The sequence below is a fragment of the Pseudomonas sp. LABIM340 genome (assembly GCF_040017195.2).
In the GTDB taxonomy this organism is placed as follows: domain Bacteria; phylum Pseudomonadota; class Gammaproteobacteria; order Pseudomonadales; family Pseudomonadaceae; genus Pseudomonas.
Map to the genome: position 1 here is coordinate 5,239,167 of NZ_CM200227.1, position 57,671 is coordinate 5,296,837.

At 65.7% G+C, this 57,671-nt stretch carries 47 protein-coding genes (2 of these 47 cut by a window edge); 27 read left to right on the forward strand and 20 right to left on the reverse strand.

Translation table 11 applies throughout. The features are described from left to right. The 6 genes from ABKS89_RS24120 to ABKS89_RS24145 all read left to right on the forward strand — a co-directional run. Positions 1 to 879 carry the 3' portion of a dipeptidase gene (locus ABKS89_RS24120; RefSeq protein ID WP_348587338.1) on the forward strand. The gene continues 279 nt to the left of window position 1, outside the view, so 879 of the gene's 1,158 nt are visible here — the last part of the coding sequence; its start codon lies off the left edge, out of view; the stop codon is at positions 877 to 879. A 96-nt stretch (positions 880 to 975) separates the two neighbouring features. After that, positions 976 to 2,526, forward strand: coding sequence for an ATP-dependent RNA helicase RhlB (gene rhlB, locus ABKS89_RS24125; RefSeq protein ID WP_081516436.1), 1,551 nt, complete (start codon positions 976 to 978; stop codon positions 2,524 to 2,526). A gap of 316 nt (positions 2,527 to 2,842) precedes the next feature. Beyond that, positions 2,843 to 4,801 carry a methyl-accepting chemotaxis protein gene (locus tag ABKS89_RS24130; protein ID WP_348587339.1) on the forward strand — a complete coding sequence of 653 codons (1,959 nt, stop codon included), beginning with the start codon at positions 2,843 to 2,845 and terminating at the stop codon, positions 4,799 to 4,801. Between the two features lie 182 nt (positions 4,802 to 4,983). Continuing rightward, complete coding sequence (locus ABKS89_RS24135; RefSeq protein WP_348587340.1) at positions 4,984 to 5,931, forward strand: ornithine cyclodeaminase family protein; 948 nt, start codon at positions 4,984 to 4,986, stop codon at positions 5,929 to 5,931. A 13-nt stretch (positions 5,932 to 5,944) separates the two neighbouring features. Continuing rightward, on the forward strand, positions 5,945 to 7,075 hold the full coding sequence (locus tag ABKS89_RS24140; protein ID WP_348587341.1) for an NAD(P)/FAD-dependent oxidoreductase: 1,131 nt from the start codon (positions 5,945 to 5,947) through the stop codon (positions 7,073 to 7,075). An 89-nt stretch (positions 7,076 to 7,164) separates the two neighbouring features. Continuing rightward, entirely contained in the window at positions 7,165 to 7,788 is a 624-nt protein-coding gene (locus ABKS89_RS24145) for a helix-turn-helix transcriptional regulator (protein ID WP_138216145.1), read from the forward strand. A 279-nt stretch (positions 7,789 to 8,067) separates the two neighbouring features. Here ABKS89_RS24145 and aotJ read toward each other — a convergent pair whose 3' ends face one another. The 9 genes from aotJ to ABKS89_RS24190 all read right to left on the reverse strand — a co-directional run bounded on the left by aotJ (position 8,068) and on the right by ABKS89_RS24190 (position 21,072). After that, positions 8,068 to 8,844 (reverse strand): L-arginine-binding protein AotJ, encoded by a 777-nt coding sequence (gene aotJ, locus ABKS89_RS24150; RefSeq protein ID WP_081516127.1) that lies wholly within the window; start codon positions 8,842 to 8,844, stop codon positions 8,068 to 8,070. Between the two features lie 628 nt (positions 8,845 to 9,472). Then, positions 9,473 to 10,459: a GTP 3',8-cyclase MoaA gene (gene moaA / locus ABKS89_RS24155; RefSeq protein WP_348587343.1), complete on the reverse strand. Its 987-nt coding sequence runs from the start codon at positions 10,457 to 10,459 to the stop codon at positions 9,473 to 9,475. A gap of 116 nt (positions 10,460 to 10,575) precedes the next feature. Next, positions 10,576 to 11,394, reverse strand: coding sequence for a peptidylprolyl isomerase (locus tag ABKS89_RS24160; RefSeq protein ID WP_348587344.1), 819 nt, complete (start codon positions 11,392 to 11,394; stop codon positions 10,576 to 10,578). A 102-nt stretch (positions 11,395 to 11,496) separates the two neighbouring features. Next, complete coding sequence (gene narI, locus ABKS89_RS24165; protein WP_045210685.1) at positions 11,497 to 12,183, reverse strand: respiratory nitrate reductase subunit gamma; 687 nt, start codon at positions 12,181 to 12,183, stop codon at positions 11,497 to 11,499. Between the two features lie 2 nt (positions 12,184 to 12,185). Then, positions 12,186 to 12,926, reverse strand: a complete 741-nt coding sequence (gene narJ, locus ABKS89_RS24170; protein ID WP_138216142.1) for a nitrate reductase molybdenum cofactor assembly chaperone — start codon at positions 12,924 to 12,926, stop codon at positions 12,186 to 12,188. Between the two features lie 5 nt (positions 12,927 to 12,931). After that, positions 12,932 to 14,467 carry a nitrate reductase subunit beta gene (gene narH, locus ABKS89_RS24175; protein ID WP_151188179.1) on the reverse strand — a complete coding sequence of 512 codons (1,536 nt, stop codon included), beginning with the start codon at positions 14,465 to 14,467 and terminating at the stop codon, positions 12,932 to 12,934. A gap of 11 nt (positions 14,468 to 14,478) precedes the next feature. Then, a complete protein-coding gene (locus ABKS89_RS24180; RefSeq protein ID WP_348587345.1) occupies positions 14,479 to 18,258 on the reverse strand; it encodes a nitrate reductase subunit alpha in 3,780 nt (1,259 codons plus the stop codon). 96 nt (positions 18,259 to 18,354) lie between these two features. Next, positions 18,355 to 19,758, reverse strand: a complete 1,404-nt coding sequence (locus ABKS89_RS24185) for a NarK family nitrate/nitrite MFS transporter (protein WP_138216139.1) — start codon at positions 19,756 to 19,758, stop codon at positions 18,355 to 18,357. Between the two features lie 12 nt (positions 19,759 to 19,770). Further along, complete coding sequence (locus ABKS89_RS24190; protein WP_081516141.1) at positions 19,771 to 21,072, reverse strand: nitrate/nitrite transporter; 1,302 nt, start codon at positions 21,070 to 21,072, stop codon at positions 19,771 to 19,773. 173 nt (positions 21,073 to 21,245) lie between these two features. Between ABKS89_RS24190 and ABKS89_RS24195 the strand changes: the two genes are divergently transcribed. The 3 genes from ABKS89_RS24195 to ABKS89_RS24205 all read left to right on the forward strand — a co-directional run bounded on the left by ABKS89_RS24195 (position 21,246) and on the right by ABKS89_RS24205 (position 24,540). After that, positions 21,246 to 23,108: a histidine kinase gene (locus tag ABKS89_RS24195; protein ID WP_348587346.1), complete on the forward strand. Its 1,863-nt coding sequence runs from the start codon at positions 21,246 to 21,248 to the stop codon at positions 23,106 to 23,108. Then, positions 23,105 to 23,758, forward strand: coding sequence for a two-component system response regulator NarL (gene narL / locus ABKS89_RS24200; protein WP_138216137.1), 654 nt, complete (start codon positions 23,105 to 23,107; stop codon positions 23,756 to 23,758). The genes ABKS89_RS24195 and narL overlap by 4 nt, the downstream gene beginning before the upstream one ends. Before the next feature lie 413 nt (positions 23,759 to 24,171). Beyond that, on the forward strand, positions 24,172 to 24,540 hold the full coding sequence (locus tag ABKS89_RS24205) for a putative zinc-binding protein (protein ID WP_015478588.1): 369 nt from the start codon (positions 24,172 to 24,174) through the stop codon (positions 24,538 to 24,540). A 46-nt stretch (positions 24,541 to 24,586) separates the two neighbouring features. Here the strand turns inward: ABKS89_RS24205 and ubiT are convergent, their stop codons facing one another. From ubiT to ABKS89_RS24250, 9 genes are all read right to left on the reverse strand, one after another. Continuing rightward, complete coding sequence (gene ubiT, locus ABKS89_RS24210; protein WP_348587347.1) at positions 24,587 to 25,060, reverse strand: ubiquinone anaerobic biosynthesis accessory factor UbiT; 474 nt, start codon at positions 25,058 to 25,060, stop codon at positions 24,587 to 24,589. After that, positions 25,054 to 25,944: a U32 family peptidase gene (locus ABKS89_RS24215; RefSeq protein ID WP_138216135.1), complete on the reverse strand. Its 891-nt coding sequence runs from the start codon at positions 25,942 to 25,944 to the stop codon at positions 25,054 to 25,056. Before ABKS89_RS24215 ends, ubiT begins: the two co-directional genes overlap by 7 nt. A 10-nt stretch (positions 25,945 to 25,954) precedes the next feature. Further along, a complete protein-coding gene (gene ubiU, locus ABKS89_RS24220; RefSeq protein ID WP_138216134.1) occupies positions 25,955 to 26,950 on the reverse strand; it encodes a ubiquinone anaerobic biosynthesis protein UbiU in 996 nt (331 codons plus the stop codon). Between the two features lie 55 nt (positions 26,951 to 27,005). Continuing rightward, complete coding sequence (locus tag ABKS89_RS24225; RefSeq protein ID WP_348587350.1) at positions 27,006 to 28,241, reverse strand: molybdopterin molybdotransferase MoeA; 1,236 nt, start codon at positions 28,239 to 28,241, stop codon at positions 27,006 to 27,008. Then, positions 28,238 to 28,792 carry a molybdenum cofactor biosynthesis protein B gene (gene moaB / locus ABKS89_RS24230; RefSeq protein ID WP_081516155.1) on the reverse strand — a complete coding sequence of 185 codons (555 nt, stop codon included), beginning with the start codon at positions 28,790 to 28,792 and terminating at the stop codon, positions 28,238 to 28,240. The genes ABKS89_RS24225 and moaB overlap by 4 nt, the downstream gene beginning before the upstream one ends. A gap of 226 nt (positions 28,793 to 29,018) precedes the next feature. Then, a complete protein-coding gene (gene moaE / locus ABKS89_RS24235) occupies positions 29,019 to 29,471 on the reverse strand; it encodes a molybdopterin synthase catalytic subunit MoaE (protein ID WP_138216132.1) in 453 nt (150 codons plus the stop codon). A gap of 4 nt (positions 29,472 to 29,475) precedes the next feature. Further along, positions 29,476 to 29,724: a MoaD/ThiS family protein gene (locus tag ABKS89_RS24240; RefSeq protein WP_138216131.1), complete on the reverse strand. Its 249-nt coding sequence runs from the start codon at positions 29,722 to 29,724 to the stop codon at positions 29,476 to 29,478. After that, a complete protein-coding gene (gene moaC, locus ABKS89_RS24245) occupies positions 29,721 to 30,212 on the reverse strand; it encodes a cyclic pyranopterin monophosphate synthase MoaC (protein WP_348587351.1) in 492 nt (163 codons plus the stop codon). The genes ABKS89_RS24240 and moaC overlap by 4 nt, the downstream gene beginning before the upstream one ends. Positions 30,213 to 30,367: 155 nt before the next feature. Then, the gene (locus ABKS89_RS24250) at positions 30,368 to 31,759 is read right to left on the reverse strand and encodes a PhoH family protein (protein WP_017519020.1); all 1,392 of its coding nucleotides are present in this window, start codon (positions 31,757 to 31,759) and stop codon (positions 30,368 to 30,370) included. 506 nt (positions 31,760 to 32,265) lie between these two features. Between ABKS89_RS24250 and yaaA the strand changes: the two genes are divergently transcribed. From yaaA to ABKS89_RS24315, 13 genes are all read left to right on the forward strand, one after another. Continuing rightward, positions 32,266 to 33,045: a peroxide stress protein YaaA gene (gene yaaA, locus ABKS89_RS24255; RefSeq protein ID WP_348587353.1), complete on the forward strand. Its 780-nt coding sequence runs from the start codon at positions 32,266 to 32,268 to the stop codon at positions 33,043 to 33,045. Positions 33,046 to 34,424: 1,379 nt separating this feature from the next. Beyond that, positions 34,425 to 35,735, forward strand: a complete 1,311-nt coding sequence (algD, locus tag ABKS89_RS24260; protein ID WP_348587355.1) for a GDP-mannose 6-dehydrogenase — start codon at positions 34,425 to 34,427, stop codon at positions 35,733 to 35,735. A 102-nt stretch (positions 35,736 to 35,837) separates the two neighbouring features. After that, positions 35,838 to 37,319 carry a mannuronan synthase gene (gene alg8, locus ABKS89_RS24265; protein WP_138216127.1) on the forward strand — a complete coding sequence of 494 codons (1,482 nt, stop codon included), beginning with the start codon at positions 35,838 to 35,840 and terminating at the stop codon, positions 37,317 to 37,319. A gap of 33 nt (positions 37,320 to 37,352) precedes the next feature. Then, on the forward strand, positions 37,353 to 38,525 hold the full coding sequence (locus ABKS89_RS24270; protein ID WP_081516168.1) for an alginate biosynthesis protein Alg44: 1,173 nt from the start codon (positions 37,353 to 37,355) through the stop codon (positions 38,523 to 38,525). Between the two features lie 13 nt (positions 38,526 to 38,538). After that, a complete protein-coding gene (algK, locus tag ABKS89_RS24275) occupies positions 38,539 to 39,948 on the forward strand; it encodes an alginate biosynthesis TPR repeat lipoprotein AlgK (protein ID WP_348587356.1) in 1,410 nt (469 codons plus the stop codon). 101 nt (positions 39,949 to 40,049) lie between these two features. Beyond that, complete coding sequence (locus tag ABKS89_RS24280) at positions 40,050 to 41,483, forward strand: alginate export family protein (RefSeq protein ID WP_348587630.1); 1,434 nt, start codon at positions 40,050 to 40,052, stop codon at positions 41,481 to 41,483. 104 nt (positions 41,484 to 41,587) lie between these two features. Further along, the gene (algG, locus tag ABKS89_RS24285; RefSeq protein WP_138216200.1) at positions 41,588 to 43,270 is read left to right on the forward strand and encodes a mannuronan 5-epimerase AlgG; all 1,683 of its coding nucleotides are present in this window, start codon (positions 41,588 to 41,590) and stop codon (positions 43,268 to 43,270) included. Positions 43,271 to 43,280: 10 nt separating this feature from the next. Beyond that, positions 43,281 to 44,693, forward strand: a complete 1,413-nt coding sequence (locus ABKS89_RS24290) for an alginate O-acetyltransferase (protein ID WP_138216125.1) — start codon at positions 43,281 to 43,283, stop codon at positions 44,691 to 44,693. A gap of 36 nt (positions 44,694 to 44,729) precedes the next feature. After that, positions 44,730 to 45,845, forward strand: coding sequence for a mannuronate-specific alginate lyase (locus ABKS89_RS24295; RefSeq protein ID WP_348587632.1), 1,116 nt, complete (start codon positions 44,730 to 44,732; stop codon positions 45,843 to 45,845). A 334-nt stretch (positions 45,846 to 46,179) separates the two neighbouring features. Further along, positions 46,180 to 47,742 carry an MBOAT family O-acyltransferase gene (locus ABKS89_RS24300; RefSeq protein ID WP_192223950.1) on the forward strand — a complete coding sequence of 521 codons (1,563 nt, stop codon included), beginning with the start codon at positions 46,180 to 46,182 and terminating at the stop codon, positions 47,740 to 47,742. 26 nt (positions 47,743 to 47,768) lie between these two features. Beyond that, the gene (locus ABKS89_RS24305; RefSeq protein WP_348587634.1) at positions 47,769 to 48,959 is read left to right on the forward strand and encodes an alginate O-acetyltransferase; all 1,191 of its coding nucleotides are present in this window, start codon (positions 47,769 to 47,771) and stop codon (positions 48,957 to 48,959) included. Between the two features lie 95 nt (positions 48,960 to 49,054). Beyond that, entirely contained in the window at positions 49,055 to 49,705 is a 651-nt protein-coding gene (locus ABKS89_RS24310) for an alginate O-acetyltransferase AlgF (RefSeq protein ID WP_081516438.1), read from the forward strand. Positions 49,706 to 49,989: 284 nt separating this feature from the next. Then, the gene (locus ABKS89_RS24315; RefSeq protein ID WP_348587357.1) at positions 49,990 to 51,432 is read left to right on the forward strand and encodes a mannose-1-phosphate guanylyltransferase/mannose-6-phosphate isomerase; all 1,443 of its coding nucleotides are present in this window, start codon (positions 49,990 to 49,992) and stop codon (positions 51,430 to 51,432) included. Positions 51,433 to 51,583: 151 nt separating this feature from the next. On the opposite strand, the gene ABKS89_RS24320 is transcribed toward ABKS89_RS24315, so the two are convergent. After that, positions 51,584 to 52,060, reverse strand: coding sequence for a BRO-N domain-containing protein (locus ABKS89_RS24320; RefSeq protein ID WP_348587359.1), 477 nt, complete (start codon positions 52,058 to 52,060; stop codon positions 51,584 to 51,586). Positions 52,061 to 53,627: 1,567 nt separating this feature from the next. Between ABKS89_RS24320 and ABKS89_RS24325 the strand changes: the two genes are divergently transcribed. The 5 genes from ABKS89_RS24325 to ABKS89_RS24345 all read left to right on the forward strand — a co-directional run bounded on the left by ABKS89_RS24325 (position 53,628) and on the right by ABKS89_RS24345 (position 57,075). Further along, positions 53,628 to 54,092 (forward strand): multidrug transporter, encoded by a 465-nt coding sequence (locus ABKS89_RS24325; protein ID WP_138216121.1) that lies wholly within the window; start codon positions 53,628 to 53,630, stop codon positions 54,090 to 54,092. Positions 54,093 to 54,155: 63 nt separating this feature from the next. Continuing rightward, a complete protein-coding gene (locus tag ABKS89_RS24330; RefSeq protein ID WP_138216120.1) occupies positions 54,156 to 54,986 on the forward strand; it encodes an SDR family oxidoreductase in 831 nt (276 codons plus the stop codon). Further along, positions 54,986 to 55,372 (forward strand): hypothetical protein, encoded by a 387-nt coding sequence (locus ABKS89_RS24335; protein ID WP_348587361.1) that lies wholly within the window; start codon positions 54,986 to 54,988, stop codon positions 55,370 to 55,372. Before ABKS89_RS24330 ends, ABKS89_RS24335 begins: the two co-directional genes overlap by 1 nt. 84 nt (positions 55,373 to 55,456) lie before the next feature. Further along, the gene (locus ABKS89_RS24340) at positions 55,457 to 56,113 is read left to right on the forward strand and encodes a tyrosine-protein phosphatase (protein WP_348587362.1); all 657 of its coding nucleotides are present in this window, start codon (positions 55,457 to 55,459) and stop codon (positions 56,111 to 56,113) included. Positions 56,114 to 56,187: 74 nt separating this feature from the next. Then, entirely contained in the window at positions 56,188 to 57,075 is an 888-nt protein-coding gene (locus ABKS89_RS24345) for a TIGR01459 family HAD-type hydrolase (protein ID WP_348587363.1), read from the forward strand. 129 nt (positions 57,076 to 57,204) lie between these two features. Here the strand turns inward: ABKS89_RS24345 and ABKS89_RS24350 are convergent, their stop codons facing one another. After that, positions 57,205 to 57,671: the 3' portion of a hypothetical protein gene (locus ABKS89_RS24350; RefSeq protein ID WP_348587364.1), read on the reverse strand. The gene runs 67 nt beyond the window's last position; the window shows 467 of its 534 coding nt (coding positions 68-534); its start codon lies beyond the right edge, outside the window — the gene reads right to left on this strand; its stop codon occupies positions 57,205 to 57,207.

The following is a 57,671-nucleotide window of genomic DNA, read 5'->3' on the forward strand; positions in this document are numbered from 1 at the left end:
ACCGTCACCAAGACTCCGCGCGGCCTGAACTACGAAAGCAACAGCGCCGACAGCGACAACATCACCCCGCTGGTCATTGCCCAGCGCTGGCCGGCGCGCACCTGGAACAGCCTGCTCGAACGCGCGCTCTACCAGGGCGAACTGCTCGACAAGGCCGCTGCCGACAGCCAGGGCAAGCTCACCCTGGTGCGCAGCCGCGACGACCTCACCCGCTATCTCGCCGCCTGGCAGAAGGACCCGAAGCAGCTCGCCGCCGTGCTCGCCACCGAAGGCCTGCACCCGCTCGAAGGCAAGCTCGGGAACATCGACCGCATGTACGACGCGGGCTTCCGCATCATGGGTCTGACCCATTTCTTCGACAACGAGGTCGGCGGCTCCGCCCACGGCCTGAAGAAAGGCGGCCTGACTGCGTTCGGCCGCGAGGTCATCCCGCGCCTGGAAGACAAGAAGATGCTGATCGACCTGGCCCACGCTTCGCGCCCGCTGATCGACGACGTGCTGGCGATCGCCAGGCGTCCAGTGATCGTTTCCCACACCGGCGTCGCCGGCACCTGCCCCGGCCCGCGCAACCTGACCGACGCCCACCTGCGCGGTATCGCCCGCACCGGCGGGCTGATCGGCATCGGTTACTGGGACGGTGCGGTCTGCGAAACGTCGGTGGAAGCCATCGTCAAGGCCATGCGTTACGCCGCCGACAAGGTCGGCGTCGAGCACGTGGCACTGGGTTCGGACTTCGACGGCGCGGTGAATGCGCCCTTCGACACCACCGGCCTCGCGCAGCTGACCCAGGGCCTGGCCAAGGCCGGTTTCAGCGACCAGGACATCGCCGCGATCATGGGCGGCAACGTGCGCCGGCTGCTGCTGGAGAACCTTCCGTAGCCCAAGTCAATAGGCAGAATGCCCGTGGCACTTCGCCCTGCGGGCATCTTGCATTACACTGGCGGCCGTTCATTCCTTAACCAGTACGAGACCAACGTGCTCAAAGCACTCAAGAAAATCTTCAGCAAGGGTGATGGCGAGCAGCCCGTCACCACGCCGGCAGCCCCCGCACCCGCTGCCTCCCAGCCCGCCCCGAGCGGCGAAAAGCGTCCGCGCAAACCGCGCAATCCGCGCCCCGAAGGCGACAATGGCGAGAAGCCGGCCCGCGGCCCGAAGAGCGACAAACCCCGCGCCGAGCGTTCCGACAAAGGCGAACGCGGCGAAAAACGCGAGCACGCGCCGAAGCACGAGCATGCCAAGGCCGAGGGCGCCGACAAGCCCCGCGAGCCGAAACCGCGCCGCGAGCGCAAGCCGCGCCCGCCGGTGGTGGACAACTGGAAGCTGGAAGACTTCGTGGTCGAGCCGGCCGAAGGCAAGACGCGCTTCCACGACTTCAACCTCGACCCGCGCCTGATGCACGCCATCCATGACCTGGGCTTCCCGTACTGCACACCAATCCAGGCACAGGTGCTGGGCTTCACCCTGCGTGGCCAGGACGCCATCGGCCGCGCCCAGACCGGCACCGGCAAGACCGCGGCGTTCCTCATCTCGATCATCACCCAGCTGCTGCAGACCCCGCCGCCGAAAGAGCGCTACATGGGCGAGCCGCGTGCGCTGATCATCGCGCCGACCCGCGAGCTGGTGGTGCAGATCGCCAACGACGCCCTCGGCCTGGCCAAGTACACCGGCCTGAACGTCATGAGCTTCGTCGGCGGCATGGACTTCGACAAGCAGCTCAAGACCCTGGAATCGCGCTTCTGCGACATCCTGGTCGCCACCCCCGGCCGCCTGCTGGACTTCAACCAGCGCGGCGAGGTGCACCTGGACATGGTCGAGGTGATGGTGCTGGACGAAGCCGACCGCATGCTCGACATGGGCTTCATCCCGCAGGTCCGCCAGATCATCCGCCAGACCCCGTACAAGGGCGAGCGCCAGACCCTGCTGTTCTCCGCCACCTTCACCGACGACGTGATGAACCTGGCCAAGCAGTGGACCGTCGACCCGGCCATCGTCGAGATCGAGCCGGAAAACGTCGCCAGCGATACCGTCGAGCAGCACGTCTATGCCGTTGCCGGCAGCGACAAGTACAAGCTGCTGTACAACCTGATCGCGCAGAACGACTGGACCCGCGTAATGGTCTTCGCCAACCGCAAGGACGAGGTGCGTCGCATCGAGGAACGTCTGACCAAGGACGGCATCAGCGCCGCCCAGATGTCCGGCGACGTGCCGCAGCACAAGCGCATCAAGGTCCTGGAAGGCTTCCGTGAAGGCAAGATCCGCGTGCTGGTCGCCACCGACGTCGCCGGCCGCGGCATCCACGTCGACGGCATCAGCCACGTGATCAACTTCACCCTGCCCGAAGACCCGGACGACTACGTGCACCGCATCGGCCGTACCGGCCGCGCCGGCAGCACCGGAACCTCCATCAGCTTCGCCGGCGAGGACGATGCCTTCGCCCTGCCGCCGATCGAGGAACTGCTGGGCCGCAAGATCAACTGCGAAATGCCGCCCACCGAGCTGCTCAAGCCGGTACCGCGCAAGCACTGATCGCTTGTTGCACCACCTTCTGTAGATAGAAGAGAAAGGCGAAGCCACATGGCTTCGCCTTTTTTGTTTCCACCGGCGTTACCGCGGGTGACGCATTCCCCTTCCTAGAGCCTGCCATTCCTCCTGCCGGACCCGCTGGGACGACCGTACGGCATCCCCCCGCGAACAATGGCCACGCGCCATTACCCGCGTCATTACTGTGAGAAGAGCCACGCCCAGGCCGTTTCTGCTCAGTTTTATTTACAGACGTAAAAAAATTCGCACGCTTCTTGCAAAGCACGCGAGAACAATTCCAAGAACTCGTCGGAATCCTCCCATGCCCTTGCGCGCCAAACTTGCTCTGAGTTTCCTCTCGGTCGGTCTGATCCCCGTGCTGGTGATGGCCATCGTGGTCTATCTCCAGGCCAGCCGTGCCCTCGAAGAACAAAGCCTGAACGCCCTGGAGGCGGTCGCCAGCATCAAGCAGCGGCAGCTGATGGACGCCTGGAAGGCCCGTAACGACCAGCTCAGCAGCCTCGCCACCAACCTGGGCAGCAACTACGCCGGGCTGGACAGCGAGTCGCTGGTGACCACCGCCAACTACGACCGCCCGGTGTTCGAGAACTTCATCAAGACCTTCGGCTACCGCGAGCTGCGCCTGGTCGCCGGCGACGGCAAGGTGGTGTTCAGCCTCGGCCGCGGCGTCGACTACCAGCAGAACATCGGCGCACCGGAATGGCGCGATACCGCCTTCGGCAAGTTCATCCGCACCGCGCTGGACAGCGGCAAGGCCAGCATCAGCGACCTGGAGCAGGCGCCCAACGACCAGCAGCCGGTGCAGTGGCTGGCCGCGCCGATCAAGGACAACGGCAAGCTGCAACTGCTGCTGGTGCTGGAACTGCCGCTCGCCTCGATCAACGAAGTGATGCAGAACCGCCAGGGCCTGGGCGACGACGGCGAGACCTACCTGGTCGGTGGCGACGGCAGCCTGCGCTCGGACTCGGTGCGCTTTGCCGATCACCACGTGCGCCGCGACAAGGAAAGCCCTACCGCCCTGCCCGGCCAGGCCATCGAGAAAGCCCTGGCCGGCGAGCAGGGTCGTCTTTCCGAGACGGGCCTGAGCAACGAGCCGGCGCTCAAGTCCTTCGTCCCGCTGAACCTGGACGGCCTGCACTGGGCGCTGGTGGCGGAAATGGACCAGGCCCAGGCCTTCGCCCCGGTGCGCAAACTGATGTGGCAGATCCTCGTGCTCGGCGTGCTGACCCTGCTCGGCGTCGCCGCCGGCACCTGGCTGGTCAGCCGCAGCGTGATGCGCCCGCTGGGTGGCGAGCCGGCCAGCATGGCCGCCCTGGCCCAGCGCCTGGCCAGCGGCGAACTGCGCCTGAGCGACGACGCCAGCGCCAGCAGCGGCCTGATGCAGGCCCTGCGCGAGATGACCACGGCCTGGCGCCAGGTGGTCGAACGTCTGCGTCAGGCCAGCGAGGCCGTGGGTGACGCCAGCGGCGACATCCTCGACGCCGCCGGGCGCACCAGCCACCACCTCGACCAGCAGCAGGAAGCACTGGAAATGGTGGTCAGCGCCGTCGACCAGATGGCCGCCACCGTGCAGGAAATCGCCGGCAGCGCCAGCCGCAGCGCAGATGGCAGCGCCGCCGCACGACAGGCCTTCGTCGCCATGCAGGGCACCCTGCAGCATATGATCGGCCGCCAGGACCAATTGCTGGTCGGCCTGCGCCAGGCCGACGGCGTAGTGCAGACCCTGGCCGGCGAGAGCCAGCAGATCGGCTCGGTGCTGGACGTGATCCGCTCCATCGCCGAACAGACCAACCTGCTCGCCCTCAACGCCGCCATCGAAGCCGCCCGCGCCGGTGAGGCGGGCCGTGGTTTCGCCGTAGTCGCCGACGAGGTGCGCAGCCTTGCCCAGCGCACCCGCAGCGCCACCGACGAAATCGTCGCCATCGTCGGCAGCCTGGGCGATTCGTCGGTTCAGGCGCAGTCGAGCATGAGCGGCGCCAGCGAACAGGCGCACACCCTGGAGCAGGACACCCAGGCAGTGCTGGAAGCCCTCGGCGCGCTGGATGACTCGCTGCAGGGCGTGCATGCCATGGCCTTCCAGATCGCCGCCGCCGCCGAACAGCAGGCCGCCACGACCCAGGAAGTGAACCAGCACATGCACCGCCTGAGCGACATGACCGTGGAAAACCGCAAGACCGCCGCGCACACCCGCGACTGCGGCGAGCACCTGCGCCGCGTGGCCGGCAGCCAGGAAGAGCTGGTGGCGCAGTTCAAGCTGTAGGTTGCGTCCACTCCCTGTAGGAGCGGGCCATGCCCGCGACCGCGCCCATGGGGCGCTCCTACAGGCCAGCGCTGTCGGTTTGGCCATCGGAAAAAGCGCATACACCTCCCGACCACACGCCCTTGCCGATAAAGACAGCAGAGTCCAGAATGGAAAAATAAATCCACACCTGGAGTCTCGCCATGTCTGCCGCCTCGCCCTTCACCCTCAACCAGGCTGACGCCGAACGCCTGCTGGAACAGGTCGACGTGCTCCAGGCGATGCGCGACATGTTCGTCGAGCTGGCCGCCGGCAGCGCCGTGCAGCCCGCGCAGCAACTGGTGGCATTCCCCAATGGCGGCGGCGACTTCATCAACTACCTGGGCGTGCTGGCCTCGCAGAAGGTCTACGGCGTGAAGACCTCGCCGTACATCGTGCGCCAGCCCAAGTCGCTGGTCACCGCGTGGAGCCTGCTGATGTCCATGGACAGCGGCCAGCCGCTGCTGCTGTGCGACGCCGGCAGCCTGACCACCGCGCGCACCGCCGCCACCACCGCCCTCGCCGTGCAGGAGCTGGCCCGCCCGGACGCCAAGCGCCTGGCCATCGTCGGCAGCGGTCCGGTCGCCCGTGCACACCTGCGCTACGCGGCCGGCCTGCGTGACTGGCAGAGCATCCGCGTCTACTCGCCGAACCTGAGCGCCGGCGTGCTGGCCCAGTTCGGCGCCATCGATTCCCGCGCCGAACCCGCCACCAGTGTCGAAGCCGCCGTGGCCGACGCGGAGGTGGTGCTGCTGTGCACCTCGTCCGGCACCCCAGTGCTCGATCCGTCGATCCTGACCAAACCCGCGCTGATCACCTCCATCAGCACCAACGTCGCCCGCGCCCACGAAGTGCCGCCGCAGTCGCTGGCGCAGATGGATGTGTACTGCGATTACCGCGCCACCACCCCGGCGTCCGCTGGCGAGATGCGCCTGGCCCGCGACCAGCACGGCTGGGACGGTGCCATCCGCGGCGACCTGCCGGAACTGGTCAGCGGCCAGGCCACCAAACCGGACTACCAGCGCCACGCGTTCTTCCGCTCCATCGGCCTGGGCCTGGAAGACGTCGCCCTGGCCAATGCGCTCTACCATCTGCAACGCAAGAACGCCTGAGACGGGGACGAACATGATCGAAGTCGACTTCCTCATCATTGGCGGCGGCATCGCCGGCGCCTCCACCGGTTACTTCCTCTCCCGCCACGGCAAAGTCGCCGTGCTGGAGCGCGAGTCTCACGCCGGCTACCACTCCACTGGCCGCTCGGCAGCGCTCTACACCGTCGCCTATGGCACGCCGCAGGTGCGCGCCCTCACCGCCGCCAGCCGCGCCTTCTTCGACAATCCTCCCGAGGGCTTCGTCGAGCACCCGATTCTCACCCCGCGCGGGGAGATGACCGTGGACTTCGAAGGCAACCCGGAAGAACTCCAGCGCCAGTTCGCCAGCGCCCGCGACAGCGTGCCGGAAATGCGCCTGCTGGATGCCGATGAAGCCTGCGCCATCGTCCCGGTGCTGCGCCGCGAGAAAGTCCACGGTGCGATGCTCGACCCCAGCGCCGCCGACATCGACACCGACGGCCTGCTGCAGGGCTATCTGCGCGGCATCCGGCGCAACGGCGGCAGCGTGCAGCTGGACAGCGAAGCGCTGGAAATCCGCCGCATCGACGACGCCTGGGAAGTACGCTGCGCACAGCAGACCTACCGTGCGCCGGTGCTGGTCAACGCCGCTGGCAGCTGGTCCGACAAGATCGCCGAACTCGCCGGCGCCGCTCCCCTGGGCCTCACGCCCAAGCGCCGCGCCGCCTTCCTGTTCAGCCCGCCGGAGGGCGTGGACAGCCACGCCTGGCCGGTGCTGGTGAGCCTGGACGAGTCCTTCTACTTCAAGCCCGACGCCGGCATGCTGCTCGGCTCGCCGGCCAATGCCGACCCGGTGGAGCCCCACGACGTGCAGCCCGAAGAGCTGGACATCGCCCTGGGCATCTACCAGATCGAGGAGCACACCACCCTCAGCATCCGCCGCCCGAGCCACACCTGGGCCGGCCTGCGTTCGTTCTTCGCCGATGGCGACCTGGTCTCCGGCTATGACCCGGCCACGCCCAGCCTGTACTGGGTCGCAGGGCAAGGTGGCTACGGCATCCAGACCTCCGCAGCGATGGGCGAGGCCAGCGCCGCGCTGATCCGCCGCGAGGCCCTGCCCGAGCACCTGACCCGCCACGGTCTCACCGCCGAAATGCTGTCCCCGGCGCGCCTCCTGGCCGAGTGAGTCGCCATTCGTGACAGCCCGCGGGCGCTTGCGGCACACTCGCCAGCGCCCGCGCCATCGCCCGCCTAATCGCCTCGAGAGCCTTGCCCATGACCGCCGCTGATCCGCTGGACAACTACAAGGCCATCGCCGACGCCATCGCCGCGCTGTTCTTCCCCCACGCCGAAGTGGTCATCCACGACCTGCGCAACCAGCGCGTGGCCTACCTGGCGAACAACATCTCCAAGCGCGAGATCGGCGACGACTCGGCGCTGGAAGACATGCTCGAAGGCGGCAGTGAGGAGCGCAACATCGGCCCTTACGAGAAGCTCAACTGGGACGGCCAGAAGATCCGCTCCATCAGCACCGTGCTGCGCGATGCCAAGGGCGAGCCGCTGGCGGTGCTGTGCATCAACCTCAACATCACCCTGTTCGAGACCGCCAAGGCGGCGCTCGACCTGTTCCTCTCCTCCAGCAAGGTCATCCCACAGCCGGACGCCCTGTTCCGCGACGACTGGCAGGAGCGCATCAACACCTTCCTGCATGGCTGGCTGCAGCAGCGCCAGCTGAGCCTCTCCACCCTCAGCCGTGACCACAAGCGCGAACTGGTCCTGGCGCTGCATGCCGAGGGTGCGTTCAAGGGCAAGAGCGCGGCGAACTATGTGGCCAACGTGCTGAACATGGGCCGCGCGACGGTGTACAAGCACCTGAAGGAGTTGAAGGAAGAGGTCTGAGCAGCAAGCCCTGACTCCGACGTCCCCGGCGAACGCTTGCGTAGGATGGGTGGAGCGCAGCGATACCCATGCTGACGGTGCGCGGGAGTTGATGGGTATCGCTTCGCTCCACGCCATCCTACGTTCGTGCTCCGCCGCGATTTTGATGGAGATGGGAAGTCCGCTCCCACGGGGAAATGCCGTGTCCGGCGGTTTGCGAGCAAGGACCAGGCGTCCCCTAGGTCCTACGCAAAGCAAGAGGCCGCCCGAAGGCGGCCTTTGCGATGACTCGGCGGAAGATCAATCGCCGTAGATATCACTCTTGAAGTACTTGCCCTCGATGGCCTTGTACTTGCCATTGGCGCGCAGCGCGTCGATGGCGGCGTTGAGCTGGCCGACCAGCTCGGTATTGCCCTTGCGTACCGCGATCCCGGCGCCCTCGCCGAAGTATTTCGGGTCCTTGAACTCCGGCCCGATGAAGGCGAAGCCCTTACCGCGCGGGGTTTCCAGGAAACCGATCTCCAGCGGGATGGAGTCGGCGAAGGTGCCGTCCAGGCGGCCCGCCAGCAGGTCCAGGTAGATCTCGTCCTGGCTGGTGTAACGCACCACGTTGGCGCCGGCCTTGCCCAGTACCTCGGTGGCGAAGCGGTCAGCCGTGGAGCCGCGCTGCACGCCGATGTTCTTGCCCTTGAGCTGGCTGAACTGCTCGTCCAGTTGCGAGCCTTCCTTCATCACCAGGCGGCCCGGGGTGAAGTAGTACTTGTGGGTGAAGTCCACCGAGTGCTTGCGCTCTTCGGTGATGGTGATGGAGGACAGCGCGGCGTCGATCTTGCGCACCTTCAGCGAGGGGATCAGGCCGTCGTATTCCTGCTCGACCCACTGGCACTTGCGCTTCATCTCTTCGCACAGCGCATTGCCGATGTCGTAGTCGAAGCCGGCGATGCCGCCTTCCGGGGTCTTGTAGGCGAAGGGCGGGTAGGCCGCCTCGATGCCGATGCGCAGCGGCTTGTCGTCGGCGTGGGAGAAGGTGGCGAAGGCGGCCAGCATCAGGCCGCCCAGCAGGGCTTTGCGATTCATCGATGAACTCCGTTGTGTGGTCGCCGGGGCGAGCGCCGGCCGGTACGTCCTGGCAGTGAGTACGGCATGTCTTGGTTCGCTCAGGGGCGCAACGCGGAAGGTTGCAGCGGCATTGCCTTGCCCTCACCCAGGCGAACGACTTCTTGTTCTGGCTTGTTCTGGTCCGTCCACGCGCAGGCGCGCGTAAACTTAAAATCCAATCTGGACTAAAAAGTACACAACGTCAATCGCCCTGCGACCGCGCGGCACACTCCCCTTTGCGCGCCCTGCGCTACTCCTTCGGAGGAATGTCGCGCACCGGGCTGGCGCCTTAGTCTGGAAGCGTTCCGAAGCAATCCGAGGAGGATTCGAATCGATTCTTTCGCATGATTTACCGTAGCTTCCACGGTTATACATTTGGCAGATGCCCGAAGCCCCCGCGATACGCTCATGTCGCAGGGGCTTTTTTATGCCTGACTTTTTCTGCGCCCAAGAAGCCCGCGACCAACCTGTAGGAGCGCGCCATGCGCGCGATCGCGGGCATGGCGCGCTCCTACAAGTGGGCGCTCGGAGTCTCTTGTTCGCTCCTGGGAGTATTTGGGAACGCAAGACAAAAGGCGGGCGCGAGGCCCGCCGAGGGAGGTCGGTTTCAGCCGCCGGAGAGGTTCATGAAGCGCAGTACCTGCACGTCGCCAACGGTGAATTCGTGGCGTGCCGGCTTGCGCTGCAGGGCGCCGCGCAGGGCTTCGAGGATGGGTTCGTCGTGCAGCGGATGGCGGCGCAGCAGCCCGCGCAGGTCCAGGGAGTTCTCGTGGCCCAGGCACAGCAGCAGGCGGCCTTCGGCGGTCAGGCGCAGGCGATTGCAGGTGGCGCAGAAGTTGTGCGAATGCGGCGAGATGAAGCCGATGCGCGTGCCCGGATGCCGCGCCAGGCGCACGTAGCGCGCCGGGCCGCCGCTGTGTTCGGTGCTGTCCAGCAGCTCGTAGTGCTCGGCGATCAGCGCGCGGACCTCGTCGCTGGAACAGAAGCTCTCCTCGCGCTCGCGGCCGACCTGGCCCAGCGGCATCTCCTCGATGAAGCTGATGTCCAGCCCGTGGGCGATGGCGTAATCCACCAGCGCCGGCACTTCGTCGGCGTTGCGGCCCCTCATCACCACGCAGTTCAGCTTGATGTGCTCGAAACCGGCTTGCTGGGCGGCGTCGATGCCACGCAGCACCTGCTCCAGGCGCCCGGTGCGGGTGATGGCGGCGAAGCGCTGCGCATCCAGGGTATCGAGGCTGATGTTCAGGCGGGTCAGGCCGGCGGCGTGCAGGTCGCCGGCCAGTTTGCCAAGCTGCGAGCCGTTACTGGTCATGCACAGTTCACGCAGGCCGGGCAGCGCCGCGAGGCGTTCGCAGAGGTGGACGATACCGGGGCGCACCAGCGGTTCGCCGCCGGTGAGGCGCAGCTTCTTCACGCCGCGCTCGACGAAGAGGCGCGCTACCCGCTCGATCTCTTCCAGGGTGAGCACTTGCTGGCGCGGCAGGAAGCGCATGTTCTCCGACATGCAGTAGACGCAGCGGAAGTCGCAGCGGTCGGTTACGGACAGGCGCAGGTAGTCGATCTTGCGACCCTGGCCGTCGATCCATTCGGACATGGTGTTTCACTCCGGCCGGCCTTCACAATCCACGGTGAAAGCCGAAATTCATGGCCGTTTCCGAAGCCCCTCTCCCCTCTGGGGGAGGAATTGGGAGAGAGGGGCCCGGAACCGGTTCACTGCACCAGCGGCGACTCTGCCCCGTCGAAGACGAAGCCGTCGATCTGCGCTTCACCAGCCAGCACGCTGATGTACTGGCTGACCGCGCGCTGCAGCACCTGGGCGCGCAGGTAGGCGGCAATGCGCGGGCGCGCCTCGGTGAAGTCCAACGGCTCGCCACCATCGCGCTCGATCAGCTCGACCACATGCAGGCCGTAGCGGCTTTCCAGCGGATGGCCGAGCAGGCCGGGTTGCTGTTGCAGCAGGCGTTTCTCGAACTCGGGGACGGTCTGCCCCGGTTCGATCCAGCCCAGGTCACCGCCGTCGTCCTTGGACGGGCAGTCGGAGAAGCGCATCGCCTTCTCGGCGAAACGTTCGGGATGTTCACGCAGTTCGGCCAGCAGCTCCTCGGCCTGTTCGCGGGCCTTGGCGCGGCCTTCCAGGTCGTCCGGTGCGCAGCCCAGCAGCACGTGGCGCAGGCTCATGCGCCAGGGCGCGGTCAGGCGGGTGGGGTTGGCTTCGTACCATTGGCGGCAGCTGGCTTCGTCGGCTTCGGGCACGCCGACCTCACGGTCGATCAGGGCGCGGATGCGCGCCTCTTCCAGGGCCTCGCCCTCCTCCGCTTCGGCCGCCAGACCCAGCGCGTCGGCGCGCTGCACCAGCAGCTGGCGTACCACCAGCGCGCGGCAGGCGGAGTACAGCGCCTCGGCGTGGCTGGACGCGGGATGGTATTGCAGCTCGCGGGCCAGTTCGTCCTCGGCGATGGCGACGCCGTTGACTTCGATTTTCGGCAGGTCGACGTGTTCGACCTTGGCTTCGTAGTGGGAGCAACTCATTTCGATCACCTCCGGATGGCGGATAACGCCGGTGGCGTTATCCGCCCTACGGGTTCGAGGTTGGGTTGGGCGAATAACGCGTCAGCGTCATCCGCCGCTTCATCACGCTGCGCGACGCTTGGTGCGGACCACCTGGTAGCGGCGGCCGAAGTACCACACCGGGGCGCTGACGATGTGCACCAGGCGGGTGAAGGGGAACAGCACGAACAGGGTCAGGCCAAGGGTCACGTGCAGCTTGTAGACCAGCGATACCGGGGCGATGGCCTCGGCGGCAGCCAGCGGCTGGAAGGTGACGATGGACTGCGCCCAGTTGGCCAGCATGACCATCACCGAACCATCCAGGTGATGGGTGGAGGCGACGATGGTGGACAGGCCGAGGATCAGCTGGACATAGAGCACCAGCAGGATCATCAGGTCCGATGCGTTGCCGGTGGCACGTACACGCTCATTGGTCAGGCGGCGCAGGATCAGGCCGGTCAGGCCGATGAAGCAGAGGATGCCGAAGAAGCCGCCGGAAACCATCGCCAGCAGTTGCTTCTGCTCGGTGCTGATCAGGTGCTCGTAGACCGCGTGCGGGGTCAGCAGGCCGACGAAGTGGCCGGCGAGGATGAACAGCACACCGACGTGGAACAGGTTGCTGTAAACGCGCATGCCCTTCTTGCTCAGCATCTGGCTGGAGCCGGCTTTCCAGGTGTATTGCGAGAGGTCGAAGCGCGCCCAGCTGCCGATCAGGCAGATGGCGAGCGCGACGTAGGGGTAGATCCCGAACGCTAGAAGATCGAGGGACATGTTCAGACTCCTTCTCTGGCCGCCCGGTACTGCACTTGCGGCACCGGCTGGGCGACCCACTGCATGGGTTGTTCGGCGGCGCTGGAGACGCGCCGGGCGCTGGTGGACGGGCAACCGACGGCGGGCTCGGTAAAGCTCACCGGGGTTTCCTCCCAGGCCTTGTCGATGGCTTCCAGGCTGTCGTCGCGCACTTCCTGCTCGCGGTCGCGCTTGAGCGCGCCGAGGTCGGGCTGCTCGCCGGACAGCTCCAGCAGGCTGTTGAAGATCGCCGCATAGCTGCTGCCGCGCTCTTCCAGGCGCAGGGCGATCAGCGCGAGGATGTGGGCGACTTCGGCGAGGCCGACGCGGGCCGACTCGGCGTTCTGCAGGGCGAGGAACTCCAGGTACAGCGGCAGGTAGTCCGGCAGCTCGTTGACGTCGATGACCAGGCCCGCCTGGGTGTAGCGGTCCATCAGGTCGACCATCGCCTGGCCACGGTCACGGCTTTCGCCGTGCACGTGTTCGAACAGCAGCAGGGAGACCGAGCGACCGCGCTCGAACAGCCCGTCGTAACGGGCCTGGACATCGAGGATGTCGCCCTTGCACAGCTCGTTGAGCAGCGCGGCGAGGCCGTCGCGCTGCTTTTCCGAGAGGTCGCAGGTGCGGATCAGGGCATGCAGCGCCAGGCTTTCCTCGCGCAGTTCGACGCGCGGGTAATCCAGCATCAGCGCGCTGAGCTTGAGCAGTTGGCTGTGAGTGTCCATATCGATCACTCCTGTATCTGCACGGTCTGGATGACGTTGCGCTTGTCCACGGCCTTGCCGCCGAACAGGTTCACGCCGGAGTTGCTGGAGCAACCGTTGCCGAAGCTGAAGCCACAACCCGAACGCTCGGCGAAGGCATCCGACAGCGCCTCTTCACGGTGCGCAGTGGGGATGACGAAGCGGTCTTCGTAGTTGGCGATCGCCAGGTAGCGGTACATCTCTTCCACCTGGTTCACGGTCAGGCCGACCTTCTTCAGCACTTCCAGGTCCTGCTTGCCTTCCACGTGTTCGGAGCGCTTGTAGGCACGCATGGCCAGCAGGCGCTTGAGGGCCAGCAACACCGGGGCGGTGTCGCCGGCGGTCAGCAGGTTGGCCAGGTACTGCACGGGAATGCGCAGGGACTCGACATCCGGGATCACTCCGTCGTTGCCGATGTGGCCTTCGGAAGCGGCGTTCTGGATCGGCGACAGCGGCGGCACGTACCACACCATCGGCAGCGTGCGGTATTCCGGGTGCAGCGGCAGGGCCAGCTTCCAGTCCATGGCCAGCTTGTACACCGGCGACTTCTGCGCGGACTCGATGACGCTGTCCGGTACGCCGTCCTTGCGCGCTTGCTCGATCACTTTCGGGTCGAACGGATCGAGGAAGATTTCCAGCTGCTTCTGGTACAGCTCGCGCTCGTTCTCGCAGGTGGCCACTTCGTGGATGCGGTCGGCGTCATACAGCAGTACGCCGAGGTAGCGGATGCGGCCTACGCAGGTTTCCGAGCAGACGGTCGGCTGGCCGGCCTCGATGCGCGGGTAGCAGAAGATGCACTTCTCGGATTTGCCGCTCTTCCAGTTGAAGTAGATCTTCTTGTACGGGCAACCGCTGATGCACATGCGCCAGCCGCGGCACTTGTCCTGGTCGATCAGGACGATGCCGTCCTCTTCGCGCTTGTAGATCGCGCCGCTCGGGCACGACGCCACGCACGCCGGGTTCAGACAGTGCTCGCACAGGCGCGGCAGGTACATCATGAAGGTGTTTTCATACTCGCCGTAGATGTCCGCCTGGACCTGGTCGAAGTTCTTGTCCTTGCGGCGCTTGGCGAACTCGGTACCGAGGATTTCTTCCCAGTTGGGGCCCCACTCGATCTTCTGCATGCGCTGGCCGGAGACCAGCGAACGCGGACGGGCAACCGGCTGGTGCTGGGCCTTGGGCGCGGTGTGCAAGTGCTGGTAGTCGAAGTCGAAGGGCTCGTAGTAGTCATCGATTTCCGGCAGGTCCGGGTTGGCGAAGATGTTCGCCAGCACGCGGAACTTGCCGCCGATGCGCGGGACGATGGATCCGTCGGCGTTGCGCTTCCAGCCGCCCTTCCACTTCTCCTGGTTCTCCCACTCCTTCGGGTAACCGATGCCGGGCTTGGTTTCGACGTTGTTGAACCAGGCGTACTCGACGCCTTCGCGGCTGGTCCAGACGTTCTTGCAGGTGATGGAGCAGGTGTGGCAACCGATGCATTTGTCGAGGTTCAGCACCATGCCGACTTGCGAACGAATTTTCATGGCAGTAATCCTCAAATGTCCTGGGGCAGCTGTTGCGGCAGAGCGTCACCGCCCAGTCCGCCCTGCTCCGGCTCGTCGAGCCAGTCAACCTTGTTCATCTTGCGCACCACGACGAATTCGTCGCGGTTGCAGCCGACGGTGCCGTAGTAGTTGAAGCCCCACGCCTGCTGGGCGTAGCCGCCGATCATGTGGGTGGGCTTGAGGACCACGCGGGTCACCGAGTTGTGGTGGCCGCCGCGGGTGCCGGTGGTCTCGCTGCCCGGCAGGTTCACGATGCGTTCCTGGGCGTGGTACATCATCACCATGCCGTCCTTCACGCGCTGGCTGACCACCGCGCGGCAGGTGGCGGCGCCGTTGGCGTTGAAGACCTCGACCCAGTCGTTGTCCTCGATGCCTACGCTTTTCGCGTCGTGCTCGCTCATCCAGATGATCGGGCCACCGCGCGACAGGGTGAGCATCAGCAGGTTGTCGCTGTAGGTGGAGTGGATGCCCCACTTCTGGTGCGGGGTGATCCAGTTCAGGGTGATCTCGGCGTGGCCGTTGGGCTTCTTGTTGAACAGCTTGTCGGTGCTGCGGGTGTTGACCGGCGGACGGTAGCTGACGAAGCCTTCGCCGAAGGCCTGCATCCAGGGGTGATCCTGGTAGAACTGCTGGCGACCGGTGATGGTGCGCCACGGGATCATCTCGTGGACGTTGGTGTAGCCGGCGTTGTAGCTCACGTGCTCATCTTCCAGGCCCGACCAGGTGGGACTGGAGATGATCTTGCGCGGTTGCGCCTGGACGTCGCGGAAGCGGATCTTCTCTTCTTCCTTGGGCAGCGCCAGGTGGGTGTGGTCACGACCGGTGAACTTCGACAGCGCGTCCCAGGCCTTCACGGCGACCTGACCGTTGGTTTCCGGCGCCAGGGCGAGGATCACTTCGGCAGCGTCGATGGCGCTCTCGATGCGCGGACGGCCTTCGCTGATGCCGGTCTCGGTGACCTTGTGGTTCAGCTCGCCGAGCAGCTTGATTTCCTTGTCGGTGTTCCAGCCGATGCCCTTGCCGCCGTTGCCGAGCTTGTCCAGCAGCGGGCCGAGGGAGGTGAACTTCTTGTAGGTGTTGGGGTAGTCACGCTCGACCACATGCAGGGTCGGCATGGTGCGGCCGGGAACCGGTTCGCACTCGCCCTTCTTCCAGTCGCTGCCGCCGAACGGCTGCGCGAGTTCGTTGGCGGTGTCGTGCAGCAGCGGCACGGTGACCAGGTCCTTCTCCACGCCCAGGTGGCCGACGGAGACTTCGGAGAACTTCTTGGCAATCGCCTTGTAGATCTCCCAATCGCTCTTGGCTTCCCAGGCCGGGTCGGTGGCGGCCGACAGCGGGTGGATGAAGGGGTGCATGTCGGAGGTGTTGAGGTCGTCCTTCTCGTACCAGGTCGCGGTCGGCAGGACGATGTCCGAGTACATGCAGGTGGAGGACATGCGGAAATCCAGGGTGGTGACCAGGTCCAGCTTGCCTTCGGCGCCTTCGTCGACCCAGTCCACTTCGCCCGGGCACGGACCGCCGTCCTTGCCGATGTCGGCGTTCATCACGCCGTTCTTCGCACCCAGCAGGTACTTGAGCATGTACTCGTGGCCCTTGCCCGAGGAGCCGAGCAGGTTGGAACGCCAGATGAACATGTTGCGCGGGAAGTTCTGCGGATCGTCCGGCTGCTCGCTGGCGATACGCAGGTTGCCGGCCTTGAGCTCGCGGACCACGTAGTCCTGCACCGGGATGCCGGCACGCTCGGCGTCGGCAGCAATGTGCAGCGGGTTGCGGTTGAGCTGCGGGGCGGACGGCAGCCAGCCCATGCGCTCGGCGCGGATGTTGTAGTCCAGCGCGTGCTCGGGGAACTGCCTGGTATCGGCCAGCGGCGAGAGCACTTCGTGCATCGAAATCTTCTCGTGGCGCCACTGCGAGCTGTGCAGGTAGAAGAAGCTGGTGCCGTTCATCTGACGCGGCGGACGGCTCCAGTCGGTGCCGAAGGCCAGCGGAACCCAGCCGGTCTGCGGGCGGAGTTTCTCCTGACCGACGTAGTGCGCCCAGCCACCGCCGCTCTGGCCGATGCAGCCGCACATCATCAGCATGTTGATGACCGCGCGGTAGTTCATGTCCATGTGGTACCAGTGGTTCATCGCGGCGCCGATGATGACCATGGCCTTGCCGTGGGTCTTGTCGGCGCTGTCGGCGAACTCGCGGGCCACCTGGATGGCGCGGGCAGCCGGTACGCCGGTGATGCGGGCCTGCCAGGCCGGGGTGTAGGGCACGTCGGCGTCGGTGTAGGAGGCGGCGACGTTGCGGCCACCCAGGCCACGGTCGACGCTGTAGTTGGCCATCTGCAGGTCGTACACGGTGGCGACGCGCAGGGTCTGGCCCTCGGCGCCGGTCACTTCGCGGAACGGTACGCGGCGCACCAGCACCTCGTCGTTTTCCACGCCCTTGAAGTGCGGGTGTTCCTGGCCGGCGAAGTACGGGAAGCCGACGTCGCAGGCCTTTTCCGGGCCATCGATCAGGGTCAGGGCCAGGCGGGTTTCACGCTTCGCACCACCTTCGGTTTCCTCGATGTTCCACTTGCCCGACTCGCCCCAGCGATAGCCGATGGCGCCGGTGGGCGAAACCAGCTCGCCGGAGATTTCGTCCAGGCCGATGGTCTTCCACTCGGGGTTGTTGTCCTGGCCGAGGTTGTTCGCCAGGTCTGCCGCACGCAGGTAGCGGGTCGGCTTGAGTACGCCGTCGGTGTGCGGTTCGAGCAGCACCAGCATCGGCATGTCGGTGTACTGGCGGCAGTAGTCGACGAAGTAGGCGCTGGGTTTCTCGAGGTGGAATTCCTTGAGGATGACGTGACCAAAGGCCATGCCCAGTGCGGCGTCGGTACCCTGCTTGGGGTTGAGCCAGAGGTCGGTGAGCTTGGCCACTTCGGAGTAGTCCGGGGTGACGGCCACGGTCTTGGTGCCCTTGTAGCGGACTTCGGTGAAGAAGTGCGCGTCGGGGGTACGGGTCTGCGGGACGTTCGAGCCCCAGGCGATGATGTAGCTGGAGTTGTACCAGTCGGCCGATTCCGGCACGTCGGTCTGCTCGCCCCAGATTTGCGGGCTGGCCGGCGGCAGGTCGCAGTACCAGTCGTAGAAGGACAGGCACACGCCGCCGATCAGCGACAGATAACGGGCGCCAGCGGCGTAGCTGACCATCGACATGGCCGGGATCGGCGAGAAGCCGACCACGCGGTCCGGGCCGTAGACCTTGGCGGTGTAGACGTTGGCGGCAGCGATGATCTCGGTGACCTCGCTCCAGCTCGAACGGATGAAACCGCCCAGGCCACGCTCGCTCTTGTAGCTCTTCGCCTTGGCCTTGTCCTCGACGATGCTGGCCCAGGCGTCCACCGGGTCGTTGTGGGCAGCGCGGGCTTCACGCCAGAGCTTGAGCAGCGGCTTGCGCACCTTGGGGTACTTCAGGCGGTTGGCGCTGTACATGTACCAGGAGTAGCTGGCGCCACGGGGGCAGCCGCGCGGCTCGTGGTTGGGCAGGTCCGGGCGGGTGCGCGGGTAGTCGGTCTGCTGGGTTTCCCAGGTGATCAGGCCGTTCTTCACGTAGATCTTCCAGGAGCACGAGCCGGTGCAGTTCACCCCGTGGGTAGAGCGAACGATCTTGTCGTGCTGCCAGCGCTGCCGGTAACTGTTTTCCCAGGCACGGCTTTCGTTGGTGACCTCGCCATGACCATCGGCGAATTCACCCTGCTTCTTCTTGAAGAATTGCAGGCGGTCGAGTAGGTAACTCATCTGTATCTCCTCACCCGGTCTGCGCCGGGCGTTCAAACGCTAATCAAGCTCGCGGAACGGTTTGGCGGCGGGCGCAGGGCGCGCCCGCCGCGGCAATCAGCAGGGGCTTTCAGCCCCCTTGCGGGCGTACCACCACCAGGTGGCGACGATGCAGCTCAGGTAGTACGCGACGAAGACGTAGAGGGCGCCCTCGGCACTGCCGGTCATGGCCAGCGAGGTGCCGAACGCCTTGGGAATAAAGAAGCCGCCGAAGGCGCCGATGGCGGCGGAGAAGCCGATCACCGCGGCCGATTCCATGCTGGCGTTCTTGGTTGCCTGGGCCTCGGTGAAGCCGCCTTGCTTCAGGCGTGCGGCCCACTCGTTGCGGAAGATCACCGGGATCATGCGGAAGGTGCTGCCGTTGCCGATGCCGGCGAAGAAGAACAGGCCGATGAAGGAACCGAGGAAGCCGAAGAAGCTGCCCGCGCCATTCGCACCCGGCAGGAAGCTGATCACTGCGAATACGCCGGCGATCATCGCCGCGTAGTTCCACAGGGTGATGCGCGCGCCGCCGAACTTGTCTGCCAGCCAGCCGCCCAGCGGCCGGCTCAGGGCACCCACCAGCGGGCCGAGGAAGGCGTACTGCAGCGGGTTGATGTCCGGGAACTGGGTTTTGCTGAGCATGGCGAAGCCGGCGGAGAAGCCGATGAACGAGCCGAAGGTGGCCACGTACAGCCAGCACATCAGCCAGTTGTGCTTGCGCTTGAAGATCACCGATTGCTCGCGGAACGAGGCTTTGCAGTCAGCGATATCGTTCATGCCGAACCAGGCAGCGATGGCCACCACGGCGATGAAGGGCACCCAGATCCAGCCGGCGTTCTGCAGGAACAGTCGACCACCGTCGGACAGCTGCTGCGGCTCGCCACCGAAGGCGCCGAACAGGCCGCCGGCCACGGCCAGGGGGACGGCGAACTGCATCACCGAGACACCCAGGTTACCCAGGCCGGCGTTCAGGCCCAGGGCGGTGCCCTGCTGGTTCTTCGGGTAGAAGAAGCTGATGTTGGACATGCTCGAGGCGAAGTTGCCGCCACCGAAACCGCACAGCAGTGCGATGGTCGCGAACACCCAGTACGGGGTGGTCGGGTCCTGCACGGCGAAGCCCAGCCAGAGGCAGGGGATCAGCAGGGACGCGGTGGAGAGCGCGGTCCAGCGACGACCACCGACCATCGGCACCATGAAGGAGTAAAACACCCGCAGGGTGGCGCCGGAGATCGACGGCAGCGCGGCAAGCAGGAACAGTTGCTCGTTGCTGAAGCTGAAGCCCGCGGCGTTCAGGCGCACGGTGACTGTGCTCCAGATCATCCAGACGGCGAAGGCGAGCAGCAGCGCGGGGATCGAGATCCACAGGTTGCGCGCGGCAATGCGCTTGCCGCTGCGCGCCCAGAACTCGGAGTCCTCGGGGCGCCAGTCGATCAGCAGCGGACCGCTGGCGGCTTTGAGTTGGGAGTTGATCATGCCCATGACGGCACTACCTCAGGATTGACGAGAAGGAATGGGGGTAGCGTCGACGTCGGCCGCGTGAGCCTGGCCATCGAGGCGTTGCTGCTGTTTGATCGCGTAGTGCATCCAGACCATGCAGATCACGGTCAGGCCGAACAGCAACATGAAGCAGGAGGAGCGCACGCCGATGTGGTCGGCGGCGTAGCCGAACAGGATGGGCAGGCAGAAGCCGCCGAGGCCGCCGATGACCCCGACCATGCCGCCGACGGTGCCCATGTTCTGCGGGTAGTAGTCGTGGATGATCCGGTACACGCTGGCCTTGCCGAAGCCCTGGGCGATGCCCACGACGAACACCAGGAAGGTGAAGAGCCAGACGTTCAGGCCGATGCCGAGGCTGACGTCGCCCTTGATGCCATGGATGGTCATGGTGGTCGGCGGGTACGAGAGGAAGAACAGGCAGACCAGGCAGATCCAGAACACGCCCCAGTTCACAGCGCGGGCGCCGTAGTTGTCGCTGAACCAGCCGCCCAGGGCGCGGATCAGGCCCGACGGCAGGGTGAACAGCATGGTGATGAACGACGCGGTGCGCAGGTCCAGGCCGTATTCGGCGATGTAGTACTTGGGCAGCCACAGGGCCAGGGCGACGAAGCCGCCGAAGACGAAGAAGTAGTAGAGGCCAAAGCGCCACACGCGCAGCTCGCCCAGCGGTGCCAGTTGCTTGGCCAGGGTCGGGCGCGGACGGCTCGGGTCGGCGTCGCCGCCCTTGGTGTGGGCCGGGTCGGTCCAGGTGCAGAACCAGAACAGCAGCGCGGTCACCAGCATGGCCACCGAGTAGATCTGCGGGACCATGCGCCAGCCGAAGGCGACCACGATCATCGGCGCCACCAGGTTGGTGATCGCCGCGCCCGCGTTACCGGCGCCGAAGATGCCCATGGCGGTGCCCTGGCGTTCCTTCTCGAACCACGAGGAGGTGTAGGCGATGCCCACCGCGAAGGAGCCGCCGGCCAGACCGACGAACAGACCCAGCACCAGGTAGTGCCAGTAGAGGGTGGCGAAGGCCAGGCCGTAGATCGGGATGGCCACCAGCAGCATGTGAATGAAGAACACGATGCGCCCGCCGAAGCGGTCGGTGATCAGGCCCAGCGGCAGGCGCACCAGCGAGCCGGTGAGAATCGGCAGCGCGACCATCAGGCCGAACTGCGCCTCGGAAAGGCCCAGCTCTTCCTTGATGCGGATACCGATGATCGAAAACATCGTCCAGACCGCGAAGTTCACGGCGAACGCCAGTGTGCTCATGCCGAGCACGGAGTACTGTTTCTGACGGTGGGACAACATGGCTAAGCTCACTTCCTGACGGCCTTTGCCCGCACGTTAGGTAAGGACTAGCTGCCTTCTCTTGATCGCCATCAATGAGCCAAACGACGATTCATGAGCAGATGCGCGCCGCTACCTCCTTGTGGGTATCACTGAAATGAATGCTTAACTAATTGTTTTAAAAGGCATTTTCTATGAATACGGCACGCCCTGCCGACCCTGCCGGCACCGACCGACTCTTTGTGGGTAGTCCCCCTGCCGGGCGCACTTCCCTGCGCAAATCCATCGTCGTGCGCTTCGGCTGCTACCTCACCCTGCTGGTATCGCTGGCCCTGGCCGGGATGTTCAGCGCCCTGCTGTTCGCCGACTATTCGCACCAGGATGCGGCAGTGATCAACCAGGCCGGCTCGCTGCGGATGCTCACCTACCGCCTGGCGCTGGACCCGTCGCCGATCAACCGCCAGGCCCTGCAATCGACCCTCGCCGCGCGCCTGGACAACGACGAGATCACCCGCCTGCTGCGCCGCTCCGATGCCGACGCGCCGATCCGCCAGCAACACGACCAGCTGCGCGAGGAACTGCAGAACCTCGACCTCTCCGAAGCCCCGGCCCTGGCCACGCTGGATACCTTCGTCGGGCACATCGACGGCTTCGTCGGCACCCTGCAGCGCAACGCCGAATACCGTTCGCAGATGCTCAGCACGGTGCAGGGCCTGTGCCTGTTCCTCAGCCTGCTGGTGGTGTTCATCAGCCTTTACGACCTGAGCTACCACGTGGTCGGCCCGCTGCGCGAACTGACCACCACCGCCCGCCGCCTGGGCGAAGGCGACCTCGACGCGCGCGTCAGCAGCAGTGGCGAAGACGAGCTGAGCCAGCTCGGCGAGCGCTTCAACCAAATGGCCGCGGAACTGCAGGCCAGCTACCGCGAACTGGAGGCGCGGGTGGAGGACAAGACCCGCGACCTGTCCAACAGCCACCAGCGCCTGGAACTGCTCTACGACAGCGCCCGCCGCCTCGGCCAGGACCCGTACGACGAGCGCTCGCTGCAGCCGCTGCTGAACCAGCTCGAACGCGTGCTGCAGGCCGGCAAGGTGACGCTGTGCCTGAACAAGGACGGCGTCGAGCGCGCCTACTCCTCGCTGACCACCGACGGCATCACCGGCAGTTTCTGCCTGCAGGGCAACTGCGGCGAGTGCCGCGCCCAGGCCGACAACTGCAACAACCCGATCCGCGGCATCAACCCGCTGCTGATGCAGCCGCTGTCCATCGGCGAGCACCGCTTCGGCGAGCTGTTCATCGAGACCCCCGACGGCCACCTGGAAGACTGGCAGCAGCAGTTCGTCGAAGGTTTCTGCGACAACATCGCGCGCACCTTCGCCCTGTCCCTGCAGCAGGAGCAGGAGAACCGCCTGGCGCTGTTCGCCGAACGCAGCACCATCGCCCGCGAACTACACGATTCGCTGGCGCAGTCGCTGTCCTACCTGAAGATCCAGGTCAGCCGCCTGGCCACCCTGCTCAAGCGCGACGTGCCGGCCGAGAAGATCGACGAGACCCTGGGCGAGCTGCGCGAGGGTCTCAACAGCGCCTACCGCCAGCTGCGCGAGTTGCTCACCACCTTCCGCCTGAGCCTGGAGCAATCCAGCCTGGAAGCGGCACTGGTGAAGACCGTGGAGGAATTCGGCGAGCGCGGCGACCTGTCCATCGAGCTGGACAACCGCCTGGCGCACATTCCGCTCAACCCCAACGAGGAAATCCACATCCTGCAGATCGTCCGCGAGGCGCTGTCCAACGTGGTGCGCCACGCCCAGGCGCATCACGCGAAGGTCATCCTGTTCGAGGACGCCGAGGACCAGGTGTGTATCACCGTGGACGATGATGGAGTCGGCTTTGACCCAGCGCAGAGCCGCAATGGGCACTATGGGCTTAGCATCATGCGTGAGCGCAGTCAGACCCTGGAAGCCACCTTCAACATCGCCCCGCGCGAGCCGCAGGGCACCCGCGTCAGCGTGCGCTTCGCCCACAAACCCCTGTCGCAATACCCGGAGACCCACCCATGACGGCCACCCCCACCGATGACCGCGCGCGCATCCTGCTCGTCGACGACCACCCGATGATGCGCAAGGGCGTGGTCCAGCTGCTGGAGTTCGAAGAGGACCTGGAAGTGGTGGGCGAAGCCGGCAGCGGCGAGGAAGCGTTGCGCATGGCCGCGGAGCTGGAGCCGGACATGATCCTGCTCGACCTCAACATGAAGGGCATGACAGGCCTCGACACCCTGCGCGCCATGCGCGAGAACGGCGAAGATGCGCGCATCGTGGTGTTCACCGTCTCCGACGACCGCAACGACGTGATCAACGTGCTGCGGGCCGGCGCCGACGGCTACCTGCTCAAGGACATGGAGCCCGAGCGCCTGCTCGAGCACATCCGCCAGGCCGCCACCGGCCAGCTCACCATCAGCCCGCAGCTGACCCAGGTACTGGCCCAGGCCCTGCGCGGCGACGACCGCCCCAAGGGCATCGAGGAACTCACCGACCGCGAGCGGCAGATCCTGCGCCAGCTCTCCCACGGCTACAGCAACAAGATGATTGCGCGCAAACTCGACATCACCGAAGGCACCGTGAAGGTCCACGTGAAGCGCGTGCTGCACAAGCTGGGCATGCGCTCGCGCGTAGAGGCGGCGGTGTGGGCGGTGGAGAACCACCTCGTCTGACCGCCACGCTCATCGGCATACCACCGCGAACCAAAATGCGTCTTCCGTTGTAGGAGCGGGCCATGCCCGCGACCGCGGACAAGGTCCGCGCCCACAATTCCGCTCCGGGCCGCCATGGAAGCGGACACCATCTGTGGCATTCGCTGCGGCGAATCTGCTGCTCCCGGCAGCGTCTGTGCCTAGCCCAACGCCGGCCTTGCCGGCGGATCGCGGGCATGGCCCGCTCCTACACGAACTCCCAGCCCCCGCGGCGAAGGGAGAAGATACGTAGGCCGCATAACGCCACCGGCGTTATCCGCCAACAACCTGAGCGCGATACCCAACAGGTAGTAGTCCACCCGCCGACTTGATTCAGATCATGTCGCGACAAGGCGTCGCGGCAGGACACTGCGGGACTCACCCTGGAGGTCCCCATGCCGCCCTCGCCGCACCTGCCCCTCGTGTATTCCTGCTCCGGCTGCTCGAATCTCGCGCAGCTGGCCAACGACCTCGCCCTGCGCCTGGACCGTGACGGCCTGGCGGAGATGTCCTGCATCGCGGGAGTCGGCGGCGACGTGCCGGCGCTGGTGAAGAAGGCCTGCTCCGGCCGGCCGATCATCGCCGTGGACGGCTGCCACCTGCACTGCGTGCAGAACTGCCTGGCGCGCCACGGGGTGAAGGCCGAGCACGAGATCACCCTGACCGAGTACGGCCTGAAGAAGCGCTACGGCCAGGACGCGCCGGTGCAGGACTTCGAGATGCTCTACGAGGAACTGCAGTTCCTCGTCCGCGTCCCGGCCTGAGCCTTCCCCCCAGGCCAAGAAAGAGCGTCAACCTGCGCAGAGCAGTTCAGGCGCTCTCCTGCACCACCCGGCTGGCGCGGCGCATGGCGCTCCACAACCACGCCGGCAGGCTGTCCGGGTCGAGGCTGTCGATCAGGTTCTTCACCGCCAAACCCAGTTCCGTATCACCCTCGATCACCAGACGGCGGCGGAAGAACAGCGTATCCGGGTCTTCCTGCCGCCCCGCCAGCAGCAGGAAATCGCGCCAGCTGCCACGGATGGTCACGCTGGGCGAGCAGGCATCGGCGAAGCGCAGGCCTTTACGGTCGTGGGTAAAGCTCCAGGCCAGACCGAGATCGCTCACTTCCAGGCGCAGCCAGTGGCCGTCGAGGATGTCGAAGGCACCTTCCGCCAGCGGCTCGGCGAACAGGCGGTTGGCGGCTCGCTGCAGCACCGCGCGCTGCAGCCCCGAGGGGACGCGCGCGGCCAGTGGCAGCAGGCGGTCGGCGGCGCGCAGGGCGCCAGTTTCCAGAGTCAGCACAGGTTCACCTCATCGCTGCGCAGCATGCCCGGTCGGCCATGCCAGTATCCGTTGCAACCCTCCACCGCCAGCGGCGGCGTGGCGCCCTTGCGCACGCGGTCAAAGGCTTGCACCACTTCCACCATGCCTTCGGCACGGGGGCTCAGGCGCAGCAGATCGGCGCCGCAGTCACCCAGCGAGGCAAAGTCCGCCAGCAGGTTGCTGGCCTCGCCGGACATCGTCTGGATGCCGTTGAGGGTGAACAGCGGCATGCCTTCCTGGCTGAGCATCGACATGCCTTCGGGGTAGTTCATGCAGCAGAACTGGCAGTCGTCCTTGGGCCGGTTCTCCGCCCGCGCAGTGAAGCAGCGTGCCGAGTAGGCCAGCGGCAGATGGCCGTAGGCGAACACCTCGGTCTCCAGATCGTTGATGCCCAGCTCGCGGGCCTGTTCGATCACCGCGTGGATCTGCTCGCCGGAGCATTCCACCGGCGGTACCCAGCGGCGCAAGCCAGCCGCGTGCAGCTCCGCCAGCGTGTGGCCGTTGTAGACGTTGAGCGCCGGGCCGCCGACGAATTCGACGCCCAGGCTGCCGAGAATCTGCACCGCGCCCATGTCGCTCGCCTCGACCTGCAGCTCGCCGTTAGCGCAGAGGCGGCGCAGCGACGACAGCTCGGAGGCCGCCTCGATCAGCGCGAGGCCCGAGATGAGGATCTGCGCCCCGCTCTGCTGCTGCAGCTCGCGTCCCAGGCCCAACCAGTTGTCCAGCGACATGGCGCGGCGTTTGGAGCAGACGGTTTCGCCGATATAGATGGCGTCCAGCGGCTGTTCGGCCATCTGCGCATAAAAATCCAGGAGTGTCCGGCGGTCCCAGTAGAACAGCACCGGTCCCAGGCTGAGTTTCATCACGAGGTCCTCACTGCCAGGAGCGATGGTAGGCGCCCAGAGTCGTCTGGTGGCCTTCGGAAAGCTTGTCCAGGGCGTCCTGCCACTGCGTCAGCGCGCGATAGTTCTCGGGTGCGCGCTGCCACGCATCCAGCGCCTGGCGCCAGACGCGGGTGACCTGCTCGACATAGGCCGGGCTGCGTTGCCGGCCCTCGATCTTCACCGCCGCCACGCCGATTTCCGCCAGCTGTGGGATCAGGTCGATGGTGTTCAGGCTGGTGGGCTCTTCCAGGGCGTGGAAGCGTTCGCCGTTGACCACGAAGCGGCCCTTGCACAGGGTCGGGTAGCCCGCCGGCTCATCCGGCGCGTAACGGTCGATCAGCACGTCATTGAGGCGCGAGGTCAGGCCTTCCGGCTCCTCGCTCCAGCGCACCGCCTTGGCCGGCGAGCAGACTCCGCAGAGGTTGGGCGACTCGCCGGTGACATAGGACGACAGGTGGCAGCGCCCCTCGGCCATGATGCACAGGCTGCCGAAGGCGAAGACTTCGATGGGCACCGGGCTGTTCGCCGCCACCTGGCGCACCTGCGCCAGCGACAGCACGCGCGGCAGCACGGCGCGACGGATGCCGTAGCGCTCGTGGTAGAAAGCCAGCGCCGCCACGTTGGTGGCCGAGCCCTGCACCGAGAGGTGCAGCGCGAGGTTCGGGTGGCGCCTGGCGGCGTAGCCGAGTACCGCGCAGTCAGCGGCGATCAGCGCGTCCACGCCGAGGTCGGCGGCGTGGTCCACCGCGCGTTGCCAGCGGGCCCAGCCGGCCGCGCCGGGATAGGTATTGACCGCCACGTACATCTGCTTGCCGGCGCTGTGGATCAGCTCCACGCCCTGGCGCAGCTGGCGGTCATCGAGGTTGAGGCCGGCGAAGTGCCGGGCGTTGGTGTCGTCGCGAAAGCCGACGTAGATCGCGTCGGCGCCCTCGCGCAGGGCCGATTTCAGGGCGGGCAGACTCCCCGCCGGACAGACCAGTTGCATGCTTCCCCCAGGCATTGCGGAGGCTGCCGGCCCCCGCCGGCAACCGGGAACGGCGTCAGGCGCCGAGTTCGCTGAAAGACAGGAAGGGCAGCGGCTCGCCGGCGTGCAGCGTGCGCCCGGCCTCCACCACCGCCAGGCCATCGGCCCAGCTCGCCGCGCGCAGCATGGCCGAGCCCTGCTGCGGATGCAGGCAGATGCGGGCGACGCCGTTGCCGTCCAGTTCCAGGCGCGCGCGCAGGTACTGGCGGCGCGAGTTGGCGGTGGGCCAGTCGAAGCCCGCCGGCAGCGTCACCGGCAAGGTATCGGCCGAGCTGCGCCCCTGGGCACGCCAGAGGAACGGCCGCGCCACCACCAGTGCGGTGACCAGAGCGGCGGCCGGGTTGCCCGGCAGGCCGATCCACGGCTTGCCGGAGATGCTGCCGAACGCCAGCGGCTTGCCCGGCTGCATCTTCAGCTTCCACAGGTGCAACTCGCCCAGTTCGCGGATCGCCTGCTTGAGGTAATCGCGGTCGCCCACCGATACCCCGCCGCTGGTGATCAGCACGTCCCATTCCGACGCGGCGAGGCTCAGCGCATCGCGGCTGGCTGCCAGGGTGTCGGCAAGCACGCCGTAGTCGTGTACCTCGACGCCCCAGCCGCGCAGCAAAGCGCCGACGCTGAAGCGGTTGGCGTTGTAGATCTGCCCCGGAGCCAGCGGCTCACCGGGCTCGCGCAGCTCGTCGCCGCTGCTCAGCAGGCAGACGCGCAGCGGGCGGTGGACGCTGACGCGGTCCAGGCCGACGCTGGCGAGCAGGCCGAGGTCCTGGGCGCGCAGTTTCTTTCCGGCTCCCAGCAAGGCGTCGCCTTCGCACAGCTCTTCACCGCGCCGACGCACATGGCTGCCATGGGCGACCACGGGCACCTGCAGCCAGTCACCATCGACTTCGCAGTCTTCCTGGGCGATCACGCTGTCCGCCCCCGGCGGCAAAGGCGCGCCGGTGAAGATGCGCATGGCCTGGCCAGGTTGCAGTTCGACCTGGGCGGCATCGCCGGCGGCGATGTAGCCGGCGATCTTCAACCGTGCGCCTGCCGGTCCCAGGTCGGCGCTGCGCAGGGCGTAGCCGTCCATCGCGCTGTTGTCCCACAGCGGCAGGTCGATGGGGGAATGAATGTCCTCGGCGAGGATGCGGCCCAGGGCGCTTTCCAGGTCGACACGCACGGTCGGCGGCGCCAGCGGAACGAAGTCCATCAGCGCGGCAATGGCCTCGTCCACCGGACGCAGGCCGGTGCCGGAACAGCCGCAGGCGCTCATGAGCGTGTACCGCAGGCCAACACCGGGCGCTCGGGCAGGCGCTTGAGATGGGGGACGAAATTGCACGGTTTGGTGCGGCTGTCGAGCTGCTGCAGGAGGATTTTTTCCCAGGCGGTCAGGCAGGCACCGGTGGAACCGGGCAGGCAGCAGATCAGCGTGCCGTTGGTGATGCCGGCGATGGCACGGGACTGGATGGTGGAGGTGCCGATTTCCTCGCGGGAAATCTGCCGGAACAGCTCGCCGAAGCCATCCACGGTGCGCTCGAGCAACGGCGCGACGGCTTGCGGGGTGTTGTCGCGGGCGGTGAAACCGGTGCCGCCGGTGATCAGGCCGACCTGGACCTTGGGGTCGGCGATCCAGGCCGAGACCACGGCGCGGATCTGGTAGATGTCGTCGATCACCAGCTGGCGTTCGGCGAGGGCGTGGCCGGCACGTTGCAGCGAGGTCACCAGGGCCTGGCCGGAGGTGTCGTTGTGCAGGCTGCGGGTATCGCTGACGGTGAGGACAGCGATCTCCAGCGGCAGGAATTCCGGGGTGCTGAGATGGCTCATGAGGGGCTCTCCGATGCGGAGCAAAAAGGGCTGGCGCCAGCCTGCGCCCCTTCCCCTCTACCGCCCATTCCTCCTAGGAGGTACTGCCCCGGCTCGTGCGGGGCATCGCCGCTCAGCAGGGGCGGCGGATAAAGCGTTCCGCTTTATGCGCCCTACGCTGAGCGTTGGCACACCCCGTAGGGCGGATAACGCCTACGGCGTTATCCGCCATCCCGTGAATGGGAGATCAGCCCTTCCAGCGCTCGGCAGCCGCCTGGTCGCTGCAGCGGCCTTCGACCCAGCGCGGGCCTTCGGTGGTGTCTTCCTTCTTCCAGAACGGCGCGCGGGTCTTCAGGTAGTCCATGACGAAGTTGCAGGCGTCGAACGCGGCCTGGCGGTGGGCGCTCGCGGCACCGACGAAGACGATGGGCTCGCCCGGTTCCAGGCGGCCGATGCGGTGGAGGATCTCCAGGCGCAGCAGCGGCCAGCGCTCATTGGCCTCGACCTCGATCTTCGCCAGCGCCTTCTCGGTCATGCCGGCGTAGTGTTCGAGGAACATGCCGCCCACTTCGCGGCCATCATTGAAATCACGCACGTAGCCGACGAAGCCGACCACCGCGCCGACGCCGACGTTGGCGGCGTGCATCGCGTTGAGTTCGGCACCCGGATCGAACGCCGCCGGCTGGACGCGGATCGCCATGGGCTCAGCCTCCGGTAACGGTGGGGAAGAACGCCACCTCGTCGCCGTCGGCGAGGGGCTCGTCCAGGGAGCACAGCTCCTGGTTGCGCGCGCACATCAGGTTCTGCTCGCCGAGCACGTCCCAGACGCCGCCGCGCTCCAGCAGCAGGCGCCGCAGGTCGTCCAGGCTGGCCAGGGATTGGCTCCAGTTCAGCTGCTCGCCATCCAGGCCGAGGGCTTCACGATAGCGGGCGAAGTACTGCACGCGGATCATGGGGTGTCTCCCGCAACGCTTTCTGCAGCAACGTAGTGACCACTCTTGCCGCCGAGCTTCTCCAGCACGCGCACGCTGTCGATGGTCATGCCACGGTCCACGGCCTTGCACATGTCGTAGATGGTCAGCGCGGCGACGCTGGCGGCGGTCAGCGCTTCCATCTCCACACCGGTCTGCCCGGCCAGCTTGCAGCGGGCAACGATGTGCACGGTGTCTTCACCCTCGGCGGCCAGTTCGACCTTCACGCTGGTGAGCAGCAACGGGTGGCACAGGGGGATCAGGTCGTGGGTCTTCTTCGCCGCCTGGATGCCGGCGATGCGTGCCACGGCGAACACGTCGCCCTTGGGGTGGCCGCCGTCCTGGATCAGTTGCAGGGTGGACGGGAGCATGCGCACCCGGGCTTCGGCCACGGCCTCACGGGACGTCACCGCTTTTTCGGTGACATCGACCATGTTGGCGCGGCCCTGGGAATCGAGATGGGTCAGCACGGCTGGGAACTCTCCGGTGAATCAGGGGAACAGTGTACTCCCGGTGCGCGCAGCCGGCGGACCGGCGGAAGGCGCATTGGGGGGAGAATTGTATACAAGAAGAGGTAGGCGGGGCGTAAAGAAAAGGCCCGCCGGGTGGCGGGCCTTGGTTTGCGTTACATGTGGGCTTCGGCGAACTCCGCCAGCACCGAGCGCGGCACCCCTTGCAGGGTCACGTGCACGCCGTGGGGGAAGTCCTTGAAGCGTTCGGTCAGGTAGGTCAGGCCGGAGCTGGTGGCCGACAGGTAGGGGGTATCGATCTGCGCCAGGTTGCCCAGGCAGACCACCTTCGAACCGTTGCCCGCGCGGGTGATGATGGTCTTCATCTGGTGCGGGGTGAGGTTCTGGCACTCGTCGATCAGGATCAGGCTCTGCTGGAAGCTGCGGCCACGGATGTAGTTCAGTGATTTGAACTGCAGCGGCACCTTGCTGAGGATGTAGTCGACGCTGCCATGGGTGCACTCATCATCCGAATGCAGCGCTTCGAGGTTGTCGGTGATCGCGCCGAGCCAGGGCTCCATCTTCTCCGCCTCGGTACCGGGCAGGAAGCCGATATCCTCGTCCAGGCCCTGCACGCTGCGGGTCGCGATGATGCGCTTGTAGCGTTTGGTGACCATGGTCTGCTCGATGGCGGCAGCCAGGGCGAGGATGGTCTTGCCCGAGCCGGCGGCGCCGGACAGGTTGACCAGGTGGATGTCCGGATCGAGCAGCGCGTACAGCGCCAGCGACTGGTACACGTCGCGCGGACGCAGGCCCCAGGCTTCCTGGTGCAGCAGCGGTTCCTGGTGCAGGTCGAGGATGGTCAGCTCGTCCTGGTCGATGCCCTTGATCCAGCCGACGAAACCCTGCTCATCGACGATGAACTCGTTGATGTGCACCGCCGGCAGGTTGTCGGTGAGTTGCACGCGGTGCCAGGTGCGACCGCGGTCCTGGCGGGTCTCCACCTTGCTGACGCGGTCCCAGAACGACCCGCTCAGCGAGTGGTAGCCACGCGACAGCAGGTTGATGTCATCGACCAGCTGGTCGGTGTGGTAGTCCTCGGCGAATACCCCGCAGGCACGCGCCTTCAGGCGCATGTTGATGTCCTTGGTGACCAGCACCACGCGCTTGCTGCTATGGCGACTCTTCAGCTCCACCAGCTGGTTGATGATCTTGTTGTCGTTGAGGTGCTCGGGCAGCCAGGTGATCGGCTCGGCGCGCTTGCTCATGAGGATCGACAGGCTGCCGCACGGCCCGCTCTTGCCGCGCTGGATGGGCACGCCATCCTCTACCTGCTCGGGCGAGGCCTCGCCCAGCACCGAATCGATCAGGCGGATTGCCTGCCGGCATTCCGCGGCCACGGTGTGTTTTCCGGTCTTGAGCTTGTCCAGTTCCTCCAGCACCGTCATCGGGATCGCGACGTGGTGCTCCTGGAAGTTCAGCAAGGCGTTGGGATCGTGGATCAGGACGTTGGTGTCGAGGACGTACAGGGTGGGCTGGGTGGGGCGGGAGCGTCCGTGGTCATCCATACGCAGGTCACCTCTTGTAGGAGCGTTACGACGGAATGCCTTTACAGCGCTCCGCCGTGCGGTGAGCCACCGGCTCTCGGGCTCCTGGGATCGGCAGGATTCGAGAGCACTGCATACAAGGGACTGGCCGGGCCGGGGCCGCCACCTGTCTGCAGGGTTCGGCGGTCTACGACTCAACAAATACAGGAAAAAACATGACGATAAAAAGTCTTTTTCCTTCCTAGGAAAGTTTTTTTCGTCGTACGACGAAATACCTTGGCGGGGGCTCCGGACAGCGCTAGTTTTAGGAGTCCTACCCCTCGCAACGCCCTCCGCTTTTTTCGCAGAATCAGTCCCTTAGCCCCGCACGCAGTGTCTACCCCGGCACTTGCGCCGACTGTCCCCCGTTTCCCCGCCCGCCTATATAGATGTCGCCCCCACAACTCGCCCGACGCTAATCGTCCCCATAGGTGGAGCCAACGCCCGCGACTCCTTACAATCGCCGCTCGCTTGTAGGAGACCGCACGATGCTGATGGTGATTTCGCCCGCCAAGACCCTGGACTACGACACCGCGCCGGTGACGCAGCGCTTTACCCTGCCCGAGCACCTGGACGACGCCCAGGAGCTGATCGGCATCCTGCGGGAACTGGCCCCGGCGCAGATCGCCGAGCTGATGCACCTGTCGGACAAGCTGGCCGGCCTCAACGCCGCGCGCTTCGGCAGCTGGCACCCGGACTTCACCCCCGCCAACGCCAAGCAGGCCCTGCTGGCCTTCAAGGGCGACGTCTACACCGGCATGCAGGCCGAGGACTTCAGCGAAGACGACTTCGATTTCGCCCAGCGCCACCTGCGCATGCTCTCCGGCCTCTACGGCGTACTGCGCCCGCTGGACCTGATGCAGCCGTACCGCCTGGAAATGGGCACCAAGCTGACCAACGCCCGTGGCAAGGACCTCTATGCCTTCTGGGGCGAGCGCATCAGCGCCTGGCTGAACGAATCCCTGGCCAAGCAGGGTGACGACGTGCTGCTGAACCTGGCCTCCAACGAGTACTTCGGCGCGGTGAAGCGCAAGGCCCTGGACGCACGGGTGATCGACACCGAGTTCAAGGACCTGAAGAACGGCCAGTACAAGATCATCAGCTTCTACGCCAAGAAAGCCCGCGGGATGATGGCGCGCTACGTGATCAAGGAGCGCCTGACCAACCCCGAGGGCCTGAAGGACTTCAACTACGCGGGTTACGCCTACAGCGCCGAGCACTCCAAGGCCGACCAGCTGGTGTTCCTGCGCGACCACGCCGAAGACTGACTCGCCGGATCTGCGGCACCAAACGGGAGCCCTGAGGGCTCCCGTTTTTGTTTGCGAGCACAGAACCTGTGGGGCGCCCTCCAGTCATGATCGCGGGCCTGTAGCGTCGACCGGGAAACATCGGTGCTGGGCGGTTCGCGAGCAAGCTCGCTCCTACGGGGGATTCGGAGCGGAGCGGTTCGTAGGGCGCATAACGCGCCAGCGTTATCCGCCGTTGTGGCAGCGGCGGATAACCCGTTCCGGGTTATTCGCCCTACGCAAGCACCGGCTCTCGCTTTTGCTCTTGAGGTCTTCCGCACGCGCCGAGTGCCCCGTTCAGGAGGCCTCGTTGAAGCGGCGCTGGAACACCCAAGCCAACACAGCAGACCTGAAACACCAGGAGCAAAAGAAAGCGTCGGCCCTGCCGACGGATCGCGGGCGTGGCCCGCTCCTACAGGGTGCGATTGCCCGTGTCGCTTCGCCTCTGTTTTGCGCCCTGAATCCCCGCTGATTCCAAGTGGCCTGTAAGCCATTGACCATGGAACTACCCGGTCACGGGTGGCGGATCTGTACGTTTCCTGCCCAAAACACCCCCTGAAGACCACAAGCGCCAAAGGGTCAAAATGACCGTTCGTCTGCTTCAGGATTAATCGTGAGAAAATTTTTCGACCGCCCGGACCGGTCGGAAGGATGGAAATCGTCCTGATTCGCCCCCTCCCTTGTAATCCATTGGCCATTAACAGCCTTTGGCCATGACATGCATTTCACGATTGCACTTTGCAAGAGTGAAAGCTGAACGGCAGCTGAACGAATGTCTTGACGACGATACACGGTCGTTTTTAACGAAAAATTCAATGGAACTTTATTCAATCATGCACTTTGCACTAAGCAAAGCGCCGTGCAATTTGCCATTAACTCAGCACCAAGTGATATCAATTGGATATTTCACATTCTTTCAGGGGCGGGATGGGCGGAAGGAACTAACCGCATTTCGGATAAATCCTATTTGCGCAACGACCATCGTTGGCGAAACAGAAATGCCCCGATGGAAATTGGAGTTTTGCTTCCAAGGTTATTTCGATCAGTTCTTTTCGATTCATCCTTGAAACGCAACCCAATGAAATAACTGAACTTTTCAGATGACGAGGCAATCATCTAACCAGACTGGAGCACGCCAGGCAGACACTGCACCAACTTTGCAATCTGCCTGAAACATAACAGGGCAAACATCCAAAGTTTGCGCCAAAACCGTGCTCGAAAGTTTAGCACTCGATTCCCATGCCTGCCTGGAAGGAAGTACGGAGAACACTTCAACAGTGAACTCCGGGGACTCTTGCAACCTGAATAAATCGCCCTACCGGGCAACTTTAAACAGTTCGACCATTGAAGAGGTGAATGCGATGCGTATCAGCATCTTTGGTCTTGGGTATGTTGGCGCAGTATGTGCCGGCTGCCTGTCCGCACGGGGCCATGAAGTCGTTGGGGTGGATGTGTCCACCACCAAGATCGATCTGATCAACAACGGGAAATCGCCCATCGTCGAGCCGGGCCTGGAGCCTCTGCTGCAGCAGGGCATCCGCACCGGTCGCCTGTCGGGCACCACCGACTTCAAGAAGGCCGTACTGGACACCGACGTGTCGTTCATCTGCGTCGGCACCCCGAGCAAGAAGAATGGCGACCTGGACCTGGGCTACATCGAGTCCGTCTGCCGCGAGATCGGCTATGCCATCCGCGAGAAGAAGGAGCGCCACACCGTGGTCGTGCGCAGCACCGTGCTGCCGGGCACCGTGAACAACGTGGTGATCCCGATCATCGAGGACTGCTCGGGCAAGAAAGCCGGCGCCGACTTCGGCGTGGGCACCAACCCAGAATTCCTGCGCGAATCCACCGCGATCAAGGACTACGACTTCCCGCCCATGACCGTCATCGGCGAGCTGGACAGCCAGACCGGCGACCTGCTGGAAGAAATCTACCGTGAGCTGGACGCGCCGATCATCCGCAAGACCATCGAGGTCGCCGAGATGATCAAGTACACCTGCAACGTCTGGCACGCCGCCAAGGTCACCTTCGCCAACGAGATCGGCAACATCGCCAAGGCCGTCGGCGTCGACGGTCGCGAAGTGATGGACGTGATCTGCCAGGACCGCAAGCTGAACCTGTCGCGCTACTACATGAAGCCCGGCTTCGCCTTCGGCGGCTCCTGCCTGCCCAAGGACGTGCGCGCCCTCACCTACCGCGCCAGCCAGCTGGACATCGAGCACCCGATGCTCGGCTCGATCATGCGCAGCAACCAGCACCAGGTGCAGAAGGCCTTCGACATCATCGCCGCCCACGGCAGCCGCAAGGTCGGCCTGCTCGGCCTGTCGTTCAAGTCCGGCACCGACGACCTGCGCGAAAGCCCGCTGGTGGAACTGGCCGAGATGCTCATCGGCAAGGGCTACGAGCTGCAGATCTTCGACCGCAACGTCGAGTACGCCCGCGTCCATGGCGCGAACAAGGAGTACATCGAATCGAAGATACCGCACGTCTCCTCGCTGCTGGTCTCGGACCTGGACGCGGTCGTGAAGTCCTCCGACGTCCTGGTCCTGGGCAACGGTGACGAGCTGTTCGTCGACGTGGTGAAGCAGGCGCCCGAAGGCAAGAAGGTCGTCGACCTGATCGGCTTCATGCCCAGCGTCAGCGACGAGCGCGCCGAAGGCATCTGCTGGTAAGCCGCCGGCTCCTGTAGGAGCGCGCCATGCGCGCGATCGCGGGCATGGCCCGCTCCTGCAGGGGCACCCCACTTCCCCAGAAGCGACAGACGGATTTCGACGATGGAAACCTACAAACGAGTCATCGGTGAAGCCACCGGCTGGCTGGTCTTTCTCGGCCTGCTGATGCTGCTGGCACTGCTCGTGCCGCCGACCGTATTCGACGCCGAATCCAAGGACTTCCTGCTGCTCATCGGCGCGGTCGGCATCTGGCGCTATTCCATGGGCGGCCTGCACTTCCTGCGCGGCATGCTGTTCCTCTACGGGGTCTACCCGCACTACCGCCGCAAGATGCGCAAGCTCGGCGAGGCGGCCGACCCGTCCCACGTCTACCTGATGGTCACCAGTTTCCGCATCGACGCGCTGACCACCTCGATGGTCTATCGCTCGGTCATCGAAGAGGCCATTGCCTGCGGCTACCCCACCACCGTGGTGTGCTCCATCGTCGAGATGTCCGACGAGGTGCTGATCAAGCAGCAGTGGCAGAAGCTCAACCCGCCGGAGCACGTCGACCTCGATTTCGTGCGCATCCCCGGCACCGGCAAGCGCGACGGTCTGGCCCACGGCTTCCGCGCCATCTCCCGCCACCTGCCGGACGAAGACGCGGTGGTCGCGGTGATCGATGGCGACACCGTGCTCGAACCGGGCGTGGTGAGAAAGACCGTGCCCTGGTTCAAGCTCTTCCCCAACGTCGGTGGCCTGACCACCAACGAATTCTGCGAAGTGCAGGGCAGCTACGTGATGAGCGAGTGGCACAAGCTGCGCTTCGCCCAGCGCCACATCAACATGTGCTCCATGGCCCTGTCCAAGCGCGTGCTGACCATGACCGGGCGCATGTCGGTGTTCCGCGCCGCCGTGGTCACCGACCCGGACTTCATCACCGACGTGGAAAGCGACCACCTGGACCACTGGCGCCTGGGCCGCTTCCAGTTCCTCACCGGTGACGACAAGTCCAGCTGGTACAGCCTGATGCGCCTGGGCTACGACACCTTCTACGTGCCCGACGCGGCGATCAACACGGTCGAGCACCCGCCGGAGAAGAGCTTCATCAAGGCCAGCCGCAAGCTGATGTTCCGCTGGTACGGCAACAACCTGCGGCAGAACTCCCGCGCCCTCGCCCTGGGCCCGCAGCGCCTGGGCTGGTTCACCAGCGTGGTGCTGTTCGACCAGCGCCTGTCGATGTGGACCTGCCTGCTCGGCCTGGTCGCCGCGATCATCGCCAGCATCAAGTACAGCATCGCCTTCCTGCTCATCTACCTGCTGTGGATCGGCATCACCCGCTTCGTGCTGACCCTGCTGCTGTCGCTGTCGGGCCACCACATCGGGCCGGCCTACCCCGCGATCCTCTATTACAACCAGATCGTCGGTGCCCTGGTGAAGATCTACGTGTTCTTCCGCCTCGACCAGCAGTCGTGGACCCGCCAGAACACCAAGCTCGACCGCGGCCTGGCCAGCTTCCAGCGCTGGTTCAACACCTGGTCCTCGCGAGCCATGACCTTTTCCGCGGCCAGCGTTTTCGTCGCCGTACTGCTGACCATCGTCTGACCCGACTTCTATTTACGAACAGGACTCGACCTCATGAATACCGCCGTCAACGTCAATGTCGTGCACGAATCCGAAGCCCAGCGCCAGCACGCCCGGGTCAAGCTGCCCGCCCGTATCCGCTACATCGGATCCCACCGCGAGGGCGTCGACGCCCGCCTGCTGGACCTGTCCGCCGGCGGCTTCGCGTTCACTTCCGCGAACAACACCCCGGTGCAGGTCGGCGACCTGCACAAGGGCAAGCTGCTGTTCCAGATCGACAGCATCAGCTTCTCCCTCGAAGTGGAATTCCAGGTGCGCTCCTATGATCGCGAAAGCGCCCGCGTCGGCTGCGAATTCCAGCACCTGAAGCCGCGCGAGATCGCCGCCCTGCGCTACCTGATCACCTCCTACCTGGCCGGTGAAGTGGTGAGCGTGGGCGACATGCTCAACACCCTGCAGCGCGAGAACTTCACCAAGGCCCGCAAGCACGGTGCAGGCTCCGGCGGCATGGGCTTCTTCGGCCGCTTCCGCGCGGTCACCGTGAGCACCGCGATCTTCGTGGTCGGCGTCGGCGCCTTCGCGGTGATCCTCAACCAGATCTACAACCTGTACTTCGTCACCCATGCCGACTCGGGCGTGGTCAGCGTGGCCAACCAGCAGATCACCATGCCCCGCGAAGGTACCGTGGAAAGCCTGGTGGAGCCCGGCGCCGAAGTCGCCAAGGGCGCGCCGATCGCCTCCTTCTCCGCCAACCTGCTGGACCTGCTCAAGGGCAACCTGACCGAAGAACAGCTCAACCCGAGCAACATCGAGAAGCTCTTCGGCCACCAGATGAAGGGCACCCTGACCAGCCCGTGCGACTGCCGCGTGGTCGAGCAGCGCGTCGCCAACGGCCAGTTCGCCAACAAGGGCGACGTGATCTTCACCCTGACCCCGCGCGACAGCCTGGCCACCGTCGAAGCACGCTTCCCCTACCGCAACGCCGCTGAACTGTCTCCGGGCACCCACGTGAACTTCCAGGTCGCCGGCGACAGCGAAGTGCGCGGCGGCCGCATCCTGCGCACCGCGCCGGTGGACGGTGACCTGTCCTCGGAAATCCGTGTGCAGATCACCCCCGACCAGCCGCTCGACAGCCAGATGGCTGGCCGCCCGACTGAAGTCAGCATAGGCGGCCTGCCGGGCCGCACCCTGCTGAACAAGGCGATGGCCCTGGCCACCGCCCGCTAAGAGGACTGCCCGCATGAATCGACCTGTCCTGCGACACGCCCCGCACCTCGGCCGACACATTGGATTGGCACTGGCCATCGCTGCAGCGGCCGGTTGCGCCGGCCTGCCTGACCAGCGCCTGGCCCAGGAAGCCCTGGACCGCGGCGACATCGCCACCGCCCAGGCCAACTTCCAGGCCCTGGCCACCATGGGTTACGCCGACGCACAGGTCGGACTGGCCGACATGCAGGCCGCCACCGGCGACCCCGACGAACAGGCCCGCGCCGAAAAGCTCTACCGCGAAGCGGCCGAGAGCTCCCCGCGCGCCCGCGCCCGTCTGGGCAAGTGGCTGGCGGCCAAGCCCGGCGGTACCGACGCCGAGCACCGCGAAGCCGAGCAACTGCTGAACCGCGCCTTCAACGAAGGCGAGGACAGCGCGCTGGTTCCGCTGATCGTCCTCTACCTGCAGTACCCGCAGGCCTGGCCGAACGTGAACCCGCAGCAGCGCATCGACCAGTGGCGCGCCCAGGGCCTGCCGCAGGCGGACCTGGCGCAGATCATCCTGTACCGCACCCAGGGCACCTACGACCAGCACCTCAGCGAAGTCGAGCAGGTCTGCCAGCGTTGGCTGAACCGCATGGACGTGTGCTGGATGGAACTGGCCACCGTGTACCAGAAGCAGGGCAACGCGGATAAGCAGAAGGCCCACATCGAAGCGCTCAAGGCAGGCTGGAAGGCCGGCCGCGTACCGTCCGAGCGCGTCGAATCGGTGGCCGGCGTGCTGGCCGACCCGAACATCGGCACCGCCGACCCGCAGGCCGCACAGGCGCTGCTCAACGAGATCGCGCCGACCTACCCGGCCGCCTGGGTCAGCCTCGCCAAGCTGCAGTACGACAACCCCGACCTGGGCGACCTGGACCAGATGCTCGACTACCTGAAGAAGGCCCAGGACGCCGCCCAGCCCCGCGCCGAGCTGCTGCTCGGGCGCCTCTACTACGACGGCAAGTGGGCCCCGCAGGAACCGCAGAAGGCCGAGCAGCACCTGCTCAAGGCCGCCGCCACCGAGCCCCAGGCGCACTACTACCTGGGCCAGATCTACCGCCGCGGCTTCCTCGGCCAGGTCTACCCGCAGAAGGCCGTGGACCACCTGATCATCGCCGCCCGCGCCGGCCAGGCCAGCGCCGACATGGCCCTCGCCCAGCTCTATTCGCAGGGTCGCGGCATCCGCCCGAACCTGGTCAACGCCTACGTCTTCGGCGAGCTCGCGCAGCGCCAGCAAGTGCCCACCGCCAGCGACCTGATGGCGCAGATCGAACCGCAGATCCAGCCGGCCGACCGCAGTGCGGCCCAGCAGTTGCTCAAGCGTGAAGAACAGGCTCGCGGCGCCAACTGGCAAGCCACCGTCAGCCTTCTGCAGAACAACCAGGAACAAGAAAATCTATGAAGCGCACCGACCCGATGACCACACCGCTGTTTGCTCTCGTCGATGGAGTTCAGCCGCGCGCTCTGGCTTCCGCTGTCCGCCGCGCCCGCCTGTTCCCCGCCATGCTCGGCGTTGGCCTGAGCCTCGCCGGCACCCTGTTCGGCAGCCTCGCCCACGCGGCAGAAGAGCCACCGAAGAACTTCGGCCTCGACATCAAGGTGACCGCCGAATCCGAGGACGACCGCGACCTGGGCACCGCCCGTGGCGGCGACCTCAACGGTATCGGCCTGGACGTGCGCCCCTGGGCCTTCGGCCAGTGGGGCGAGTGGAGCGCCTACGTGATGGGCCAGGCAGTCGCCGCCACCGACACCATCCAGACCGACACCCTGCAGAACGACGACGTCAACAACACCAGCAGCAGCGGCAACGACAACAAGCGTGAGCCCGACGATGCCTACCTCGCCCTGCGCGAGTTCTGGGTGGACTACGCCGGCCTCACCCAATACCCCGGCGAGCACCTGCGCTTCGGTCGCCAGCGCCTGCGCGAAGACAGCGGGATGTGGCAGGACACCAACATCGAAGCGCTGAACTGGACCTTCGACACCACCCTGCTGCGTGCCCACCTCGGCGCCGCCCAGCGCTTCTCCGACTACCGCACCGACATCACCGACCTCGCGCCGGAGGACAAGGACCGCACCCATGTGTTCGGCGATATCTCCACGCAGTGGATGCCTCAGCACTGGGTCGGCCTGCGCCTGCACCACTCCGATGACAGCGGCAGCCTGCCGGACCCGGGCGACACCGTCGACTCGCTGGACAAGCGTTCCACCGGCGACCTCACCTGGGTCGGCATCGAGGCCAACGGCGACGGCTACAACTGGCGCTCGCAGATGCCCATCAACTACTGGGCCAGCGCCACCTGGCTGACCGGCAACCGTGACCGCCTGACCACCGTCCCGGTGAACGGCGAGCGGGTCGCTGCCGGCAAGCAGAGTGGCGACGTGGATGCCTACGGTGCCGACCTCGGCCTGCGCTGGAACATCGACGAGCAATGGCGCGTCGGCGGCGCCTATGCCCGAGGCAGTGGCGGCGGCAAGAACGGCGAAGACCAGTTCGAACAGACCGGCCTTGAGAGCAACCGCTCCAACTTCACTGGCACCCGCGCCCGCGCGCACCGCTTCGGCGAGGCGTTCCGTGGCGAGCTGTCGAACCTCGAGGCCGCCACCCTGTTCGGCTCCTGGCAGCTACGCGACGACTACGACGCCAGCGTCATCTACAACAAGTTCCGCCGCGTGGACAGCGACTCGGACATCGGCAGCAGCGGCATCACCGCTCCGCTGGTCAACGACTCCAAGGACATCGGCCAGGAAGTCGACCTCGTCGTCACCAAGTACTTCAAGCAGGGCCTGCTGCCGGCCTCCATGAGCCAGGCGATCGACGAACCGTCGGCGCTGATCCGCTTCCGCGGCGGCGTATTCAAGCCCGGCGACGCCTACGGCAGCCACGTCGACTCGACCATGCACCACGCCTTCGTCGATGTGATCTGGCACTTCTGAGGACTGTAGCGATGACCCTCCACCCGATTCCCAAGCTCGCCCTGCGCCGCACTCGCTGCGCGGCCGGGTATCCGGTGGGGGCCCGCGCGCAAGGAGACACGGCCATGAACCGCCACCCGATACACGCCCTGCCGCTGACCGCCCTGCTGCTCGGCGGCCTGCTCAGCGCCAGCGCACCGGCCTGGGCGGCGCAACCCGCGGCCAAGGCCGAAGCCAGCGCTGCCCATGCGAAGAAGGCCGACGCCGCGAAAGCCGAAGCCGGCAAGACCGTCGAGGGCGAAAAGGCACCGGCAGAACAACCGGGCAACGAGCCGGGCCATACCCAGACGCTGAAGGAATCCGGCAACTACACCGTTACCGCAGCTCCCAGCGAGCCGCTGCACCTGGAGCCGCCCAAGCTGCCCGACCTCACCGGCTACACCGCCGAGGCGGTGGAGAAGAAGATCGAGCGCAACAAGCGCGGCAAGGCGCAGGTCCAGCGCATGGTCCAGCAGCAGCCGCTGAAGGAATTCACCGGCGGCAAGAACCGTCTCGCCGAGTGGGTGAAGCGCCAGCGCCAGATGCCCCAGGCAATCTTCATCGACGGCGGCTACGTCAACCTCGCGGAGCTGGCCGGCAAGTTGCCCAAGACCGCGCTGGAGCAGGTCGAACCCGGCGTCTACATCGCCCGCCTGCCCATCGTCGTCAGCCAGGGCGCGACCCTGGAGATCGACGGCAAGGTCAAGGAACTGCGCCTGTCCCAGGACCGCGGCGCGTTTCTGGTCAACGACGGCAAGCTGTTCGTGCGTGACACCAGGGTCACCGCCTGGAACGAGGCGAAGAAGGAACCGGCCTGGTACAAGACGCCCAACGAGTTCCGCCCCTTCCTGATCTCCTGGGGTGGCGCCGAGGCGTACCTGGTGAACAGCCACTTCACCAGCTTCGGCTACAACGCTTCCAAGGCCTACGGCATCTCCATCTCGCAGTACAGCCCGGGCATGGACAAGACCATGAAGCGCCCGCGCCCCAAAGGCTGGGTGATCGGCTCGACCTTCGAGGACGCCTGGTACGGCTTCTACTGCTACGAGGCCGACGACCTGGTGGTGCGCGGCAACACCTACAAGAACAACATCGTCTACGGCATCGACCCGCATGACCGTTCGCATCGCCTGATCATCGCCGAGAACACCGTCTACGGGACGAAGAAGAAGCACGGCATCATCGTTTCCCGTGAGGTCAACGACAGCTGGATCATCCACAACAAGACCTACGACAACCACCTCTCCGGGATCGTCCTCGACCGTAATTCCGAGCGCAACCTGGTGGCCTACAACGAGGTTTATCGCAACCACTCCGACGGCATCACCCTCTACGAGTCGGGCGACAACCTCATCTACGGCAACCAGGTGCTGGCCAACCTGCGCCACGGCATCCGCATCCGTAACAGCGTGAACATCCGCCTGTACGAGAACCTCGCGGCCGGCAACAAGCTGATCGGCGTCTACGGCCACATCAAGGACCTGTCCGACACCGACCGCAACATCGACCTCGATCCCTTCGACACCAAGGTCTCGCTGATCGTGGTCGGCGGCAAGCTGGCCGGCAACGGCTCGGGCCCGCTGTCGGTGGATTCACCGCTGTCGCTGGAGCTCTACAAGGTGGCCATGCTCGGCCCGACCAAATCCTCCGGCATCTCCTTCAACGGCGTGCTCGGCGAGAAGCAGGACCAGATCCTGGACCTGCTGGTGCGCCAGCAACGCGCGGTGCTGATCGACCCCGTCGAAAGCCAGGCCGAACTGCAGAATTGAGGACCGACAAATGAACAAACTGACCATCAACCTGCTGCGCCTGTCGGGCCTCACCGCCGCCCTGCTGCTCGCCCACCAGGCCAGCGCCGCCGATGCGCCGAACTACTCCGCGCAGCCGGCCGCCGGGCTGTGCCCCACTGCCGCCGACAACGCGGCGTACAACACCAAGTACCTGGGCTTCTTCACCCATCTGGTGCCGGCCCAGGAAGACTGGCTGTTCCGTACCACCTACGACCTGCGCACCGACTTCGGCACCAGCGCCGAAGGCTGGCGCGAGCTCAAGCAACTGCGCGACGAACTCAAGCGCAAGGGCATCGACCTGGTCGTCGTCTACCAGCCCACCCGTGGCCTGGTGAACCGCGAGAAGCTCAACCCGCAGGAGAAGGCCAGCTTCAACTTTGACCTCGCCAAGCAGAACTACCAGGCGGCCATCGCCCAGTTCCGCAAGGCCGGCATCTACACCCCGGACTTCTCGCCGCTGTTCGACGAGAAGGAAGAGCACCCGTACTACTTCAAGGGCGACCACCACTGGACGCCATACGGCGCCATGCGCAGCGCGAAGATCGTCGCCGAGACCCTGAAGGAAATCCCCGCCTACAACGACATTCCCAAGAAGGAATTCGAGAGCAAGCGCGTGGGCCTGCTGTCCAAGCTGGGCACCTTCCACAAGGCCGCCGCGCAACTGTGCGGCAGCAGCTACGCGCCGCAGTACGTCGACCGCTTCGAGACCGAACCGGTGGGCGACTCCGGCGGCGGCGACCTGTTCGGTGAAGGCGGCGATGCCCAGGTCGCGCTGGTCGGCACGTCCAACAGCGGCCCGGCGTACAACTTCGCGGGCTTCCTGGAGCAGTACGGCAAGGTCGACATCCTCAACAACGCCGTGTCCGGCGGCGGCTTCGACAGCTCCCTGCTGGCCTACATGACCAGCAAGGAATTCCACGACAAGCCGCCGAAGATCCTCGTCTGGGAGTTCGCCACCCACTACGACATGGCGCAGAAGAGTTTCTACCGCCAGGCCATGCCACTGGTGGACAACGGCTGCGCCGACGGCAAGCCGGCCATCAGCCGCAAGGTCAAGCTGCACGCGGGCAGCAACGAGGTGCTGCTCAACAGCGGCGCCCTGCCGATCCGTTCGGGCAGCTACACCGCCGACGTCACCTATTCCGACCCCGGCGTGCACGAGCTCAAGAACACCATCTGGTACATGAACGGTCGTCGCGAGCAGCTGAAGATCGAGCAGTCCAAGGCCGTGGATACCGGCGGACGCTACGTCTTCGAACTGCGCAACGACGAAGACTGGTCGAACCAGCAGTTCCTCTCCCTGGAAATCGAGGCGCCGGACGACATGCCGGCGGGCCTGGAAGTCGAGGCCAAGCTCTGTCAGACGCCCAAAGCCAAGTCGGCCGACGTGGCCGCCAACTGACGCGAGGGAGTGAATTCCATGCCCAGCCTACGCAAGATCAAGACCCCCGTGGTCGCCCGCATCGGCCTGACCATCGCCGTGCTCGGCGCCCTGTTCGGTGGCGAGAGCGCCACCTATGCCGCCGACCTGATGCCGCCACCGGGCTACTTCTCCGCCGTTGGTGACAAGGGCAGCAAGAAGGACGCCGACAGCTGCCCCACCGCGCCGACGCCGTACACCGGCAGCCTGCAGTTCACCAGCAAGTACAAGGGCTCGGACTCGGCGCGCTCGACGCTGAACGCAGACGCGGAGAAAGAGTTCCGCAGCCAGATCAAGGACATCACCGACATGGAGCGCGGCGCCACCAAGCTCATCACCCAGTACATGCGCAGCGGCAACAAGGGCGACCTGGACTGCGCGATGAGCTGGCTGGATTCGTGGGCGAAGGCCGGTGCGCTGGAAAGCAGCGACTACAACCACACCGGCAAGTCCATGCGCAAATGGGCGCTGGGCAGCCTGTCCTCCTCCTACATGCGCCTGAAATTCTCCAGCAGCCGTCCGCTGGCCTCCTATGGCGAGCAGTCGAAGGAGATCGAGAACTGGTTCAGCACCCTGGGCAGCCAGGTGGTGCGCGACTGGAGCGACCTGCCGCTGAAGAAGATCAACAACCACTCCTACTGGGCCGCCTGGTCGGTGATGTCCACCGCCGTGGTGACCAACCGCCGCGACCTGTTCGACTGGTCTGTGCAGGAGTTCAAGGTCGCCGCCAACCAGGTGGACAACGACGGCTACCTGCCCAACGAACTCAAGCGCCGCCAGCGCGCCCTGTCGTACCACAACTACTCGCTGCCGCCGCTGACCATGATCGCCGCCTTCGCCCAGGTGAACGGCGTCGACCTGCGCCAGGAAAACAACGGCGCCCTGCAGCGCCTGGCCAACCGCGTGATGCAAGGCGTGGACGACCAGGACGCGTTCGACGAGAAGACCGGCAACGACCAGGACATGGGCGACCTGAAGGAGAACAGCAAGTTCGCCTGGCTGGAACCCTACTGCGCGCTCTACAGCTGCGCGCCGAAGACCCAGGACTGGAAGAGGAAGATGGAGCCGTTCAACAGCTTCCGCCTGGGGGGTGAAGTGACCAAGGTTTTCAACCGTCAGGGGGCGGGGAGCTGAAGCGGCGCCCGTCTCCTTGAGAAACCACGGCGGATAACGCTTCGCGTTATTCGCCCTACCAGAGCAGAACGGCAACCAGCGAAACACCGAGCCATCCGGCAACGCCGGACGGCCCCCTCTCCCCCCGGGAGAGGGCTGGGGTGAGGGCAAGCCCTCGCTCCGAAGCAACCGCAACACCACCCGACCCACGCGATAAAGACGCGGGCGGGCGCAACAGATTGAGCACCACATGGGGAGGAATTGGCGGGTTGCCCCGGCCTTTCCTCAAGGCGTCGAACAGACGCCGGAAGGTCCGGAGCCACTCAAGGTTTGAAGCTCCAGAGAGAGACGCGGAATGGTCTTTTCTTCCAACGTGTTCCTGTTCCTGTTCCTGCCGGTCTTCCTCGGCCTGTACTACCTGAGCGGGAACCGCTACCGGAACCTCCTGTTGCTGGTCGCCAGCTACATCTTCTACGCCTGGTGGCGGGTGGATTTCCTCCTGCTGTTCGCCGGCGTCACCGTCTTCAACTACTGGATCGGCCTGCGCATCGGCGCCGCCGGCGTACGCACCAAGGCCGCCCAGCGCTGGCTGCTGCTCGGCGTAGTGGTCGACCTCTGCGTGCTGGGCTACTTCAAGTACGCCAACTTCGGCGTCGAGAGCCTCAACGAGATCATCACCTCGTTCGGCATGCAGCCCTTCGTGCTGACCCACATCCTGCTGCCCATCGGCATCAGCTTCTACACCTTCGAATCGATCAGCTACATCATCGACGTGTACCGCGGCGATACCCCGGCCACGCACAACCTGATCGACTTCGCGGCGTTCGTGGCGATCTTCCCGCACCTGATCGCTGGCCCCGTGCTGCGCTTCAAGGACCTGGTCGACCAGTTCAACCACCGCACCCACACCGTCGACAAGTTCGCCGAAGGCTGCACCCGCTTCATGCAGGGCTTCGTCAAGAAGGTGTTCATCGCCGACACCCTGGCGGCGGTGGCCGACCACTGTTTCGCCCTGCAGGACCCGACCACCGGCGATGCCTGGCTCGGCGCGCTGGCCTACACCGCGCAGCTGTACTTCGACTTCTCCGGCTACAGCGACATGGCCATCGGCCTCGGCCTGATGATGGGCTTCCGCTTCATGGAGAACTTCAACCAGCCCTACATCAGCCAGTCCATCACCGAGTTCTGGCGGCGCTGGCACATCAGCCTCTCCACCTGGCTGCGCGACTACCTGTACATCAGCCTGGGCGGTAACCGCGGCACCACCTTCCAGACCTACCGCAACCTGATCCTCACCATGCTGCTGGGCGGCCTGTGGCACGGCGCCAACGTCACCTACATCATCTGGGGCGCCTGGCATGGCGTGTGGCTGGCCATCGAGCGCGCCCTGGGCGTGAATGCCGCGCCGCGCGTGCTCAATCCGCTGAAGTGGGTGTTCACCTTCCTGCTGGTGATCGTCGGCTGGGTGATCTTCCGCGCCGAGAACCTGCACGTGGCCTGGCGCATGTACGAAGCCATGTTCAGCTTCGGTGACTGGAAGCTCTCCGAGCTCAACCGCGCCAGCCTCACCGGCCTGCAGGTCGGCACCCTGGTGATCGCCTACCTCGTGCTCGCCTTCTTCGGCCTGCGCCAGTTCTACAACCAGCCGATGCAGAGCAAGGCACCCAAGGCCGCCGCGAAGACCGAACAGGTTGACGCCGACGGCCCGGCCAGCGCCCAGCCGCGCACCCCGGCCATGGCCCAGCAGGACCCGGCTGCGATCGCTTACTCACCCAGCGGCGCCGCCGTCTACCAGCAGCACTGGATGACCCAGCTGCCAGTGCTGGCCACCCGCGTCGCCCTGCTCCTGCTGTTCGCCGCCTCGGTGCTCAAGCTCTCGGCGCAGAGCTACTCGCCGTTCCTCTACTTCCAGTTCTGAGCGAGGCAATCATGTCAGTAGAAACCATGTCCGTAGAAGCCAAGAGAATCGCCAGGCCCCTGCAGTACGCCTACATCGCCGCCTTCGGCGGGATGCTGCTGGGCCTCGCCGGCTGGTCGCTGAAGGCCTTCCCCAGCTTCTCCGCCGCCGAGGGCACTACCGTGCTCAACGGCAAGCTGGCCCACGCCTTCGAAGGCCACTACGACGACGAATTCCCCATCAAGCGCCTGGGCACCAACCTCTGGGCCGCGCTGGACTACACCGTCTTCGACGAAGGCCGCCCCGGCGTGGTGATCGGCAAGGACGGCTGGCTGTTCACCGACGAAGAATTCAAGCCCGCCCCCACTCAGCAGCAGCTCGACGACAACTGGGCGCTGGTGCGCGGCGTACAGCAGGAGCTGGAGCGCCGCGGCGTGAAGCTGGTGCTGGCGATCATCCCGGCCAAGACCCGCCTCTACCCCGAATACGTCGGCAAGGAGCAACCGGCTGCCCTGCACGCCTCGCTCTACACCGACTTCCTGCAGCGCGCCCGCCAGGCCGGCATGGCCGCGCCCGAGCTGCTGGAGACGATGGAAAAGGCCAAGGACAACGGTCAGGTCTTCCTGCGCACCGACACCCACTGGACCCCACTGGGCGCCGAAGCCGTGGCCCAGCGCCTGGGCGAAAGCATCCGCGCCGGCCAGGGTGCCGACCTGCCGACCCAGAGCTTCGTCACCGAAGCCGGCAAGAGCGGCGCGCACAAGGGCGACCTGCTGACCTTCCTGCCCCTGGACCCGCTGTTCACCAACCTGCTGCCGGAAGAAGACCAGCTGCAGCAGCGCCAGACCCACCCGGCCGAGGACGCTGCCGGCTCCGCTGACAACAGCGGTGGCGGCGACCTGTTCGGCGACAGCGCCCAGCCGCAGGTCGCCCTGGTCGGCACCAGCTACAGCGCCAATGCGCGCTGGAACTTCGCCGGCGCCCTCAAGCAGGCGCTCTCGGCGGATGTCATCAACTACGCCAAGGAGGGCAAGGGCCCCCTGGAACCGATGCTCGAACTCCTGCAGGACGAAGGCTTCAAGCAGAAGCCGGCGAAACTGCTGGTCTGGGAATTCCCCGAACGCTACCTGCCGATGCACAGCGACCTGAGCCAGTTCAACCAGGACTGGGTGGCGCAACTGCGGGCAGCGGGTAGCCGCGACGAACGCCTGGCTTCCAACCAGGCCGCAGCGCACTGATTCCACGAACCCACGGCGCACCGAGCGCTGAACGGGGCACCAACCGTGCCCACAAGAGAAAGTAGACGGAGGTACACCCCATGAACCGACTGAGCATGAACCGACTGAGCATTCGCACCCTGAAGTCGTCCGCCCTCGCACTGGCCCTGGGCGCCGCATCCTTCGGCGCCTTCGCTGGCGGTGAAGGCGCGCTGTACGGCCCGCAGGCTCCCAAGGGCTCCACCTTCGTGCGGGCCTACAACGCCGGCAGCGGCGAGCTGTCCGTCAGCGTCGGCAACGCCACCCTCAACGACATCTCGCCACTGGGCTCCAGCGACTTCAAGTTCCTCCCACCGGGTAACTACACCGCCAAGGTCGGTACCCAGAGCCTGCCGGTGAAACTCGATCCGGACGCCTACTACACCCTCGTCAGCCAGCCCGGCGGCCAGCCGCGCCTGGTGCCCGAGCCGCCGTTCAAGAACAAGCAGAAGGCCCTCGTCCGCGTCCAGAACCTCAGCGGCAAGGCCCTCACCCTGAAGACCGCCGACGGCAAGACTGAAGTGGTCAGCAACGTCGCCCCACAGAGCCACGGCGACCGCGAGATCAACCCGGTGAAAGTGAACCTGGCGCTGTTCGACGGCGCGAAGAAGGTCAGCGACCTCAAGCCCGTCACCCTCGAACGCGGCGAAGTGGTCTGCCTTTACGTCACCGGCGACAGCGGCAAGCTGAACCCGGTGTGGGTCAAGCGCCCGGTCAAGGCGGACTGATCCATGCGCCGGCGGATGCTGCACTGCCACTCCCATCCGGAGTGCGGACGAGGCGCCACACCTCCCGCCGGCACGAACTGCCTGCCCTTCCCTCGGGGAGGGTCCTGGGGCGCACCGGCAACTGACGCGCCCCGCTCCACCCAGAACAACAAGACCGGCCCAGCACCGGCAGAAGAACCCGTGCACCGCAATGACGGCATGCACAGGAGAGGTCACCCAAACCGCACGCCGGCCCGCATGACGTGGTCCGGCCAACAGAACGCAAACGCTTTAGGAGAAATCCGATGATCCCAGTAATCCTTTCCGGTGGTAGCGGCTCGCGACTCTGGCCTCTTTCGCGCAAACAGTATCCCAAGCAGTTCCTGGCCCTGACCGGCGAACACACCCTGTTCCAGCAGACCCTGGAGCGCCTGGTGTTCGAAGGCATGGAGCCGCCGGTGGTGGTGAGCAACCAGGAACACCGTTTCATCGTCCAGGAACAGCTCGAAGCGCTGAGCCTGAAGACCCAGTCGATCCTGCTCGAGCCCTTTGGCCGCAACACCGCCCCCGCGGTCGCCATCGCCGCCATGAAGCTCATGGCCGAAGGCCGTGACGAACTGCTGCTGATCCTCCCGGCCGACCACGTGATCGAAGACCAGCGCGCCTTCCAGCGCGCCCTGGCACTGGCCACCAACGCCGCCGAAAAGGGCGAGATGGTGCTCTTCGGCGTCCCCGCCGACCGCCCGGAAACCGGCTACGGCTACATCAAGTCCGGCGACGAGCGCGGCTTGCCGGATGGCGTCATCCGCGTCGAGCGCTTCGTCGAGAAGCCCGATGAAGCCCGCGCCCAGCAGTTCGTCGAGGAAGGCGGCTACTTCTGGAACAGCGGCATGTTCCTGTTCCGCGCCAGCCGCTTCCTGGAAGAACTGAAGAAGCACGACGCCGACATCTACGACACCTGCCTGCTGGCACTTGAGCGTAGCCAGCACGACGGTGAGCTGATCAACATCGACGCCGCCACCTTCGAGTGCTGCCCGGACAACTCCATCGACTACGCCGTGATGGAAAAGACCCGCCGCGCCTGCGTGGTGCCCCTGGCTGCTGGCTGGAATGACGTGGGCAGCTGGTCCTCGATCTGGGAAGTGCACGAAAAGGACGCCAACGGCAACGTCACCATGGGCGACGTGGTGGTGCATGACAGCCACAACTGCCTGGTGCACGGCAACGGCAAGCTGGTCTCCGTGGTCGGTCTGGAGGACATCGTGGTGGTCGAGACCAAGGACGCCATGATGATCGCCCACAAGGACCGCGTGCAGGACGTCAAGAAGGTGGTCAACCAGCTCGACGCCGCCGGCCGCAGCGAGACCCAGAATCACTGCCAGGTCTACCGCCCGTGGGGCTCCTACGACTCGGTGGACATGGGCGGCCGCTTCCAGGTCAAGCACATCACCGTCAAGCCGGGCGCACGCCTGTCGCTGCAGATGCACCACCACCGCGCCGAGCACTGGATCGTCGTCTCCGGTACCGCCCAGGTAACCTGTGACGACAACACCTTCCTGCTCACCGAGAACCAGTCCACCTACATCCCGATCGCCTCGGTCCACCGCCTGGCCAACCCGGGCAAGATCCCGCTGGAGATCATCGAAGTGCAATCGGGCAGCTACCTGGGCGAAGACGACATCGAGCGCCTGGAAGACGTCTACGGCCGTACCACCGAGAACGTGGAGCTGCGCGCCGTCGTGCGCTGATTCCACGCGAGGATCCGGCGCTTCCCCCATCGGCGCCAATGCCCCCGCACCTTTCGGTGCGGGGGCTTTTTTATGCCTGAATGCGTAGGGCGCATAACCCGGAACGGGTTATCCGCCGAACTGGCGGATAACGCCTGCGGCGTTATGCGCCCTACACGCTGCCCGGACCCTCGGGGTGCTCCAGCCGGCCAATCACCGTCAGATCATCGAACGGCACCCACAACCGCCCGTGCCACTCCAGCACGCCCAGATGCTGATCGGCCCAGCACAGTTGCCGCTCCCTGGGCCCCAACGCGGGATGCTCCGCGCTGCGCAACGCTGGCACGACCTGTCGATTGAGCCAGTGGCGAATGCTGCGGTTCTCCGGATGGAAGTGAAAGATCAGCGCGGCATAGGCGCCGGACTCGCTGACCAGCAGCGCCTTTTCGTAGTCGCCGCAGCTGTCGCGTATCCAGCAGCTCTGCAGTTGATCGGCATCGAGGCTGTTGTGCAGTCGCTCGTCCAGCGGCCGGTTGATCAACCGGCCCAGGTCGCTGACGCAGAACCAGGGCTCGTCATCGAGCAGAAACGCCCGCAACTGGCGGCGGTGACGGATGAAGGTGGTGGGGATGAGGATTTCGTTATCCATGACGGGCCTCCGGGTGGCGAAGGTCCGACTCAGTGACGAAAGTGGTCATTCGAAGCATGGTGAATCTCCAAGTAACTGTTCATTGTCACCCCCTGTTCAGTAGGGGCGATCGGGTACCTGAACACCGCACTTGGAACGGCCCGCAGCTTTCCCCTTTCGGGTCTTGTATGACTGCGCGCTACCCGACCATAGCAAAGCTACGGATCAGCAAAGACCGCAAAATCTGTCGGGAGCGGCACGCCGCCAAGTACAGTGTGTTCAGCACCGAGCGCAAAGGTACTGAGTCGACTTGGCCGCTGTTAGATCTCCTGAGGCGGATTGGGATGATACGGAAAATTCACACGCGAAATGGCGGTACTGCTTCATAGGAATGCATGCTGATCGCAAAATTGGCGTACCAAAAATCTGTAGGAGCGGGCCATGCCCGCGATCCGTCGGCAGGGCCGACGTTTTCTTTTGCTCTGGTGTTGCAGGTCTGCTGCTTCCGCTTGGGCACTTCTGCGCCGCTTCGGCGTACGCGCGGACTCTGGATTTCGCCCGCTTCGGGCGACCCACTTTGGCAAACGACCCAAAGTGGGCAAAGGTCTCGCCCCTGCCATCCGGCTTTTCGCTTCGCGAAAAGTACCCTCGGTTCCTCGGAGTTCCAGGGGCCCGCGTTGACGGGCCATCCCTGTCCCGGCAACGCACTCGCGACATCCATGTCGCTCGGCCCCTGAAACTCCGATCACCTTCGGCCTCCTGAAAGGGGCACTTCGGCGCGTGCGGTTGTTTCGCTGGAAGACCTCAAGAGCCAAAGCCAAAGCTGTGGTGTTGAGGGCTTTCGCAGGATGGGTGGAGCTTGCGATACCCGTGCTGCCCCCACAGCAATCGATGGGTATCGCTGCGCTCCACGCCATCCTACGTTTGTGCTTCGCCGTGGGTTCGGTGGGGATGGGTCCAATCGCGGACAAGGTCCGCTCCTACGAAAAGCGGGTACGTCGGCGCGGGGATGGTTCGCGAGCAAGCTCGCTCCTACGAAGACCCGAATATCCCAACCTCCCGCCCCCGGCTTTGGCTTTGGCACCTGAGGTCTTCCAGTGAAATATCCGCGCACTCCGACTGCCCCGTTCAGGAGGCCTCGTTGAAGTGGAGTTTCAGGGGTTGAGCGACATGGATGTCGCGAGAGCTGCGATGGGCCAGGGATGGCCCTTCGCAGCGGGCCCCTGAAACTTCGCTTCAACGAGGGTATTTTTCGCCTAGGCGAAAAACCGGATGATTGGGGTAAGACCTTTGGTTACTTTGGGGCGTTTGCCAAAGTAACTCGCCCGAGGGGGCGAAACACGAAGTCCGCGCGCACGTCGAAGCGACGCAGTAATACCCAAGCCAACGCAGCCATACAGGACCAACATCGGAGCAAAAGAAAACGTCGGCCCTGCCGACGGATCGCGGGCATGGCCCGCTCCTACAGGGGAGCTCCGGTGCTGGGCGGTTCGCGAGCAAGCTCGCTCCTACAAGAGCCGCGCTACATCAACCCGCCCCACCCCGCCGCCTGCTAAGGTAATGCTCGATACCCCGCGCGGAGCGCTCCATGCTGTACGGCATCCTGCTGATCGTCACCTGGATCATCCTGCTGATCCGCTACCCCTCCCGCGCCCTGCCGATCTCCGGCGCCGGGCTGGTCGGGCTGGCCTCGGTGATCGCCATCGCCATCTGGCAGGACAACAGCGACGCCCGCCAGCTCCAGCACCTGGAACTGCGCATCGCCTACCAGCCCGAGCAGTGCCAGCCCGGCCGCCCGCTGGCCGTCAGCCTGAAGAACGGCTCCTCGCGTCCGCTGCTGGAACTGCGCTGGAAAGTCGCCGCCTACCGCCCCGGCGACACCACCGACCTTGCCGAAAACCTCTACGAAGCCCCGCGCTACCGTGGCCCCGGCGCCCTGCTCGCCGGTGACAGCTGGAGCGACTGCCTGCCGCTGCCGCCGCTGCGCCCCGGCTACCGCGCCAGCACCCTGGAATTCCGCGCCGAGCGGGTGAGCGGCCGTTTCGGCAACTGATTCACCTGCCCCGCACAATCCGGTACGGTAGTCCGCGCTCATAGCCCAAAGGACTGCCAGACCATGCCCCAACCCGTCGCCCTCATCACCGGTTGCTCCAGCGGTATCGGCCGCGCCCTCGCCGATGCCTTCCAGGCCGCCGGCTACCAGGTCTGGGCCACCGCCCGCCGGGATGAAGACGTCGCCGCACTCGGCCAGGCGGGATTGCGTGGCGTGCTGCTGGACGTCAACGACGAACCCGCCGTGGAGCGCCTCGCCGAACTACTGCAGAGTGAAGCCGGCGGCCTCGATGTGCTGATCAACAACGCCGGCTACGGCGCCATGGGCCCGCTGCTGGACGGCGGCAGCCAGGCGATCCGCCGGCAGTTCGAAACCAACGTGTTCGCCGTGGTCGGCGTCACCCGCGCACTGTTCCCGGCGCTGCGGGCGCGGCGCGGGCTGGTGGTGAATATCGGCAGCGTGTCCGGAGTGCTGGTCACACCCTTCGCCGGCGCCTACTGCGCATCGAAAGCGGCGGTGCACGCGCTCAACGACGCTCTGCGCCTGGAGCTGGCCCCCTTCGGCATCGAGGTGATGGAAGTGCAGCCCGGCGCCATCGCCTCCAACTTCGGCGCCAACGCCAGCCGCGAGATGGCCGCGGTAGTCAGCGAAGACTCCGCCTGGTGGCCGCTGCGCCAGTTCATCCAGGCACGCGCCGCGGCCTCCCAGGACAAACCCACGCCCGCCGGCGACTTCGCCCGCGAACTGCTGGCCGCCGCGCAAAAGTCCCCGCGCCCGCGCCTGCTGCGCATCGGCAACGGCAGCCGGGCCCTGCCGCTGCTCTCGCGCTGGCTGCCCACCGGCCTGCTGGACAAGGTGCTGAAGAAGCGCTTCGGCCTCGACGGGCAACTCTGATGACCTACCAGGTCCGCTACCTCGCTCTCGCCGGCATCCTCGCCGCCTTCTTCCTCAACGTGGTGGCGCGCGGGCTGCTGCGGGTCGGCGGTGTACCGGCGACTTTGCTGGTGGCCGCGGTAATCGCCGCCGCCATGGCCTTCTGGTTCGCCCGCCGGCACCAGCGGCTGGCGGAAACCGGCGAGCGCTGGCGGCTGACTGCGCTGTACGGCGGTGGGCTGGCAGTGCTCTACGCCATCCTCGTCGGCATGGCCGCGTGGAAGAACACCCCGAGCCCGGCAGCGCTGCTGATCTACGCGCTGAACTACCTGTGCTACCCGCTGTGCGTCTGGTGGTTCTTCCGCCCCGGCGTGCTCGATCGCTTCCTGCCAAGCGGCTCACGCTGACAGGTATTCACGCTTTCTTCACCTGCTTTTCATCCGGGCACAACCGGCCTCTCCCTAAGGTAGCGCGACCTTAGAGGAGTCCCCATGTCCCTGCCTTCGATTCTCCGTGGCGCCATCGCCGCCGCTCTCCTGACCTTCGGCCCGCTTGCCCTGGCGGCCGGCGAGACGCCGGTCGACTGGGCCAAGCCAGTGGACAAGTCGTTCAACCTCTACCAGATGTCGCCGACCCTCTACCGCAGCGCCCTGCCCGGCAGCGCCGACCTGCCCGAGCTGCAGCGCCTGCAGGTGAAGACCGTGGTGAGCTTCATCAAGGACGACGACCGCGAGTGGATCGGCCAGCACGACATGCAGGCGGTGAGCTTCCCGACCCACGCCGACCGCGTCGACGACGCCGACGTGCTGAAGGTTCTGCGCATCCTGCAGAGTGCCGAGCAGAACGGCCCGGTACTGATGCACTGCAAGCACGGGCGTGACCGCACCGGCCTGTTCGCCGCCATGTACCGCACGGTGATCCAGGGCTGGAGCAAGGAAAACGCGCTCAAGGAGATGGTCCAGGGCGGCTACGGCGCCGAAGACGACATGACCGACGCCATCGCCTACGTGCAGAAGGCCGACATCGGCAAGCTGCAACAGGCCCTGGCCAGCGGCGAGTGCAGCACCTCGGCCTTCGCCGGCTGTCAGCTCAAGGGCTGGCTGGCGGACACCTTCGGCGAGGAACGCCCGCCACACCCGGCGCACTGATTGGCGTATCTGTCACACCGTCATGGCGAGAGTGCGCTAACGTGGGCGCATTCCCACCGTTTCACAGGCACGCCATGACCAGCTCCCGCTTCAGCGCCGTCACCCACACCCGCTACATCGACCATGCCGGCCTGGATGCCTTCTGCGCCGACTACGACGGCTTCCTGCTTGACCTCTGGGGCGTGCTGATCGACGGTGTCGAGGTGTTCCCCGGCGCCCTCGACTGGCTCGCCCGCCGCGCTGCCGAAGGCAAGCCGGTGTGGTTCCTCAGCAACGCCTCACGCAGCGTCCCGGAAATGGCCGACACCCTGGTGCGGCTGGGTGTCTCCCGCGAGCTGTTCGCCGGCATCACCACTTCCGGCCAGTTGGCCATCGACGCCTTCACCCATGAGCGGGACTTCCAGCGCGGCGGCATCTACACCGTCGGCGTTGGCGATGCGCTGACCACCTGGCCGGCGGAGATCCGCGAGCGCTTCTGTGACGATATCCATGCCGCTTCGCTGATCCTCGGAGTCGGCAGCTTCCCGCAGGATGAACTGGAAGAGCGCTTCGCCCCGTTGCGCGGCGCCACCGACAAACCCTTCCTCTGCGCCAACCCGGACCGCGTGGTGGTGTCCGGCGGCAAGACGGTGTTCGGCGCCGGTCGCCTGGCCGAAGCCTTCGCCGAGGAAGGCGGCAGCGTGCACTGGTACGGCAAGCCCGATCCGTCGGCCTTCCGCATCGCCCAGCGGCAGCTGGAAGCGCGCGGCGCGAAGCACATCCTGTTCGTTGGCGATTCGCTGGTGACCGACGTGCCCGGCGCGCTGGCCGCGCGTATCGATACCCTGTGGCTGGCGTCCACCGGCATCCATCGCCAGGCGCTGGGCGTGCCCTTCAACGGCGAACTGGACCCGGAGAAAACCAACGCGCTGCTCGATGGCTACCCGGTTCGTCCGCACTTTGCTGCGCCAGGGTTGATCTGACGGCCTGCCCCGACCCAGGCAAGAACATCGACTACAGGCCGCACCGAGGGTGGCGCGCCCCCGCCTCCGGGATTGCTCGTGACCGATTCCGCCCGTTGGATTCGGATGGGAACCGGCCACGGTGGGAAGTCAGTCGATGGCCGAGGTGGGCAGTGCGGAGACCTTGGGTTTTGCACCCAGTCGCGCGAGCAGATTGAGCAGCGCCACCTCCCCCGCCAGCAGGATGCCGCCACCGATCAGGATCAGCCCGCTGATTGCCAGCGGCGGCTCGGCCAGGTGGGTCGCCAGGGCGACGGTGAGGAAGACAAAGGCGCTGTGATTGATGAACAACGGCGCGAACAGACCACCGCAGAAAATGATGTAGACACCGACGAACAGGACGATGCCCGTCGCCAGGATCGGGTCCATGAGCGCCTTGAGCAGGCCGATGGCGACGACGATGCCCCACGCCAGCCAGACGCCGGTCACCGCCCCGCAGAGAATGCCGGGTATGCGCTGGGTGTCCTTGTTATAGACGCTGAACAGGATGGCGCAGAAGAACGGCGCCCAGATCGCCTTGAAGCCCAGGATCACCCCGACGATCGCGACACCGACCA

Excerpts from the sequence above, each read along its gene's own strand:
- yaaA (WP_348587353.1), top strand. The coding sequence starts at position 32,266 with ATGCTGATGGTGATTTCGCCCGCCAAGACCCTGGACTACGACACCGCG.
- ABKS89_RS24280 (WP_348587630.1), top strand. The coding sequence starts at position 40,050 with ATGCTCGGCGTTGGCCTGAGCCTCGCCGGCACCCTGTTCGGCAGCCTC.
- narH (WP_151188179.1), bottom strand. The coding sequence starts at position 14,467 with ATGAAAATTCGTTCGCAAGTCGGCATGGTGCTGAACCTCGACAAATGC.
- ABKS89_RS24335 (WP_348587361.1), top strand. The coding sequence starts at position 54,986 with ATGACCTACCAGGTCCGCTACCTCGCTCTCGCCGGCATCCTCGCCGCC.
- moaB (WP_081516155.1), bottom strand. The coding sequence starts at position 28,792 with ATGAGCCATCTCAGCACCCCGGAATTCCTGCCGCTGGAGATCGCTGTC.
- ABKS89_RS24315 (WP_348587357.1), top strand. The coding sequence starts at position 49,990 with ATGATCCCAGTAATCCTTTCCGGTGGTAGCGGCTCGCGACTCTGGCCT.
- ABKS89_RS24130 (WP_348587339.1), top strand. The coding sequence starts at position 2,843 with ATGCCCTTGCGCGCCAAACTTGCTCTGAGTTTCCTCTCGGTCGGTCTG.
- ABKS89_RS24215 (WP_138216135.1), bottom strand. The coding sequence starts at position 25,944 with ATGAAACTCAGCCTGGGACCGGTGCTGTTCTACTGGGACCGCCGGACA.
- aotJ (WP_081516127.1), bottom strand. The coding sequence starts at position 8,844 with ATGAATCGCAAAGCCCTGCTGGGCGGCCTGATGCTGGCCGCCTTCGCC.
- ABKS89_RS24145 (WP_138216145.1), top strand. The coding sequence starts at position 7,165 with ATGACCGCCGCTGATCCGCTGGACAACTACAAGGCCATCGCCGACGCC.
- narI (WP_045210685.1), bottom strand. The coding sequence starts at position 12,183 with ATGTCCCTCGATCTTCTAGCGTTCGGGATCTACCCCTACGTCGCGCTC.
- ABKS89_RS24330 (WP_138216120.1), top strand. The coding sequence starts at position 54,156 with ATGCCCCAACCCGTCGCCCTCATCACCGGTTGCTCCAGCGGTATCGGC.
- ABKS89_RS24250 (WP_017519020.1), bottom strand. The coding sequence starts at position 31,759 with ATGGATGACCACGGACGCTCCCGCCCCACCCAGCCCACCCTGTACGTC.
- ABKS89_RS24195 (WP_348587346.1), top strand. The coding sequence starts at position 21,246 with ATGAATACGGCACGCCCTGCCGACCCTGCCGGCACCGACCGACTCTTT.
- ABKS89_RS24290 (WP_138216125.1), top strand. The coding sequence starts at position 43,281 with ATGAACAAACTGACCATCAACCTGCTGCGCCTGTCGGGCCTCACCGCC.
- alg8 (WP_138216127.1), top strand. The coding sequence starts at position 35,838 with ATGGAAACCTACAAACGAGTCATCGGTGAAGCCACCGGCTGGCTGGTC.
- ABKS89_RS24270 (WP_081516168.1), top strand. The coding sequence starts at position 37,353 with ATGAATACCGCCGTCAACGTCAATGTCGTGCACGAATCCGAAGCCCAG.
- ABKS89_RS24340 (WP_348587362.1), top strand. The coding sequence starts at position 55,457 with ATGTCCCTGCCTTCGATTCTCCGTGGCGCCATCGCCGCCGCTCTCCTG.
- ABKS89_RS24320 (WP_348587359.1), bottom strand. The coding sequence starts at position 52,060 with ATGGATAACGAAATCCTCATCCCCACCACCTTCATCCGTCACCGCCGC.
- ABKS89_RS24185 (WP_138216139.1), bottom strand. The coding sequence starts at position 19,758 with ATGGGCATGATCAACTCCCAACTCAAAGCCGCCAGCGGTCCGCTGCTG.
- moaE (WP_138216132.1), bottom strand. The coding sequence starts at position 29,471 with ATGGCGATCCGCGTCCAGCCGGCGGCGTTCGATCCGGGTGCCGAACTC.
- ABKS89_RS24205 (WP_015478588.1), top strand. The coding sequence starts at position 24,172 with ATGCCGCCCTCGCCGCACCTGCCCCTCGTGTATTCCTGCTCCGGCTGC.
- narL (WP_138216137.1), top strand. The coding sequence starts at position 23,105 with ATGACGGCCACCCCCACCGATGACCGCGCGCGCATCCTGCTCGTCGAC.
- ABKS89_RS24160 (WP_348587344.1), bottom strand. The coding sequence starts at position 11,394 with ATGAGTTGCTCCCACTACGAAGCCAAGGTCGAACACGTCGACCTGCCG.
- algD (WP_348587355.1), top strand. The coding sequence starts at position 34,425 with ATGCGTATCAGCATCTTTGGTCTTGGGTATGTTGGCGCAGTATGTGCC.
- ubiU (WP_138216134.1), bottom strand. The coding sequence starts at position 26,950 with ATGCAACTGGTCTGTCCGGCGGGGAGTCTGCCCGCCCTGAAATCGGCC.
- moaA (WP_348587343.1), bottom strand. The coding sequence starts at position 10,459 with ATGTCCGAATGGATCGACGGCCAGGGTCGCAAGATCGACTACCTGCGC.
- ABKS89_RS24345 (WP_348587363.1), top strand. The coding sequence starts at position 56,188 with ATGACCAGCTCCCGCTTCAGCGCCGTCACCCACACCCGCTACATCGAC.
- ABKS89_RS24310 (WP_081516438.1), top strand. The coding sequence starts at position 49,055 with ATGAACCGACTGAGCATTCGCACCCTGAAGTCGTCCGCCCTCGCACTG.
- ABKS89_RS24240 (WP_138216131.1), bottom strand. The coding sequence starts at position 29,724 with ATGATCCGCGTGCAGTACTTCGCCCGCTATCGTGAAGCCCTCGGCCTG.
- ABKS89_RS24180 (WP_348587345.1), bottom strand. The coding sequence starts at position 18,258 with ATGAGTTACCTACTCGACCGCCTGCAATTCTTCAAGAAGAAGCAGGGT.
- ABKS89_RS24190 (WP_081516141.1), bottom strand. The coding sequence starts at position 21,072 with ATGTTGTCCCACCGTCAGAAACAGTACTCCGTGCTCGGCATGAGCACA.
- ABKS89_RS24140 (WP_348587341.1), top strand. The coding sequence starts at position 5,945 with ATGATCGAAGTCGACTTCCTCATCATTGGCGGCGGCATCGCCGGCGCC.
- ABKS89_RS24300 (WP_192223950.1), top strand. The coding sequence starts at position 46,180 with ATGGTCTTTTCTTCCAACGTGTTCCTGTTCCTGTTCCTGCCGGTCTTC.
- algG (WP_138216200.1), top strand. The coding sequence starts at position 41,588 with ATGAACCGCCACCCGATACACGCCCTGCCGCTGACCGCCCTGCTGCTC.
- narJ (WP_138216142.1), bottom strand. The coding sequence starts at position 12,926 with ATGGACACTCACAGCCAACTGCTCAAGCTCAGCGCGCTGATGCTGGAT.
- ABKS89_RS24305 (WP_348587634.1), top strand. The coding sequence starts at position 47,769 with ATGTCCGTAGAAGCCAAGAGAATCGCCAGGCCCCTGCAGTACGCCTAC.
- ABKS89_RS24225 (WP_348587350.1), bottom strand. The coding sequence starts at position 28,241 with ATGAGCGCCTGCGGCTGTTCCGGCACCGGCCTGCGTCCGGTGGACGAG.
- ABKS89_RS24135 (WP_348587340.1), top strand. The coding sequence starts at position 4,984 with ATGTCTGCCGCCTCGCCCTTCACCCTCAACCAGGCTGACGCCGAACGC.
- ABKS89_RS24325 (WP_138216121.1), top strand. The coding sequence starts at position 53,628 with ATGCTGTACGGCATCCTGCTGATCGTCACCTGGATCATCCTGCTGATC.
- algK (WP_348587356.1), top strand. The coding sequence starts at position 38,539 with ATGAATCGACCTGTCCTGCGACACGCCCCGCACCTCGGCCGACACATT.